Source organism: Bradyrhizobium sp. RD5-C2 (genome assembly GCF_019972155.1).
Taxonomy (GTDB): Bacteria; Pseudomonadota; Alphaproteobacteria; order Rhizobiales; family Xanthobacteraceae; genus Bradyrhizobium.
On record NZ_BOVL01000016.1, the window covers coordinates 1 to 56,416 of the forward strand.

At 59.2% G+C, this 56,416-nt stretch carries 51 protein-coding genes and 5 pseudogenes (1 of these 56 cut by a window edge); 23 read left to right on the top strand and 33 right to left on the bottom strand.

The genetic code is table 11. The annotated features are described in order from the left end of the window. The 5 genes and pseudogenes from BraRD5C2_RS18970 to BraRD5C2_RS18990 all read left to right on the top strand — a co-directional run. A pseudogene (locus BraRD5C2_RS18970) lies at window positions 1–733 on the top strand (hypothetical protein); the annotation flags it as partial. A gap of 675 nt (window positions 734–1,408) precedes the next feature. Beyond that, window positions 1,409–1,867 carry an IS66-like element accessory protein TnpA gene (gene tnpA, locus BraRD5C2_RS18975; protein WP_223970375.1) on the top strand — a complete coding sequence of 153 codons (459 nt, stop codon included), beginning with the start codon at window positions 1,409–1,411 and terminating at the stop codon, window positions 1,865–1,867. Next, a pseudogene (gene tnpB / locus BraRD5C2_RS18980) lies at window positions 1,864–2,219 on the top strand (IS66 family insertion sequence element accessory protein TnpB). The gene tnpA and the pseudogene tnpB overlap by 4 nt, the downstream one beginning before the upstream one ends. A gap of 122 nt (window positions 2,220–2,341) precedes the next feature. Beyond that, window positions 2,342–3,820 (top strand): IS66 family transposase, encoded by a 1,479-nt coding sequence (gene tnpC, locus BraRD5C2_RS18985; protein ID WP_223970377.1) that lies wholly within the window; start codon window positions 2,342–2,344, stop codon window positions 3,818–3,820. Window positions 3,821–4,396: 576 nt separating this feature from the next. Beyond that, window positions 4,397–5,452 carry a hypothetical protein gene (locus BraRD5C2_RS18990; RefSeq protein WP_223970379.1) on the top strand — a complete coding sequence of 352 codons (1,056 nt, stop codon included), beginning with the start codon at window positions 4,397–4,399 and terminating at the stop codon, window positions 5,450–5,452. Between the two features lie 1,270 nt (window positions 5,453–6,722). On the opposite strand, the gene BraRD5C2_RS18995 is transcribed toward BraRD5C2_RS18990, so the two are convergent. Beyond that, complete coding sequence (locus BraRD5C2_RS18995) at window positions 6,723–7,802, bottom strand: autotransporter outer membrane beta-barrel domain-containing protein (RefSeq protein WP_223970381.1); 1,080 nt, start codon at window positions 7,800–7,802, stop codon at window positions 6,723–6,725. Between the two features lie 280 nt (window positions 7,803–8,082). Here BraRD5C2_RS18995 and BraRD5C2_RS19000 point away from each other — a divergent pair, with 280 nt between their 5' ends. Both BraRD5C2_RS19000 and BraRD5C2_RS19005 read left to right on the top strand, forming a co-directional pair. Beyond that, on the top strand, window positions 8,083–9,183 hold the full coding sequence (locus BraRD5C2_RS19000; protein WP_223970382.1) for a helix-turn-helix transcriptional regulator: 1,101 nt from the start codon (window positions 8,083–8,085) through the stop codon (window positions 9,181–9,183). Between the two features lie 1,250 nt (window positions 9,184–10,433). Continuing rightward, on the top strand, window positions 10,434–11,360 hold the full coding sequence (locus BraRD5C2_RS19005) for a hypothetical protein (protein WP_223970384.1): 927 nt from the start codon (window positions 10,434–10,436) through the stop codon (window positions 11,358–11,360). A gap of 410 nt (window positions 11,361–11,770) precedes the next feature. On the opposite strand, the gene BraRD5C2_RS19010 is transcribed toward BraRD5C2_RS19005, so the two are convergent. After that, window positions 11,771–11,983, bottom strand: coding sequence for a hypothetical protein (locus BraRD5C2_RS19010; RefSeq protein WP_223970386.1), 213 nt, complete (start codon window positions 11,981–11,983; stop codon window positions 11,771–11,773). Window positions 11,984–12,444: 461 nt separating this feature from the next. Here BraRD5C2_RS19010 and BraRD5C2_RS19015 point away from each other — a divergent pair, with 461 nt between their 5' ends. The 3 genes and pseudogenes from BraRD5C2_RS19015 (at window position 12,445) to BraRD5C2_RS39525 (ending at window position 15,890) form a co-directional block, all read left to right on the top strand. Continuing rightward, window positions 12,445–12,714: a hypothetical protein gene (locus BraRD5C2_RS19015; RefSeq protein WP_223970388.1), complete on the top strand. Its 270-nt coding sequence runs from the start codon at window positions 12,445–12,447 to the stop codon at window positions 12,712–12,714. Between the two features lie 920 nt (window positions 12,715–13,634). Next, window positions 13,635–13,795 (top strand): annotated as a pseudogene (locus tag BraRD5C2_RS19020) (SOS response-associated peptidase); the annotation flags it as partial. Between the two features lie 1,507 nt (window positions 13,796–15,302). Then, on the top strand, window positions 15,303–15,890 hold the full coding sequence (locus tag BraRD5C2_RS39525) for a response regulator (RefSeq protein ID WP_308444437.1): 588 nt from the start codon (window positions 15,303–15,305) through the stop codon (window positions 15,888–15,890). A gap of 289 nt (window positions 15,891–16,179) precedes the next feature. Here the strand turns inward: BraRD5C2_RS39525 and BraRD5C2_RS39670 are convergent, their stop codons facing one another. The 7 genes from BraRD5C2_RS39670 to BraRD5C2_RS19060 form a co-directional block, all read right to left on the bottom strand. Beyond that, complete coding sequence (locus BraRD5C2_RS39670; protein ID WP_374708021.1) at window positions 16,180–16,416, bottom strand: DUF6894 family protein; 237 nt, start codon at window positions 16,414–16,416, stop codon at window positions 16,180–16,182. A gap of 80 nt (window positions 16,417–16,496) precedes the next feature. Continuing rightward, entirely contained in the window at window positions 16,497–17,117 is a 621-nt protein-coding gene (locus BraRD5C2_RS19030) for a general stress protein (RefSeq protein ID WP_223970389.1), read from the bottom strand. Between the two features lie 38 nt (window positions 17,118–17,155). Next, the gene (locus tag BraRD5C2_RS19035; RefSeq protein WP_223970623.1) at window positions 17,156–17,458 is read right to left on the bottom strand and encodes a PepSY domain-containing protein; all 303 of its coding nucleotides are present in this window, start codon (window positions 17,456–17,458) and stop codon (window positions 17,156–17,158) included. Window positions 17,459–17,653: 195 nt separating this feature from the next. Next, window positions 17,654–20,035: a hybrid sensor histidine kinase/response regulator gene (locus tag BraRD5C2_RS19040; RefSeq protein ID WP_223970391.1), complete on the bottom strand. Its 2,382-nt coding sequence runs from the start codon at window positions 20,033–20,035 to the stop codon at window positions 17,654–17,656. A 764-nt stretch (window positions 20,036–20,799) separates the two neighbouring features. Next, window positions 20,800–20,970, bottom strand: a complete 171-nt coding sequence (locus BraRD5C2_RS19050) for a hypothetical protein (protein ID WP_223970392.1) — start codon at window positions 20,968–20,970, stop codon at window positions 20,800–20,802. A gap of 470 nt (window positions 20,971–21,440) precedes the next feature. Continuing rightward, window positions 21,441–22,538, bottom strand: a complete 1,098-nt coding sequence (locus BraRD5C2_RS19055; protein WP_223970393.1) for a CYTH and CHAD domain-containing protein — start codon at window positions 22,536–22,538, stop codon at window positions 21,441–21,443. Continuing rightward, window positions 22,535–22,822 carry a CYTH domain-containing protein gene (locus tag BraRD5C2_RS19060; protein ID WP_223970394.1) on the bottom strand — a complete coding sequence of 96 codons (288 nt, stop codon included), beginning with the start codon at window positions 22,820–22,822 and terminating at the stop codon, window positions 22,535–22,537. Before BraRD5C2_RS19060 ends, BraRD5C2_RS19055 begins: the two co-directional genes overlap by 4 nt. An 863-nt stretch (window positions 22,823–23,685) precedes the next feature. Here BraRD5C2_RS19060 and BraRD5C2_RS19065 point away from each other — a divergent pair. From BraRD5C2_RS19065 to BraRD5C2_RS19075, 3 genes are all read left to right on the top strand, one after another. Further along, window positions 23,686–25,530, top strand: a complete 1,845-nt coding sequence (locus BraRD5C2_RS19065; RefSeq protein WP_223970626.1) for a potassium transporter Kup — start codon at window positions 23,686–23,688, stop codon at window positions 25,528–25,530. Between the two features lie 344 nt (window positions 25,531–25,874). After that, window positions 25,875–26,228 (top strand): YybH family protein, encoded by a 354-nt coding sequence (locus tag BraRD5C2_RS19070; RefSeq protein WP_223970395.1) that lies wholly within the window; start codon window positions 25,875–25,877, stop codon window positions 26,226–26,228. 93 nt (window positions 26,229–26,321) lie between these two features. Further along, window positions 26,322–26,561, top strand: coding sequence for a DUF3606 domain-containing protein (locus tag BraRD5C2_RS19075; RefSeq protein WP_223970396.1), 240 nt, complete (start codon window positions 26,322–26,324; stop codon window positions 26,559–26,561). 144 nt (window positions 26,562–26,705) lie between these two features. Here BraRD5C2_RS19075 and BraRD5C2_RS19080 read toward each other — a convergent pair whose 3' ends face one another. From BraRD5C2_RS19080 to BraRD5C2_RS19115, 8 genes are all read right to left on the bottom strand, one after another. Then, window positions 26,706–27,881 carry an extracellular catalytic domain type 1 short-chain-length polyhydroxyalkanoate depolymerase gene (locus tag BraRD5C2_RS19080; RefSeq protein ID WP_223970397.1) on the bottom strand — a complete coding sequence of 392 codons (1,176 nt, stop codon included), beginning with the start codon at window positions 27,879–27,881 and terminating at the stop codon, window positions 26,706–26,708. Between the two features lie 5 nt (window positions 27,882–27,886). After that, window positions 27,887–28,306, bottom strand: a complete 420-nt coding sequence (locus BraRD5C2_RS19085; RefSeq protein WP_223970399.1) for a CopG family transcriptional regulator — start codon at window positions 28,304–28,306, stop codon at window positions 27,887–27,889. Between the two features lie 140 nt (window positions 28,307–28,446). After that, window positions 28,447–28,851 (bottom strand): hypothetical protein, encoded by a 405-nt coding sequence (locus BraRD5C2_RS19090; RefSeq protein ID WP_223970400.1) that lies wholly within the window; start codon window positions 28,849–28,851, stop codon window positions 28,447–28,449. A 16-nt stretch (window positions 28,852–28,867) separates the two neighbouring features. Beyond that, the gene (locus BraRD5C2_RS19095) at window positions 28,868–29,068 is read right to left on the bottom strand and encodes a hypothetical protein (protein WP_223970628.1); all 201 of its coding nucleotides are present in this window, start codon (window positions 29,066–29,068) and stop codon (window positions 28,868–28,870) included. 1,218 nt (window positions 29,069–30,286) lie between these two features. After that, window positions 30,287–32,074: a thiamine pyrophosphate-requiring protein gene (locus BraRD5C2_RS19100; protein ID WP_223970402.1), complete on the bottom strand. Its 1,788-nt coding sequence runs from the start codon at window positions 32,072–32,074 to the stop codon at window positions 30,287–30,289. 544 nt (window positions 32,075–32,618) lie between these two features. Further along, window positions 32,619–33,116, bottom strand: coding sequence for a DUF3147 family protein (locus BraRD5C2_RS19105; protein ID WP_223970404.1), 498 nt, complete (start codon window positions 33,114–33,116; stop codon window positions 32,619–32,621). After that, on the bottom strand, window positions 33,113–33,460 hold the full coding sequence (locus BraRD5C2_RS19110; RefSeq protein WP_223970406.1) for a DUF3147 family protein: 348 nt from the start codon (window positions 33,458–33,460) through the stop codon (window positions 33,113–33,115). The genes BraRD5C2_RS19105 and BraRD5C2_RS19110 overlap by 4 nt, the downstream gene beginning before the upstream one ends. Before the next feature lie 177 nt (window positions 33,461–33,637). Beyond that, window positions 33,638–34,261, bottom strand: a complete 624-nt coding sequence (locus BraRD5C2_RS19115; protein WP_223970408.1) for a phosphatase PAP2 family protein — start codon at window positions 34,259–34,261, stop codon at window positions 33,638–33,640. A gap of 508 nt (window positions 34,262–34,769) precedes the next feature. Between BraRD5C2_RS19115 and BraRD5C2_RS39675 the strand changes: the two genes are divergently transcribed. Continuing rightward, window positions 34,770–34,967 carry a transketolase-like TK C-terminal-containing protein gene (locus BraRD5C2_RS39675; RefSeq protein ID WP_374708022.1) on the top strand — a complete coding sequence of 66 codons (198 nt, stop codon included), beginning with the start codon at window positions 34,770–34,772 and terminating at the stop codon, window positions 34,965–34,967. 362 nt (window positions 34,968–35,329) lie between these two features. Here the strand turns inward: BraRD5C2_RS39675 and cyoD are convergent, their stop codons facing one another. From cyoD to BraRD5C2_RS19160, 10 genes are all read right to left on the bottom strand, one after another. Continuing rightward, window positions 35,330–35,719 carry a cytochrome o ubiquinol oxidase subunit IV gene (gene cyoD, locus BraRD5C2_RS19120; RefSeq protein ID WP_223970409.1) on the bottom strand — a complete coding sequence of 130 codons (390 nt, stop codon included), beginning with the start codon at window positions 35,717–35,719 and terminating at the stop codon, window positions 35,330–35,332. After that, entirely contained in the window at window positions 35,716–36,360 is a 645-nt protein-coding gene (locus tag BraRD5C2_RS19125) for a cytochrome (ubi)quinol oxidase subunit III (RefSeq protein ID WP_223970411.1), read from the bottom strand. The genes cyoD and BraRD5C2_RS19125 overlap by 4 nt, the downstream gene beginning before the upstream one ends. Continuing rightward, complete coding sequence (gene cyoB / locus BraRD5C2_RS19130) at window positions 36,360–38,351, bottom strand: cytochrome o ubiquinol oxidase subunit I (protein WP_223970413.1); 1,992 nt, start codon at window positions 38,349–38,351, stop codon at window positions 36,360–36,362. The genes BraRD5C2_RS19125 and cyoB overlap by 1 nt, the downstream gene beginning before the upstream one ends. Further along, window positions 38,351–38,893 (bottom strand): cytochrome ubiquinol oxidase subunit II, encoded by a 543-nt coding sequence (locus BraRD5C2_RS19135; RefSeq protein WP_223970415.1) that lies wholly within the window; start codon window positions 38,891–38,893, stop codon window positions 38,351–38,353. Before BraRD5C2_RS19135 ends, cyoB begins: the two co-directional genes overlap by 1 nt. Before the next feature lie 153 nt (window positions 38,894–39,046). Further along, window positions 39,047–39,172 (bottom strand): hypothetical protein, encoded by a 126-nt coding sequence (locus tag BraRD5C2_RS39415; protein ID WP_263009982.1) that lies wholly within the window; start codon window positions 39,170–39,172, stop codon window positions 39,047–39,049. A 320-nt stretch (window positions 39,173–39,492) separates the two neighbouring features. Next, complete coding sequence (locus BraRD5C2_RS19140) at window positions 39,493–40,857, bottom strand: PQQ-dependent sugar dehydrogenase (RefSeq protein ID WP_223970417.1); 1,365 nt, start codon at window positions 40,855–40,857, stop codon at window positions 39,493–39,495. A 5-nt stretch (window positions 40,858–40,862) separates the two neighbouring features. Next, entirely contained in the window at window positions 40,863–41,333 is a 471-nt protein-coding gene (locus tag BraRD5C2_RS19145; RefSeq protein WP_223970419.1) for a DUF2231 domain-containing protein, read from the bottom strand. 220 nt (window positions 41,334–41,553) lie between these two features. Beyond that, the gene (locus BraRD5C2_RS19150) at window positions 41,554–41,931 is read right to left on the bottom strand and encodes a carbohydrate porin (protein WP_223970630.1); all 378 of its coding nucleotides are present in this window, start codon (window positions 41,929–41,931) and stop codon (window positions 41,554–41,556) included. Continuing rightward, window positions 41,928–42,149, bottom strand: a complete 222-nt coding sequence (locus BraRD5C2_RS39680; protein WP_223970421.1) for a DUF2934 domain-containing protein — start codon at window positions 42,147–42,149, stop codon at window positions 41,928–41,930. Before BraRD5C2_RS39680 ends, BraRD5C2_RS19150 begins: the two co-directional genes overlap by 4 nt. A 35-nt stretch (window positions 42,150–42,184) precedes the next feature. Then, window positions 42,185–42,538: a low affinity iron permease family protein gene (locus tag BraRD5C2_RS19160; protein ID WP_223970422.1), complete on the bottom strand. Its 354-nt coding sequence runs from the start codon at window positions 42,536–42,538 to the stop codon at window positions 42,185–42,187. Between the two features lie 638 nt (window positions 42,539–43,176). On the opposite strand from BraRD5C2_RS19160, the gene BraRD5C2_RS19165 reads away from it, so the two are divergent. Then, window positions 43,177–43,695 (top strand): septal ring lytic transglycosylase RlpA family protein, encoded by a 519-nt coding sequence (locus BraRD5C2_RS19165; RefSeq protein WP_223970423.1) that lies wholly within the window; start codon window positions 43,177–43,179, stop codon window positions 43,693–43,695. A 1,292-nt stretch (window positions 43,696–44,987) separates the two neighbouring features. Here BraRD5C2_RS19165 and BraRD5C2_RS19170 read toward each other — a convergent pair. After that, the gene (locus tag BraRD5C2_RS19170; RefSeq protein WP_223970424.1) at window positions 44,988–45,182 is read right to left on the bottom strand and encodes a hypothetical protein; all 195 of its coding nucleotides are present in this window, start codon (window positions 45,180–45,182) and stop codon (window positions 44,988–44,990) included. A gap of 361 nt (window positions 45,183–45,543) precedes the next feature. Here BraRD5C2_RS19170 and BraRD5C2_RS19175 point away from each other — a divergent pair, with 361 nt between their 5' ends. Together BraRD5C2_RS19175 and BraRD5C2_RS19180 are read left to right on the top strand one after the other, a co-directional pair. Then, window positions 45,544–46,410, top strand: coding sequence for a transglutaminase-like domain-containing protein (locus BraRD5C2_RS19175; RefSeq protein ID WP_223970632.1), 867 nt, complete (start codon window positions 45,544–45,546; stop codon window positions 46,408–46,410). Between the two features lie 469 nt (window positions 46,411–46,879). Next, window positions 46,880–47,071 carry a CsbD family protein gene (locus tag BraRD5C2_RS19180; protein WP_223970425.1) on the top strand — a complete coding sequence of 64 codons (192 nt, stop codon included), beginning with the start codon at window positions 46,880–46,882 and terminating at the stop codon, window positions 47,069–47,071. A gap of 889 nt (window positions 47,072–47,960) precedes the next feature. On the opposite strand, the gene BraRD5C2_RS19185 is transcribed toward BraRD5C2_RS19180, so the two are convergent. Further along, complete coding sequence (locus BraRD5C2_RS19185; protein ID WP_223970426.1) at window positions 47,961–48,200, bottom strand: hypothetical protein; 240 nt, start codon at window positions 48,198–48,200, stop codon at window positions 47,961–47,963. 1,195 nt (window positions 48,201–49,395) lie between these two features. On the opposite strand from BraRD5C2_RS19185, the gene BraRD5C2_RS19190 reads away from it, so the two are divergent. From BraRD5C2_RS19190 to BraRD5C2_RS19205, 4 genes are all read left to right on the top strand, one after another. Then, window positions 49,396–50,526, top strand: a complete 1,131-nt coding sequence (locus tag BraRD5C2_RS19190; protein WP_223970634.1) for a glycosyltransferase family 4 protein — start codon at window positions 49,396–49,398, stop codon at window positions 50,524–50,526. 73 nt (window positions 50,527–50,599) lie between these two features. Then, entirely contained in the window at window positions 50,600–50,833 is a 234-nt protein-coding gene (locus BraRD5C2_RS19195) for a hypothetical protein (RefSeq protein WP_223970427.1), read from the top strand. A gap of 488 nt (window positions 50,834–51,321) precedes the next feature. Next, window positions 51,322–51,936, top strand: a complete 615-nt coding sequence (locus BraRD5C2_RS19200; protein ID WP_223970428.1) for a flavodoxin family protein — start codon at window positions 51,322–51,324, stop codon at window positions 51,934–51,936. A gap of 506 nt (window positions 51,937–52,442) precedes the next feature. After that, window positions 52,443–53,174, top strand: a complete 732-nt coding sequence (locus BraRD5C2_RS19205; RefSeq protein ID WP_223970429.1) for a DUF3750 domain-containing protein — start codon at window positions 52,443–52,445, stop codon at window positions 53,172–53,174. A 128-nt stretch (window positions 53,175–53,302) separates the two neighbouring features. Here BraRD5C2_RS19205 and BraRD5C2_RS39685 read toward each other — a convergent pair whose 3' ends face one another. The 3 genes and pseudogenes from BraRD5C2_RS39685 to BraRD5C2_RS19215 all read right to left on the bottom strand — a co-directional run. Then, complete coding sequence (locus BraRD5C2_RS39685; RefSeq protein ID WP_374708025.1) at window positions 53,303–53,704, bottom strand: Gfo/Idh/MocA family oxidoreductase; 402 nt, start codon at window positions 53,702–53,704, stop codon at window positions 53,303–53,305. Then, a pseudogene (locus BraRD5C2_RS19210) lies at window positions 53,646–54,470 on the bottom strand (Gfo/Idh/MocA family protein); the annotation flags it as partial. The pseudogene BraRD5C2_RS19210 and the gene BraRD5C2_RS39685, both read right to left, overlap by 59 nt. 58 nt (window positions 54,471–54,528) lie before the next feature. Next, window positions 54,529–54,651: pseudogene (locus BraRD5C2_RS19215) on the bottom strand (DUF2934 domain-containing protein); the annotation flags it as partial. 376 nt (window positions 54,652–55,027) lie between these two features. Here BraRD5C2_RS19215 and BraRD5C2_RS19220 point away from each other — a divergent pair. Then, window positions 55,028–55,516, top strand: coding sequence for a YciE/YciF ferroxidase family protein (locus BraRD5C2_RS19220; RefSeq protein WP_223970636.1), 489 nt, complete (start codon window positions 55,028–55,030; stop codon window positions 55,514–55,516). An 11-nt stretch (window positions 55,517–55,527) separates the two neighbouring features. Next, window positions 55,528–56,067 (top strand): DUF4142 domain-containing protein, encoded by a 540-nt coding sequence (locus BraRD5C2_RS19225; RefSeq protein WP_223970431.1) that lies wholly within the window; start codon window positions 55,528–55,530, stop codon window positions 56,065–56,067. An 82-nt stretch (window positions 56,068–56,149) separates the two neighbouring features. Here BraRD5C2_RS19225 and BraRD5C2_RS19230 read toward each other — a convergent pair whose 3' ends face one another. Then, window positions 56,150–56,416 carry the 3' end of an SDR family oxidoreductase gene (locus tag BraRD5C2_RS19230; protein WP_223970638.1) on the bottom strand. It continues 609 nt past the right edge of the window, so only the last 267 of its 876 coding nucleotides appear in the window; the start codon falls outside the window, past its right edge; the stop codon is at window positions 56,150–56,152.

The following is a 56,416-nucleotide window of genomic DNA, read 5'->3' on the forward strand; positions in this document are numbered from 1 at the left end:
TGGTTCGGGTTCGGATGATGTTTGGGTTCAGGCGTTCGATGGTATGGCATGGAGTGCTTGGAAGGAGTTTCATGTCAACGCGCCGGTCGATCATGCGCCGGTCGTCGCTGCGTCAGATTTCGACGCATCGCACGATGCCAATATTGCCATCTCAAGCCTTTTTTCGGTGAATGATCTCGACGGCGATGCGATCATAAAATATCAGCTCTGGGATTCTACGAGCGACCCAGCAAGTGGAAATTGGACCGTGGGAGGTGTAGCCCAGGGGGCCGATCAAGCCATCGATGTGTCAATGGCGCAATTAGGCATCACAGCATTCCAGAGCCGCTCGGGCACGGATGACTTATGGATGCGAGCGAGCGATGGCCTGCTTTGGAGCAATTGGAAGGAGTTCCACGTCAATGCTCCCGTCGACAATGCGCCCGTTGTAACCGGCGGCAATTTTGTGGCTTCGCCAGGTCAGAGTATTTCTGCCTCCCCACTCTTCTTGGTCAACGACGCGGACGGCGACAGTATCACGAAATACCAGTTCTGGGATTCCACGACGGAAGCCACAAGCGGGCATTGGAGCGTGGACGGCATCGTTCAAGGCGCAAATGCAACTATCGACGTTAGCGCATCGCGGCTTGCAAGCACTGTATTTCAGGGCGGCACGGTTTCCGACGATCTCTGGGTCCGTGCCAGCGACGGCACGCAATGGAGCCAATGGCACGAATTTCATTGGATTGTCTAACCGAGCCACGGGCTTCGTCGAACGTTTAGCGTCGTTCGAACCGCGGATAGCCGGCGTTTGCTCAAACCTTGCGAACACGTTTGAAGGGACCGGTGTTCGACGCGCGCGACTTCGACCGCTTTCGGGTCCGCCACCGTGACACCGGCAGCTGCGCGTGCTCGTCCCATACTCGAATTCTCCGCAACCTTGCCCTTTAGGGCACTGCGCAATTCGTCTACTTGGAACTCGCCAAATCGGCCTCAGATACTTATTTTCCGGGCATGCCAATATTCGAATTCTACCTCTCAACGGTCGAGAAGACCGTACCGGCTGGCCCGGGGTGGTTGCACGAGATCAATACAACGGCTACCGCCTGCGCCTCGAGCGCGAGGGTAATCGCGTGCGGCGGATCACCAAGGGCGGCCACGACTGGTCCCAGCGCTTCCCCTGAATGGCCGGTGAGTTCGGATTTGAGGGCTTAGTGTCGAAACGATCAGACCATCCCTATCGTGGCGGCCGATGCCTCCACTGGATCGAGTCAAGAACCGGAGTCATCCGGCCATGTCGCGGAGTTTCGAATGAACGAATTGGTCTCGGGCGGCCTCAAGGTAGTCGGTAAGCGCTGTTCAGCGGCCACCTTCCGGCTGACGGGGTGATCTGCGAGTCTGCAGTTCGGTTTGGACCGTTAGGCTTAGAATGGACACAGTGCATAGTGCTATCACGGAGCCGGTGCGGCGGCTTGAGGTCTTCACCGGAGCCGGCCGTCGGCGGAAGTGGAGCGATGAGGACAAGGCGCGGATCGTTGCGGAGATCGTGGCGAGCGGCGACTCGGTCTGTTCGGTAGCCCGACGGCATGGATTGTCGCCGCAGCAGTTGTTTGGCTGGCGACGTCAGTTGCGAGAGGCAGCAGGCGGTCATTCCGAAATAGAAGAAGTACAGTTTGTGCCGGCGGTGGTGGATGCCGCGGTACCGGCGCCCGCTGTTGGCCGGGAGCGCAAAGCGGTGCGCTGCAAGGCCAAGGAGAATACCCGGGCTCGCCATTGCGATGCCGGGGTCATCGAGATCGAAGTCGACGGCATCACGATCCGGGCCGGTCGTGGTGCAGACCCGACGATGGTTGCGTCGATCGTCCAGGCGCTGAAGGCGAGCCGGTGATTGGTCCGTCGGGGGCGGTCCGGGTGATGGTGGCGACCAAACCGGTGGACTTCCGCGAGGGGATGGAAGGGCTCGCGACCTGGCGCGTGAGAGCATGCGGGCAGACCCATTCTCGGGAGCTGTCTATGTGTTCCGGGGCAAGAGGGCGGATCGGATCAAGCTGGTGTTCTGGGACGGAACGGGTCTGTGCCTGTTCGCCAAGAGGCTCGAGGATGGGATCTTCCGTTGGCCGAAGATCGAGGACGGCGTGATGCGTCTGTCGGCGGCGCAATTGTCGGCGCTGCTGGAAGGGCTCGACTGGCGGCTTGTGCATGAGGCGCGGGAGACGTCGACGCCAACGCAAGCCGGATAGCTGTTGGCGGCGCTGCGGCGAAGTGAATCAGGAGAGTCGGACGCGTCGCCAGATGGCGGCGAATATGCTCTGAATTGGGTGTGAGCGACGCCCTGCCTGACGATCCCGAGACGCTGAAAGCGATGCTGCTTGCCGAGCGATGCGAGAGCGAACGGCTGCGTCAGATCATCAAGGAATTGCAGCGACATCGGTTTGGCCGGCGGGCAGAGACGCTGCCTGAAGATCAGATGCTGCTGGGTCTTGAAGACGTCGAGCAGGTCGCCGCATACAACGAGACGGCACAGGACGTGAGCGCACCTGAAGGCCGTGAGGCGCGGGCCCGCAAGCGCCGCCGCAATCGCGGTGCCTTGCCGAGGCACCTGCCCCGGATCGAGGTCGTCGTCGACATCGAGGACAAGACCTGTCCCTGCTGCCAAGGCGAGTTACACCGGATCGGCGAGGGTAGAAGCGAGCGGCTGGACCTGGTCCCGGCGCAGTTCCGGATCCTCGTGACCCGGCGTCCCAAATACGCCTGCCGGGCTTGCGAGGACGGCGTCAGGCAGGCGCCGGCTCCCATTAGGCTGATCGAGGGCGGCCTGCCGACCGAGGCCACCGTCGCCCAGGTCCTGGTCTCCAAATATGCCGATCACCTGCCGCTCTACCGGCAGGCGCAGATTTACGCCCGCCAGGGCATTGAGCTCGATCGTTCGACGCTGGCGGACTGGGTAGGACAAGCTGCCTTCCACCTGCGTCCGCTGCATGACCGTCTCCTCGGCAAGCTCAGGCAACGGCCGAAGCTGTTCGCCGACGAGACGACGATGCCGGTGCTCGATCCTGGCCGCGGTCGCACGAAGACCGGTCAGCTCTGGGCCTATGCAGCGGACGACCGGCCGTGGGGCGGTGCCGATCCGCCGGGCCTTGCCTATGTCTATGCCCCCGATCGCAAAGCCGATCGGCCGATCGCCCATCTCGCAGGCTTCAAGGGGATCCTGCAGGTCGATGGCTATGCCGGCTATGGCAAGCTCGCCGAGCGTGGCGACGTCCAACTTGCATTCTGCTGGTCGCACATGCGACGTAACTTCTACGAACTTGCCACACCCGGTCCCGCGCCCATTGCGAGCGAGGCGCTCAAGCACATCGCCGAGTTCTACGCCATCGAAAAGGACATCCGTGGCCGCGGCGCCGAGGAGCGCCGTCTCGCTCGGCAGGAGAAAATCCGGCCGTTGGCGGAAGCCTTCGAGCGATGGCTCCGCGCAAAGCTCGCGTTGATCAGCCAAAAGGGCAAGTTGGCCGACGCTATCCGTTATGCGCTCTCACGCTGGGAGGGCCTGACGCGCTTCATCGATGATGGCCGTATCGAGCTCGACAACAACGCCGTCGGGCGCTCGATCCGCCCGATCACGCTGAATCGGAAAAATGCACTGTTCGCAGGCTCCGACGGCGGCGCCCAGCATTGGGCCATCATCGCCTCCTTGATCGAAACCTGTAAGCTGAACGACGTCGACCCGCTCGCCTACCTGACCGACGTCCTCACCAGGATCGTCAACGGCCATCCAAACAGCGACATCGATCAGCTGCTTCCGTGGGCCTATTGCCGTCAAGACCTCAAAGCTGTGGCCTGAGAACGACGCTTACGGTAGTCGCGCCTCATGCGATGATTATTGTAGGCTTCGTGCTTGCGTTGGTCAGCCTGATAGTTAGGTCGCGGCAAAAGCGATTTGAGGCGGAGCAAGAGGAAGAGGAAGAGGAAGCGCCCCGATCCCGGGCGCAGATGTTTGCTTTCCACTGAACGAAGTAAAAGTCCCGACGCCGGTCAGAAGGGATCCTGCGCCCAGACTTAGACGCCGGTCGAATTAGCCTTCTATCCGTTCGACTGCGAGGAGCAGCACCGGTGGGCGAAGAAGCTTCGCACCTGGGAGAAACAATACGCGCCCTTCCCCCACCGCCACGGCGCTCGGGTCACGCGGTTGAATAATTGAATGCTTGCGCTTGCGGAGGTCAGAACGATGTCCAAACGCAGCGCGAACGAACGGCGTTTTACTAGCCGCTATTTACGGGCGGTAGCCTCTATCGCGAACTCCGGCACCCCGGTTGCGATACCTATCATGTCGCGCTCGACGTCGTCCGTGCATCCGAAAGCAACACCGATTCAAAGGTTTCGATTTCGAGCATTGCCCGATTAATGGCCGGGTATTCTGATGCGACTGGCCACCTCCGCAGCCCTGCTTGCCGCCGCAGAAGCTGCATTCGAGGCAGCTCTACTCGCAGCTGACGAAGCCGCGTTCGACGCGGCCCTGCTCGCAGCTGACGAAGCCGCATTCGAGGCGGCCCTCGTCGCAGCTGAGGAAGCTGCATTCGACGCAGCCCTGCTCGCAGCTGAGGAAGCTGCGTTCGACGCGGCCCTCGTCGCAGCCGACGAAGCCGCCCGGTTCGCGGCCGATGATGCAGCTGACGAAGCCGCCCTGTTAGCTGCAGACGAGGCTGCCCTATTAACAGCAGACGAGACCGCTGATGATCCCGCTCTGTTTGCGGCAGGAGAGGCCGTTGAGGACACGGCTCCGTTAGCAACTGAGGTCGTTGACGGCAGCGCCCCAGCGGTCGCAGGTATCTTTGGGGAGGTCGTGGTAGCTGCGGCCCTGCTTGTCGAGCCTACCGATTTGGCGCTGGTGGTACCCTCGGATCGCGCCGCTTTAGGCGAATTAGCGTCCTTGGTAACATTCTTGTTTTCCGGAGAGCTTGTCGTCACTTCCGCGTTGCTCGTCGGGGTCACCGACGTCGGCTGCATTCCTCCTGAGTTAACGGTATTGTTAGGCTTAGAGAGCGTTGGCTTAGCATTAGTTGGCTCTTTAACCGTCTTCTTGCCCTCTGCGGGGCTTGTAGCCTCCGTCGATTTCTTTGCTTGGTCGGAACTGCTCCCATTGCCCCCCGGTAATCGCGCTTTTGAGTCATCACGAACCGCACAACCCGGTTGGTTGCAGTTGATGCCACCACCGCCACCGCCACTGCTGCCACTACCCGAGCCGCTGTTGCTAGAAGGTGGGAGGAAGCCAACATTTCCGTGGCCGGGTGCGGGATTTGACCCTGAGTTGCCGCCGGAACCGCCGCCTCTTACAGCCTCTCGAGTTACGCAAGTCTGGCCTGCAGGACAGGGCGGAGGCCCACCACTGTTATTACCTGAATTACTCGAAGGCGCATTGTTGGATGCCCCTGAGGAAGTGCCTCCTCCGGTACCTGAACCAGGTTGCCCTACATAGTCACCGGCGTGACGGGGATCGGGTCGTGGCGGCGGGGGGGGAGAGCCATCACACTGGGACTGACATAACCACCCCCCGGGGCCAACACGGGTAATATAGCCCTCACTGTTCACGGTTGCGATGCCGGGCATCCAGACCCAGTTGGGTCCCGTCGGACGCAGATTGGGCAGTTCATCGTAATATTTAGGCGCCGTCTGGACAGGCTTCAAAGCATCAATGGCGATATCTAGAGCCTTCAACGGTAGCGGCTTTTCGATGTCGGTCGCGTGCTCGATGATTTTGTCTACAATCTCCTGCGCTCCCTTCTTGCCGATATCCGCGCCAACGTTCTTCGGGTCCCAAGGATCTTCAGGAAGTTCTGGCTTTTCGCCACTGAATTCCTCCTTGGAAGATGACGGCGCATTGCTGAGCGTTGGACCGGGGGGGGTAGAGTTGAGCAGGTCCTTTGCCGAAGGCTCTGGCAGGTTCAATGTGGGACCAGTCGGAAAGTCGTTAGGATTTCTGAACCTAACAGGCGGTCCGGGAGCGGCATTGCCACTGGGCCCTGTCGTGCCGCTAACAGATGAGACACCGGCTCCCGCATTAGATTGAGGCACGCTCGTCGGTCCGCTGGCGCCGCCTGGTGGGACCGCAATTGGCATCTCCGCGCTTCCCGTGCTCGAAGCGTTCGATGGCCCAATTTGATTTGTGACCGTCGAAGGGATCCTCAGACCTTGCGCTTTAGAAGGTAGGGTCAGAAGACACAAGCACAAAGCCGCGCAAACCGGTGAAGCTAACTCGCTGGTCAAAACCAATGTGGTTTTAAAATTGATGGCAAAGCGGGACAAAATGCGCATCGCGCCCTCCTCCCGAGATAAAGCTTAAAAGGCAACCTTATCACCTTTTAGGGAACTCCATCAAAAAGATTTGTCGGGGTTAATACCTGAGTGGTTCGACTGGCGGTCGTCACTTTTTCAGCAGTACGGGCTGGAGGCATAGGACCATCAATTATTTCGCATCTGCGAACCGGCTCTCTTCTCGAGATCGAGACCCGCAAGAGACGTTACTGCCGTGAAGTCCCAGCCCTAGCGATGATGATGCCTGACGCGGTCAGGACTTAAGCTGCCGATGTCGGAATCAAAATCGGATGCCTTAACCAGCTTGGCTACGCGCCAATGAGTGGCGTTCTCTACGACAGACGAACCCGAGCCGCTATCCATCAAGTGTCTCCGAAAAAAAGGCCCCGCCATGAGGCGGGGCACAAGCGAACTTGAAGACTTTATGTTGTCTTCTAGAATGTCCACCGAAGTCCCGCGGTCGTCCCATAAGCGGTCAACCCAGAAATCCCGCTGCCGTGAGCTTCAATGAAGCTGGAGAAGGTCGGCGTCCAAAGGACATTCAGCTTGCCGGATGCGCGACCGCCCACCTGACCTGTCGCGATGCCGCTTCCGGTGGCCACCGGCTGAGCCACACCACCCACCAACACTGTGCTGATGCCGCTTTGCGCAACGATCGAGAAGGCTTCGAGCTTGAGCGACGGCTGAACACGCGTTCCGTTCCAAGTGGTCTCGGTGCCGAAACGAGCACCACCGTGCACCTCAGTGCTGTCGCCTGTCTGGCTACCAAAACTGGCGGTGAACGTTTGAGTATAGGCGGCGCCGACAGTCGGCTCGATAAACCAGCCATCGGCAAGGTCGAATTTGTACTGGACGTTTGGCGCGTAGCTCACGCCGGTACTGTCGGTGTTGGTGACGATGCCCGCGGCCGCCAGGCGCGAGGTTGTCCACGTTCCGTCGACCGTGAAATCAATCGAGAAGCCGCCGTTGGTGTAAGCGATCGTTCCAGCACCAACACCCGTGTCTGAACTGGTCCCAGGTGCGTTGCTCCAGACGCCACCACCCGTGAAGATCACGGTGAGAGCGTCGTACTGGCTGGAAATTCCGATCTTGGTGATATCGATTGCACCCGTGACACCGTAGGTGCTCGTGGTGATACCGGCCGACCGGCTCCAATCTGCCGATCCGGTCAAGTTGACACCATAGAGCCATGTAGGCAATGCCGGCGCTGGAGGCGGAGCCTTGGTATAGATGGGGGCCTTTGCATAACCGAGCGCCGCGAACGGATCGTTGCCTTGATAAGCCGGTTCATCCTCGCCGTTGAACTGCAGTCGCCCTGGTGTCGAGATGGACAGCCGTCTGCTCTGGATCTGATCACGCACGTTCTGCAGGACGTTTTGGATCACATTCTGAATAACGCGGTCAGCGACGGAATCTGCTTTTGCAGGGCCGGTGACGACAAGGAGCGCCGGAATCGACGCGGGCAGCAATGCAACTTTTGCGCACTTAAAACCTTTGATTGCTTTGAAATTCATCTTCTCGTCCCCTAATAACCCGCCTGGCTCCCCGCGAGCCCTGACTTAGTGGACCGCGCCCGCATGAACCACGTTCAACGCTAGTGAGGACCAAATCTACCGTCTTCACCCGTTTGAGGTACGTTTCCCGCCCGATTGGCAAATTTAACCAGCCGATGCAAAAATATCACAGAGTTTCCCGTGTTTCTCCGTAGTTACACTGGCCTGAATCCACTGGACAACCCTGCGTAGACCGCGACACTTTGTCATTGCGAATTGCGGGCCGGCCATGGAGGGACACATGCCGCTCGGAAATCTCGATTTGATCGCCGAGAGTTTTATCGAGGCGGCGACTGACCCGTCGAAATGGGAAGATGCCCTGGATGTCGTGACAACCGTGACGGAGAGTTGCGGCGCATTGCTGCTACCTATCAGCGGAAGAATGCTCCAGTCGGTCCCTCACACTGATTCAGTGTCTAGCTCATTCGAGGCTTACGTTCGTGGCGGCTGGTTTGACCGCGACGAACGCCATCGCGGTCTCGACCTTATGAAGCGTCGCGGCGTCGTCGACGACCTCGATGTCCACTCGATCGATGTGATCAAAAGACACCCCTACTACCAGGAATTCCTCGCCCCGCACGGACTTCGATGGTTCGCCGGAATCTCGATCCAATGCGGCAAGGACCATTGGTGTCTTTCGATCCAACGCACCATCACGCAAGGTCCTTTCTCAGAAGCGGACAAAAGCCAGTTGGCCCCCTTATCGACACGACTTTCAGGAACGGCAGCCATCGCAGGCGCACTCGGCGATGCAACGGCCGCCGGCGCGCTCGAAGCATTCGAAATGAGCGGACGCGGAGCCGCGCTGATCAATCGCGAAGGCCGATTTTTCAAGCTTAACCAGATCGCTGAAAAACTCCTTCGAGAGGATCTTTGGCTCGTTAAAGGGCGGCTCGCAGCGACCGACACCACGTCGATCGCCACGCTTGAAAGAGCGGTAGGAGAGCTGATTAACAGCAGGGGAGCCGCCTCTCGGCCGCCGATCGCATTTTCCCGCAAGGGGCGCCATCCACTTCTCGCCTACCCGACGCGGCTCGCCAGCATGGCGCGTAACGCTCTCGCCGACTGCCAGGCCATGATCATCTTCGTGGACACCGAAGAGATCCGGGGCCCACCTGCTTCTACTTTGCAAACTGCATTTCGCCTCACCGAGGCCGAAGCCCGCCTGGCCGCACAACTCGCCTGCGGCGACTCCCTCGAGACAGCAGCAGATCTCTTGGACATCGCCAAGGAGACCTCGCGGAGCCAGCTCAAAAGCATTTTTTCGAAGACGGGCGCTCATCGGCAGGCCGAGTTGGTGGCGATGCTTTCCACCCTCCTCCGCGCCGACGACGGTCTTTAATCCCAACCTCATTGCCGCAGCTTGTTACCCCAAACGGGTCAAGACTACCGGTCGACTTAGACCTAGAATTTCCGCATTCTCGGCGCTCGCGCGCCTCTCATTGATTTCGGAGATTTGCGATGGGCGTATCCAGAGCGGCTCTCGGCCTCGTAATTCTGTCATTTGTCACGCCGGCCCGAGCTGTCGAAATTCCGAAGCCCGTTATCAATATTCCGAGACCGAACATTCCGCGCCCAAATGTGGTCGTGCCGAAGCCTAACGTCACAGTCAATGTCCCAAGGCCGACGGTCAATGTCCCAAGACCCACCGTCGTCGCGCCGAAGCCAACGGTGACTGTTGCCGTCCCTCACATACCGCGGCCAAACATTACCGCACCTCAAGTGCCAAGGCCTGGGCTACACACGCGCCCCGTCATCACTACAACCCTTTCGAAACCCGGGCTAAACGAGGTTGCGCCAGTGCCTCGCGCGGCTCTTCCTTCTCCGAAGATCGAAACGCCAAAGGCAGCGGTTTTCACTCCGAAGGCCGATTCACGATCCCGTCGGGTTGACCTGCCGAAACCAACGACTGACGCTCCAAAGACGGGGATCCTACTTGGCAGTACCTCACCCAAAACGACCGACGCGTCTCCTCGCCCAATCACGTCAACCGAGCAGTTGAACGCACTCCCGCCGCCCGGCCCGGCGCCGATTTCCGGCGCTCGTCAGGCAAAGACAAACCCGGCATCCACGCCGGCCGCGAACGGCACGACCCCCGCGGCGGCCGCAGTTACCCAAACGAAGCCCACCTCAGAACCACTAAAGAAGGTAAGCGGACAGCTACCGGAAGCGCTCTCTGAGCGAAATCAATCCACTCTGAAGAATTCCGGTTCCTCAATGCAGCCGGCAGGGACCGCGGTCGTTGAAGGAAATTATGGATCGCCTACACAAACATCGCACCCGACGCAGCCACAGAGCCTCAACGGCGGCACGATTGCAGCGCCGAAGAATCCGTCGGCCACGACCGTGCTTGATGGTGGTGCCCTTGCAAAAGGCGGTGTAGGCCAAGGTCAGTGTCCGGCATGCAAACCGGACCAAGTCTACAATAACCTTTCCGGAACTTGTCCGACTTGCCTCTACAAGTTCAACGTCAACGCGCCAGGATGTTCTACGTCTGGCGCCGCATGTTGGATACCTGTATCCGCTCCAACCACGGCCGTTACACCTAACATCACCCCACAAGCGACTAATCAACAACCGCCGACTTCAACCGTGCCTTCCCAGTATTCCATCGGCGGCGGAAAATCTGACTACGATGCCACCATCTACGTGGATCGCGTCGGTGATCATTCTGCCTCGGTCTATTCCAGCAATCCTGCAGACGCCGCGAGGAATTCTCTGCCGACCGGCAATCCATCGGGAGTTGCCAACTCCGGTCAGCATAGCGCAGACAATGCTCAGACCGCAGGCTCACGCAACGCCGCCCAACAGCTACCGCAGCAAGGGCTGGTGCAGCTTCCCGATGGGCAGATGGCAACGGTGAGACAGAATTCGGATGGAAGCACATCGTTCCAGAAAGCTGATGGCTCCGTCCTGACAGTCGACAAGAGTGGAAATCTCACCGGCGACACATCGAGCTCAAACGTCGGTCTGTCCTCGAGGTCTCGGAGCGATCCCTCGTCCTCAACGGTTTCCAGCACTCCCCCTACGCAGGCCGCCGAACTTGCTCCGCAAACGAACGCCAATGTCGCCACCTCGAACAGCATCTCACAACCAGCTGTCCCGACCAGTGTAGCCGGGACCAATGGCGGCTGCCTGCCTAATCCCTGCAACGAGAGAGGCAATCTCCAAGATTCGCCGCGCGCTCCGGTCGTTGATTCCAACGGAAATCGCGTGACCGATCCGAATGGAACAGCTCAATCCGGTTACGCAATCACAATCACCGAAGGGACGCAGGTTCCGAATCGGAACGGCAGCGTCGACACCTATACGCAAGAGGGAGGGAAGTGGTACCGGACCAACAATTTCACCGATCAAAAGCAGCAAGTCGGTTTTGCAGGCACGGTGAACCAGACTAACTCGAACGGGACCGGTCAGTACGTGTATGAGATCGACGGAAACGGGATGACCGTCCCTAACAGCCAACAATGGTTGCCGAATCAAGGTTTCTCGAAGGTTGGTCAGACACCGACCCAATAACTACAGCGGTCGATAGGGCGCGAGCGAGCCTCGCTCGCGTATTTATCTTCCGCACACGCCAACCAGACCGAGACGCTGCCCCGACCGGTCCTCCACAGCCCGAGCCCAGCTCGAAGTGATGCGCAATAACCAGCTTGACCGGGAGCAGAATCGCCAACGCTTACTTTCGCTCTTGCATCCCTAGCGGAAGGAAAATTGAGATGACGCCCCAAGGACGCTGTGACATGCCCTGGATTATCGGCCGCCGTTTTGTCTTTTGTCTCAGTGATTGAAGCGTTGTCTTCAGACGGATGTTTCTCGGAAGCAAAACTATGCCAGGAGAGACAGCACTAAAAATGGCGACAGATACGGCGTGGACCATCTATCGCGCGACGCATCATGGAATCAACGAATTGGATCGTCGCCGGTGCCTACGCGGCCAAACTACCTCGTGCCGAGACGGTCTTCTTAAGACCCGGTTCGATGGCAAGAACGTGCAGCACACCGGCGATGCTGTTTCCGATCACTTGGCCGGAGCCTTCTGGCTTTGTCATGATCGAGGCGATGACACGCGGAACGCCGGTCATTGCGTCGAGCGCTGGGACTTCTGGGTGAATGAAACGACGACTTGGATCGTGCACCACCAACGTTCCCAATATGGTGGGGCTCAAATCGTTCCTGTGGACGGCTTTGATTTGGCGCGCGACGGACTACAGGAGAGGACGCGGACGAATTCACCCTCCGCTATCTGGAGCCGTTGAAGCGCAGATACCGGATACTGCCGCGAACGAGGCAGTGCGGGAGAACACCACGGGGGCATCGGACAACGAGTGGCACGCTGGTAGCGCTTAGCCATTTCAAGATAGTCGTCCGCACTCATGAACAGTTATGCATTGGCAGAGGACAACGTTCCTGCACAATGAAATGGCGAGTGGCCTATTTCTGAATGCTCATCGTCCAACGGATGGTTTGTAATGCGGGACGAGCTCGCACGCGGCGTCAGCGGATGGCGCGGCGATGGGGCAGGCGTCCTTGTTCGGCGAGCCCTTGGAACAACTCGGAACCCTTCTGGTTTGCCACTCGGCCAGCAATCGGAGGAATACACATGAGAATTGCAAAAGTGATTTTGGCTGCGGCGTTTCTCTTTGGATCGATTGCAGCCGCGTCCGCCCAAGGTGGCGGCGGTGGTGGAGGCGGCGGCGGCGGAGGCAACTCGCCAGCGCAGAAGAGCGGTCAGGGTGCTTCAAGCAGCCCGTCGTCGGCAAATCCCGGCGCGACGGCCAATGACACTGCCGAAAAGGGCGGCATGAAAAGCGGAATGGGAATGAAGAGCAGTTCTCACAAACGCCATAAGCGCCACAAGCGAACAATTTAGTGATCCTTATCGGCAGAATTTGGCTCCGGCTCATTTTGAGCCGGGGCCTTGCATTCGTGTTGGGGCAATACGTACGCGTCAGCGCGATCGATCCGATAGCCCTGGTGCGGGCATACAACGACCGCGCCCTCATCGACCGGGGTGTATTTTGCAGGCCGGTATTGCGACGCAACTTATTCGTCCACTCAACAGCGCGGATTTCCGTCTGCGGTTGTGCCTCAGACGGCGAAGCCGGGATATGTTCGCAGCAGGCGTTCATGCCCCGTTGCGAGTGCACACACGGTCACCCCCGATGCCGCGATCTCAATGCATCGATCGCGTGAGCGACAATCACGCCAACGCTCAAAATGAGAAGTAGTGCAATCAGTGAGTCAAACATAATCCGCACAGAAAAACGAGCCGTCGGCGATCAGTCAAAGGGATTTCCTCGGCATCAATACATCGCTCGACAGCTGATGTGTTGTTGCAACAGGTAGGCCGCCAGCCAACTGGCAGGGGAGGATAGGGCGGCGTGTCGAAGAAATGTCGAACCCGTGGAAGCAATATTCGAAGGCCGCGCAGTCAACAAAGCACTCGACGACAAAGCGGAAAAGCCGCATGTTTGAGCAATGTGCGAGCAGACCAAAACTCAACCGGAGAGAAGTGCAGCTAGCAAGATCAATATCTTGCCGATCACCGCTCCCAGCCCCGGCGGAAAGGAAACTCTATGAAGAAACCCGCCACTAAGAAGGGCTTCACAAAGAAGGACCAGGAAGCAGTTAGCGCGATAATCCCGAACGGACCAGGGCCGACTTTGCAAAGGCCGAGCCCTTTGCGGCGGTGTTCCCCCAAGATGCGCGGTCTAAGTCCGAACGATCGGATCAAGACGGTGGGAGTCTGACAAGGCCCCCGACGACAAATCTTGAAGCGCCGGCCGCGCAATGTGCAACCCACATAGCATCACCACCAACCAAGCTGCGATCCTAAATCTCTTTAAGGTCGTCAACCGGTACGTCGGCAGGCGCGCGCGCCCTGGCGCCCGTGCCAGGCGGTATTTCCTGATTACCCTGCTCCCGTCATTCGTAATGCCGGTGACCAGCGCGGCATTCGTGCCGGTGCAGGACGGCAGCATTGAAAAGATTAACCGTCCGATGATCGATGAGGCAAGGCGACACCGGCAGAATATTGGGCCGGCCTGCAGCATGCGTCGGCCAAAGCTGGCTCGAGTACCACGAGAGCGGGACGTTTGTGCGAATGAAACAGGCCGGAAAGACCTGTTCGCTTGACAAGAAACGGCCCCAACGGGTCTTAACACCTAAGCAAACCACTTCGCTGTCGTTCCGCCTTTGTCAGTTCGCCGAAGCGCGCGAGCTTGTGACAACGCGGAGCCTCGAACTACCGCGATAGCGTGGTCTTGTGGCAGTAATGCCACTGCTTCCCTGCGTCGAGTGTTGGAGTATCTATTCCGACTTGCATCGACTCCGAATCCAGAGTGCGATCTGGATTACCAATCTCGACTGACGCGGGACTGGCCATATGGCCCCAGCAATTGCCCCCGGGCCTCCAAGGGTTGCTGGGGCCATTCTGATTATTGATAATAAAATTCGTTCTTCGGCGTGACACTGTGCGAGACGAACCAACTTTCGAATTTAAGTTTCCGGGGTTTTGGCGCGTTGTGCTTTCGCTTGGCCTAACGGCAGCCGTCGTATCCGGCGCGTATTTTGCTATCCGCTTCATCATCGGACATTGAAGCCCGGTGAAAAAGCACCAGCGCCCCTACCCGGCGCTGGTGCTGTAGTTCCGCAAGCGTTGTAGCGTCGCCGCTGCGTGCTCAGAGTTTCCTCAAACTGACCTGCGCAGGACAATGCGCCATTGGTCGAGTGGCGGCTATGGATCGACCTGCTTCACCGGCGCTTTACACCCTGAATAGTGCGACCGAACTGTCCGCTTGTGTGCCACTCACCCTTACTCGGGCAGGCGCTGTATGCGTCAGCACATTGAAGGGCGTCCATCCCTGCTTTTCGGCTGCGGCCTCGCAATAAGCATCGAAAAAAGCCCGGTGGCCGGCCACCGAGCTTCCACAGTTTCCTTTGCTGCAGCTCTAACTCAGCGAATGCTTCATAGCCCGGAATCAACTGTGCGTTGAATCACCCACTATAGTACTATAGTAAAGAGCGCCACCCGCAACGGAACTCGCTGGCCGGCTAAAACTCGCCGACCTTCCGGACTGGGATGGATTGGTCGGACATCTCGGTGCACCTCAAGTGCTCCCTATGCGGCAAGGTCGGACTGGGTCGACAGCCATCGACTGCGCGAAAGGGCGTTTCTGGCTAAGACCCGCGGCGTTCAATCCGAGCTTATGCTGGAGCTAGCAAGTTTCTTGCTCGTCTGCGCTCCTCGGTGCGGGTTGGAAGGCGCAAACCAAGCCTGCGGGCCCGGTCGTAAACGGACTCGATCGGGCGCCTCAGTGCCACGGCAATGCGGGTAGCACTCGCTCCCGCAGCGATCATAGCTTTCAGCCGTTCGATTTCTTCGTCCGTCCACTTTCGATAGCGCATCTCGTTTTAATCGTTCGTGGACAGGCGCGTTCCCCACCGATGCTCTCTTCTATGAAATTAGCCTATGTGAATCAGCATGGTAATATTGCCACGTTATCGCAGCGTCGCGACAAGAGACACCCGTTCTCGCTTGTCTCATTTACGGATTCAGTATGCGATCAGATTGACCAATCTCGACTGAACCCCAGCAATCGCCCCTGGGCCTTCAAGGGTTGCTGGGGCCGCTCACAAGGCCAGATTTTTGCTCGCTCTAAACCAGGCACTCCAGTGACGGCACCAGCGACCTACTCTGTCTTCGTGGTCGAAGACGAGCCGATGATCAGGATGCTGATCGTGGAAATGCTAGAGGAGCTCGGTCATACCGTCGCAGCCGAAGCCGCTCACTTCGAACAAGCGCTTGATCTGGCAGTCAGTAGTCAGTTCAACTTTGCGATCCTAGATATAAACCTCGCCGGCAGATCAAGTTTACCGGTGGCGGAGGTCATCAAGGCACGCAAGCTCCCCTTCATCTTGTCAACCGGCTACGGCGCGAACGGCATTCCGCCAGACTTTGCCGGTTTTCCTGCTATCGAGAAGCCTTTCACCATTGAAGCACTAGGTCGGAAGATCAACGAACTTATGAAGGGAACGTTATCTTAGCCGATGCCCACTAGACGCTACCTCTGCGATCGAATGATTAAGCCGCGCTTGTTAGAACAGTAGCAGGTGATTGCTATCGAATAGACACCTCGACCATTTCGCGGGTCCGTCGACACATTTTGAGGCCATCGGCAGTGCTTCTAGAAGGCCGATGCGAGCTTTGAGGGAGTCTTAGGATAATGAATAGACGAGCGATGCCATTAAAATGATGACCAGCGAAGCCGAGACTGAGAAAAGTAGATAGTCATGCGACATGATGGTTACCGACCCCGTGGCCATTGCGCTTACTTCAGCGACGATTTGGGTTCTCGGCATTGATGTTTAAAACGAACAAAGTGTTCTGAAATTCGTCTGTTACCTCCATGCGCCAGTCGTGCCCTGGCCGCAACCGGCCGTCCAAGCTCGCCAACATCTGTCCAGCCGTAACTGTCGCCTCTTTCCAAGCTGCATGCTTGTTCGGCAGCTCCTCGCCTTCGTGGTCGAGTTCTGTCGTGTCGTGGTAGACGTGGAAAAAGTATCGTGGCATGGAAGTGAAGCAATTAATCCTACTAGTGGGTAGCGATCTCCGTAAGGAAGGGCGGCCCGCCTAGGCGGGCCGCCGGTAATTCATCGCACTCCGGTGCCATAGAGCTGGCGTTCTCTCCGGACCTCCTCAGCGCCATAAGGCGCAGCGGATGGATCATAGCTCTTCCACCCTGCCTTCTGCCAGGCTGCGCTCCGGTCGCGCAGGTTGACGGCGGACTGATCCAGGATCGCTTCGTATCGCGCCCGGTCCGCATCCGGCACGCGAGCCGAAACCAGCGTGCCGCCGCGCCTCACACCCTCGGCGTAGAGTGGAGCTTCCTCATCGGATACACCGGCCTGCGTCAACGCCCCGACCACCCCGCCCGTAGCGCCGCCAGCAACGGCACCTAGGGCAGTTGATGCGAGCCAGCCGGCTGCCACGACGGGACCCAGGCCGGGGATCGCCAACAAACCAAGGCCCGCGAGCAAGCCGGCCGCGCCACCGAGACCTGCGCCGACCCCCGCTCCCGTAGCCGCACCTTCGGCCCGGTCGTCAACACCGTCGCGATCGCGATCGACCTTCTTGTCGGAACTGTACCAGTTGTCGGAATTGTTCGCGACGATGCTCAAATCCGAATGCGGCAGGCCCGCCGCCTCCAAGCTGCTCACCGCGCGCTGCGCATCGGAATAGTTATCGTAGAGGCGTGAAATGGTAACGGTCATAGTGAATCCCTCTCAATTTTTGGCTGTTGCGCGCTGCGTTATTTGGCCGCGTTCACGTTGCCCTGGAAATCCAGACTGACGTCGGTCGACGCGCCGCCTTTACTGGCTTTTCCGCGCCAAACGCCGTTATCATCCTTCTTCAGGGATGTGACGTTGGTATAGCCCGCCTCCTCAATCTTCGATTTGGCCTGGCCCTCGGTGAAGCTATTGGCGCCTTCAACCGGCTTGTTAGAATTGTTTTGGCCGGAACTGTTGACCGCGTTGTTGTTGGGCCGATCGGTCGCCGGTGGATTCTGCGCAAATGACGGACCGGCCAGAAGCGAAGCAGCCGCCAGCAGCATAAGAAATTTCTTGTTCACATTGTCCTCCATTAGTTGCACGTCACAACATATGCGGGTCTGAGAAGTTCCAGTTTTCCCGGTAACCTGGAGGTGGACCGCAGGACGTAAAGCGCTTCGCCGACGCTTCGGGCGCATGTAATGAGCCTCGACGGCATCGCCATCTTCATGGCCATGCGCTGTCAAGCAGCTGGCCCTTCAGCACTGTCGAGAGACAGCCTTAACTTCCAACGCCGTTGTCAGGGCTTCGCGAAGCGCTTCAGGCGAGTAAGGCTTCACGAGTAGCACCGCGCCCAAATGTTCGGCTTCGGATTGGAGCCCACCATCACCCGTCGCGAGAACCAGGCGGAGATCGGCACGGTGCGCGCGGGCATCGCTCGCGAGCTGCAGACCGGAGACCCCCGGCAAGCCTACGTCCGTGAGAAGGATGTCTACGAGATCTTCAGTCAGGATCTTGTAAGCTTCCTGGGCGGTGCTGGCCTGTCTTACCTCACATCCGAGATCGTCTAGCATCTCCGTCGTCACAGGGCGGATCAGTTCGTCGTCTTCGACGAGCAACACCGTCGTTCCCTTAAGAGCGTGCTTGTTCGTCGACTGCTGCGATCCTTGAGAGGTGACGCGTCTTTGACCGTGATTGGCCAACACATGCCTAATTTTTCGTGCGAGTGCTTCGCGCGTGTAGGGCTTAGGCAGGAGCTCCAGCCCCGGATCGAGCCGCCCGCCGTGCACAATGGCATTCTGTGTGTAGCCGGAGGTGAAAAGGACAGCAACGCTGGGCAACCGATCCTTGGCTTTTCGCGCCAACTCTGGACTGCGCATCGCGCCAGGCATCATCACGTCGGTAAAGATCAGATCTATTGGCATGCCGCTATCGACGATGGCGAGCGCGGCCGCCGCATCCTTCGCCCTGACGACGCGGTAACCAAGCTCTGTGAGCATGGACTCGGCGACCTCGCGAACCTCGTCGTCATCCTCGACGACAAGGATAGTTTCCTGCCCACCTTTCAATTCCTCGGACGGAGCAGAAACCAGATTGTCCTCGCTCGCCACCTCGCGCGGAAAGTACAACTTCACCGTGGTTCCGGCACCCAGCTCGCTATAGATTTTGACGTGTCCACCTGATTGCTTGAGGAAACCATAGACCATGGCAAGCCCGAGGCCCGTGCCCTTGTCCTCCGCCTTGGTCGTGAAGAATGGCTCAAAGACACGGTCTAGCAACTCTGGCGGTATCCCAGCCCCGGTGTCCGTCACCGCGATCATCACGTATTGGCCCGGCACGACCTCGTCGTGCCGACGGGCATACTCGTCGTCGAAAAAGGCGTTGCTCGCCTCGATGGTCAGCCGGCCTTCGCCATTCATAGCGTCGCGGGCGTTAATCGCGAGGTTGAGGATGGCATTTTCGAGCTGATCGGGGTCGATCAGACTGTTCCACAGTCCGCCGGCGACCATCGTCTCGATCTCGATTTCTCCGCCAAGTGCGCGACGCAGCAGTTCATCCATGCCCTTGATCAGACGGCCGACGTTCACCACCCTCGGTTCCAGGGGCTGGCGTCTTGCGAACGCAAGCAACTGCGAAGCAAGCTTTGACCCGCGTGCGACGCTCGCGAGGGCGTTCTGAACCCGCATCTCGGCTCGCGGATTGCCGGCGATGTCTTTGTTGAGCAATTGCAGGTTTCCGCTAATCACCTGCAGCAGGTTGTTGAAATCATGAGCTACGCCGCCAGTGAGCTGCCCGATCGCCTCCAGCTTTTGAGAACGGATCATCGTCGCTTGCGCGTTCTGAAGGGCTGCTTCCGCCTCGCGACGTTCAGTGATATCCCGCGTCACCTTGGCGAAGCCGATGAGCTTGCCCTCTTCATCCCGGATCGCGTCGATCACGACGTGCGCCCAGAAGGCAGTACCGTCCTTGCGGAGCCTTTGGCCTTCGTTCTCCCACCGTCCCTCCCGAAGTGCGGTTTCCAGTCCAGTGCGAGGAAGACCCGCGGCGCGATCCGCTACGGTGTAAAAGTTGGAGAAGTGACGACCAATGATTTCTTCGGGGGCATAACCTTTGATGCGCTGGGCGCCCGCATTCCAACTGGCCACGCGGCCGTTCGGATCCAACATGTAGATGGCGTAGTCGGTCACGCCCTGCACAAGCATCCGGAATTGCTCTTCGCTTTCTCGCAATTTTGCCTCGGCGGCCCTTCGCTCGGTCAAGTCGCTGGTGATTTTGGCGAAGCCGACGAGCTCGCCTTCGGGCGAGCGGATCGCGTCGATCACCACATGAGCCCAGAACTGACTACCATCCTTGCGCACCCGCCAGCCCTCGCGCTCGAAGCGGCCGGTGCGAGCCGCCTCCTCCAACGCCAGGCCGGGCACGTTCTGAGCCCGCTCAGCGTCCGTGTAGAAGGTTGAGAAATGATGTCCGATGATCTCATCAGCTGCGTAGCCCTTGAAGCGCTTCGCGCCTGGGTTCCAGCTGGTTACATGCCCCTCGCGATCCAGCATGTAAATCGCGTAGTCGGTGATCGACTCGATAAGAAGCCGAAAGCGGCCCTCGTTAGATTGTGCCGCTGCGAAGCGATCAGAGCTTTCCATACAAATCCTTTCAAAGCAGCCATTCCCGCGGGCTGTGAAGGAAAGCTCGCTTTAGGGGCAAAGGTAATTGGCCCAGCGCCCTTCGGAGCGAGCCAGCCAATCGTTGCCAGTTAGCAAGACTTTAACACCACTTATCGCCTTGCGTTCCTGAACAGCGATCCAAGCGTCACCTGGGCTGAAATAAAACTTGCTGACCGAATTTGGCGCAGTAGTCCTCATCCTTCATCTTATTGCAGATGCGAAGTCCTTGCGGGCGCTCACTCATAATTTTCCTCCTTTTGAGCCTTTTCCGATAAGTTCCCAGACGCGAACAAAATATAGATCTGGCCAGCCTTGGCGTTGCGTAGAACTATGGAGGTCTCAGCGCCAACGTTGCCGTCGAGATGAGGTCGCCTGGAGGCGGACCGCTTTCCATTTCAACGGAGCTTACCAGTGGAGCAGCTACAGCGACGTCGCATCAAACATGAAAAGAGCTCCCGTGAACACCTAGCGGAAGAGGCTCAATACTTCCGCGATGAAGCCCTCAAACTTCCGCCAGGGACGGCTCGCGAACTGCTTTTGCGTCGGGCCCGTCAGACGGAAACCGCTTCACGCATGGATGACTGGTTGAAGTCTCCGGGATTAAAATCGCTAGCCTAGACTTTCATGCCAACTAGCTATTACGCCTATTTTTCCGACCGTTACATCCAAGATCGGGTTGTCATCCTGGTCGATGACGACGAGGAAGCGAAGAGCTTTAAACCCGCAAAGGAATTTCAAAGCTCCTACTGGGATTTCTTTATGGCGCGCTCGACCTCATCAGCCAGCGTCCGATGATGCGTCGCCAGCCTAGCGAACAGTTCTTTCTTGGTGGGATTGGTCGCTAGCTTGCTGATTAGCTCGCACTCTTCCGCCTCGATACGAAGCTTTTCCAAGTGCGCCTGCATGTCCTTCATTGATCTGTCTCCCGGCAACGTCGGGGGATCATTGCACAGGGAACCCGTCGTTCAAATGCGAATGCTAGAACTCTTCGCCCGCGGCGGATCCCAAAGTTGGGCCTAATCCTCCGATCTAGTGACCGACCAGGCCGCCGAAACCGCCCGACTGACGAGGTCGCCGAGGCAATCGTCCACGAGATGAACCGGCAAGGCATCGCCGACATGGTCGCCGATCACGGCTTCGACGTCATGGAGCTGGCGCGGGTGGTCGTCCGGGCGGCGGACGGCGACGTGATCCCCTTCCGGCGGCCACCATGACATTAGAGCGCGGAGCACTGGCTATTGCGCGATGAGAGCACCGACCTCGTGCGCGAGCACGAGCAGGCTAAGGCCAACCAGCAGAATCATTGCGGCCGGGAACAGTGATCTGGGCTTGGTGGAAATCACGACATCGCATGCAACCAGACATAGTGCTGGCCAAATTCCGATCACATCGCTCTGAGCGCGGTATCCGTCGCCATGGCGCGATGCGCGACGAAGTCGTTCAGGGCGCCTAGAGCGCCCTGCGCCTCCTTCAGCTTGTCTGACAGGTCATCGAGCGAGCTCTGCGCGCTGTCCGAATAAAGGCTACGAAAGAAATCGACCGCGTAGCGTACCTTCTTGATTTTAATTCGAAGCCTGTGTCGTTGTGGCGGAGCTAGCTCCTCTAGGCTTCGCGCCTCGTTGCGGAGTTTCTTCAGGCGGCGGAGCATGATTTCTTCAGCGAATTCCTTGGTTAAGGCGTTTGCGATCTTTTGGGATCGAGATTCTTTCGCTTCAAGCCATTCGAGGACGTCGATGGGAAGCCGACGGTACCGAGACGTGGCAAGCGCATGCCTCGCGCGTTCGAAGGCCGCGCCGCGGCGCCTAGCGAACTGTCTCTCGATCGCGCGCACGCCCCGTTTGGGCGCGTCTGCGGCTTCCAACGGTTCGATTTTCTCCGTCAAGAACACGTCAATCTCGCGGGCGGCGGCGAGCTCTCCGGTCAGCCACTTCAACTCGGCCTTAATGCGTTCGACGCCGGCAATCGGCAGGATTGCGCCGAACAGAGAGATCGCGGCCCGCAAACGCCGCAAGCCAACCCGCATTTGGTGGATTCCTTCGGCATCGAGCTCCCGCACCGCTCCGGCGTTGGACGTAAAATGCCGTAGCGCTGAAAAGGCGATGACGTCGAACGACTCGTTCACGGTCATGTTCTTTGTCAGAACGATTTCCTCGGCGCGGACTGCGGCACTCTCATTATTATCGATCACCGCGTAGCCGCGTTCGGACTTTGATCTCAGATCGAGTTCGGCTCCCGTTTTCCGTTCGAACGTTCGGGCCAAGCGAATGAGATCCGAGGTCCGTCCCTGCTTCAATTCAAGTTCGAATTCCGAGATGGGGCGCATGTGCCGGCCCGCCACGATGGTACCGCTGTCGACGGCCAGTTCGACTTCGCTTGCTCCGATGCGCAGGACGCGGGTCGTTCGGTCGACTGAAGTTCGGAAGACCGGTCCGAGCTTTCGCTTCAGCTTCTTCGCCATTCCAGCCAGCGGCGTCTGCTTCAAGTCGCCGAGGCTCGGTGAGCCCCTGTCACATTTGCTTCCCACTCACCCCGCGCGAAGCCGCCAACAGCGGAAGATTTTACGGTTTGACAAAACTCACCGTCGGATTCTCTTACACGGATGGTTAGGCCGCTTCGGCGTAACCGCTGCTTGGGGGTGTCGTAGTAAACGGAGACAAGCTTGCGGACTGTACCGATATCCGACCGGGCCCCTCGAATGCGCATATCGGCGACTGATCCGATTTTCGCCTCGGCGATCTGGAATTTCAGTTCGGGTTCGATCGGCATTTAGTTGATCCCGGCCTTATTCAGCTTGAGACATAATGTCCGTGGGCGCGTTTCCGTTGCAGATCGACTTCGACCATTGCTTGTCGGTTGGGCCTCCGTTTTGCAGATGCTGCGCTGCACGACAACGTCACTCCGACCAGCATCGAATTGGTCTACTGCAACTCTCGATCTGAGGAAGCGTTATCTGCCCACCGCTCGCCTCCTTGCGACCGCTCCTCGGCAATGAAATATCGCTGGTTGCGAACCGTTCTTGCATTTTGGACAGCGGTAGGCTTGACAGTTGGACCGGCCCCGCCGACCCGATCATCCCTGCCGCTCTTAAGTCGCGGTCGTTCACGGCGTCGCGAACCAGCCCGGCCCCGCGACCCGTTTGTTGGCGCGCGCCGAGATGGCGAGCTGCACCTCGCCACGAGAATGCCGGTTTGAGCGATGATTCAGGTCACAGTTGGGTGTCGCGTTCGGCCTCGGGAGCCGGAAGGCAAGTGCTCGCTATCTTAGCCGACATGGCACTAGGCAGCCCGGCTCGCGACGCGAGTTGGAACAAACCCCTATAGTCCGCGATTGGCACTGCAGGTATAAGCTTCCGGACATTTAGCGTTGGCCATTATCCTAGTCGTAACAATTGGCGCCTTCTGCAGAGCCACCGCGGTTGGCGGCTTGATGGAATCGGCTTCGGGGCCATCGCCGTCCAATAGAAAAGACGCCGGCGCCGATCCGGCTCTTAGGCGCACCTCTGCAATCGATCGATTTCGGGCTGCTAGACGCAACGCTCTAGGGGCCGCAAGAGGAACGACGTGAACGACGGTGCTGCCGGAGACGGCGCCGCGCCTGTTGCCTCGACTGAAGCAAAGGCTTCGGATCCCGTGCGCGCCGCGCTCGTGCTCGGGGCGTTAGGGGTCGTATTTGGCGACATCGGTACGAGCCCCATCTACGCATTTCGCGAGTCCATTAAGGCTTCCGGCACTTCGGGGAATATGAACGTCATCTTTGGCGTGTTGTCGCTGGTGTTTTGGGCGGTCATCCTCGTGGTAGCGGTTAAATACGTCTTGATCGTCATGCGCGCGGACAACGACGGCGAAGGGGGCACAATGGCGCTGCTGTCGCTTGTGCTGCCCAAATTGCGCAATATGCGAAGGGCCCTTTTGACTATCGGGCTCGTGGGCGCGTCACTGTTTTTTGGTGACGCAATGATCACCCCGGCCATCTCAGTCCTAAGCGCCGTCGAGGGCGTGGAAATCGTTACCCCGCTCCTCAAGCCGTATGTCGTTCCGCTGGCGGCCACCATCCTGGTCGGGCTATTCCTGATCCAAAGCCGTGGCAGCGCCAGCGTCGGACGCTTCTTCGGCCCGGTCATGGCGCTTTGGTTCTTTGTCCTCGGCGCCGCAGGCGGATGGAACCTGATCAAACATCCTCAGGTTCTGGCAGCCTTGAATCCGAGCTATGCCATCTCTTTTCTCGTTCACGCGGATGGCTGGATCGCCTTCACTGTGCTCGGTTCTGTCTTTCTCGCCCTCACCGGCGGCGAGGCTCTCTACGCAGATATGGGACACTTTGGCCGCAAGTCGATCCGCCTAGATTGGTTCGCTTTCGTCATGCCGGCGCTGGTGCTCAATTACTTCGGGCAAGGCGCGCTCGTGCTTTCCAATCCCGACACGTCGATCAATCCATTCTTTCTGATGTTTCCGACCTCACTGACCGTTCCGATCGTCGTCCTGACGACATGTGCGACCGTGATCGCGAGCCAAGCAGTTATTTCGGGCGCGTTCGCGCTTGTTCAACAAGCAATCCAGTTGGGAGCGCTGCCGCGGCTAGACGTCAGGCAGACTTCTGACGAGGCCGTCGGGCAGGTGTATGTGCCTCAGGTGAATTGGCTACTTGCTATCGCCGTGCTGGGCCTCGTTTTCGGATTTCGGAGCTCGGAGGCTCTTGCCAATGCTTATGGGATCGCTGTCGCCGGCGATATGCTGGTGACGACTGTTTTGGTTACGACGGCCGCCCTGGTCGTATGGCAGTGGCCCCTGCTACTCATCGGGCCGATCGCGGCATTTTTCTTTATGCTTGACGCAACGTTCGTGGTGTCGAACGCCCACAAAATTCCGCAGGGCGGCTGGTTTCCACTGTTAGTCGGAAGCGCCGCACTGACGCTCATGCTAAGCTGGCGGCGCGGCCGCGAGGTTGCCCTAGCGCGGCGCGAGGCCGACGCGATTCCCCTCCAAGCATTTATCGAAGAATTGTCAGGTCCGCACGCGCCGGTGCGGGTCCCGGGTAAAGCGATCTATTTCACTACGCGGAATGATGTCGTGCCGGCCGCACTTTCGCTGAATCTGAAACACAACAGCGTCGTGCATCAAAATTTGATGTTCTTGAAGATCACGACCGCGCGTGTTCCCAAAGTAACCGATTCAGATCGAATTTCCGCCACCGAGCTCGCACCTGGGCTAGAGCAAGTCGAGATGAGATTTGGGTTCGCCCAAAAGCCAGATGTCCCTGCAGCCCTCGCCGCACATTCTCGAGAACTCGGACCGAGCGTGGCCCAAGCATCGTTCTTCTTGGGCAGGGAAGTCCCAGTACCGTCTCTTCACCCCGATGTACCCCTTTGGCAGGAGACGCTTTACGCTTTCATGACGCGTAACGCAGTGCGCGCCCCCGATTACTTTCTGATTCCGCCCGCGAGGGTCGTGGAGCTAGGCACCAAGGTGGAGATGTAAAGGCGCTCTCTATGCGTCTCTTGAATCGTGCTAGACAGGAGCGAGCATGCTCCCGTAAGTCCCCCGCAAACGCCTGTTCCCATCAACGACACGACCGCTTCCAGCATCGTGGCCCAAATCATTTTCGCCTGCAGCGAAGCATGCGCGCAACCCCGAGGCCGTCATTTCAAACTCCCAACAGTGGGGGGCAAGAGTGACTTCTAGGAGCAAATAGAGACTACTGGCGTTGCCCCTTGTTCCCGACCTGTCAGCCCACCACCAAATTTTCGGCCGATGTTTTCCGCGATTGTCCCGCTTTGTAGCTGACTTTCGCACCCTCAGTTATGCTACTCAATGACAATGGCATGTACGTGAAGAATATGTCCTTTGACCCTATGGCCACTGCGGTTGACTGGCTCGACGCCTACCGCGCTGGCGATGTTGAAACCATCCTCGACATGTTTGCCGATGACGCAGTGATCTGCTGTGATTGCGGCGGCACGAAAGTCTTGATGGGTCGGAAGGCGCTTCACGCCTATTGGGTTGATCGCCTGAGACGTGACCCGGCTTTCGAGATGGACGACCTCCAGCCTTCCAGCAACGAAATCAGAATCTCCTGTTTTACGGGCTCCGGCCTGGTCAATGCGGTTCTAACGCTTAGTGGAGTTGGGCAAATCAGGAAACTTAGCTGCGGCCCCTCAGACTGCGGAGAAGGGTAAAACAAGCAGGGCTGTACCGGCGTGTTAGGACAAAGCGTGCGGCAATAGGAACTTCGTTAGATTGCCGCTGTTCTTGCGATAGGAGGCGCCGGCATGAGCAATCTGACCACCAGGGAACAACCGAATCGCCTTCATATCGACATGCACCAGGCCGTTGAAGTCAAACTCTGGGCGCGCGCCCTCGGTGTATCCAAGGAAGAGCTTCGAAAGGCCATTGATAAGGTCGGCAATTCAGCGGTTTCCGTGCGTAAAGAACTCGGAATCGAGTGGAGCGACGGCGATGAATCGCGAGACGGAGAAACTGGCAAGCGGCGCACTACTCGAGAAGGCTAAACAGTACGAAGCAGAGATCCCCGCCGATCCGACCTACACGACCGAGCACGGGGCTACTTCGTAGACCGGGACAAGGACCGCGGTACTTGCGAAGGAGACGCGCTTCACATTCACGATGCCGTCGGAGTAGCTCAGCTTCCGAATTCATCCGGCGTGCGGATGCTCCAAAAAGAAACGCAGCATTTCCTTCGTGGCATCCGGCCCCTCTCCGTCCGTATAAGATCCGGCGGGGCTCCCTCCCGACCAGGCGTGGCTGGCGCCATGGATGTTCCAGTGCTCCAGGATCTCGCGCTGACCGTCGAGGTAGGTCGTTCGCGTATATTCATGACCTCCCGGAATTTGCCCGCGATGCACTTTCTTGTGCGTCTTGGTCGCTCCGATAGCCTGTTCGACGACCTGGACGCCATTGTCGGGATGCACGGTGGCGTCGCGATCGCCGTGAAAAACAATGGTCGGGATCACCGGGCCGGTCGACGCAGGGCGACCGCCCTTGCCTCCTTGCCGCATAACGGTGAAGGCCGACGGCATATCGGTAGCGGCTCCATAAGCGAGGCCGGAATGGATCCCGACCGCCGCGTATAGATCGCTATAGGTGGCTCCCATGATTGCTGCGGCGGCGCCTCCGGCCGAGAGGCCGGCAACGAAGATGCAATTTGGATCGATCGAGTAGTCACGCATGACTTGGCGAGTGATACCCGCGATCAGCGAGGGCTCGCCTTCGTCGCGGCGCTGGTCGGCCGCGCGAAACCAGTTCCAGCACTTGGACGGATTGGCGGCGCAAGGCTGTGCTGGATAGACGACGAGGCAGTTCTGTTCTTCCGCGATGAAGTTCATTTTGGTGCCAGCCGCAAAATCGTCTGGCGACTGCGTGCAGCCGTGCAGCATGACGACCAGCGGGTGGGGCTGACCTCGTTGGTAGCCGCTGGGGATGAACAGCTTGTAGGATCGACTTCCAGCGTTGTTGCTGTACTTGCCGTCGATGAACTTCGTTCTTTCCGGCATGATGTCGGCCTTCGAAGCAGGCGCGTGCTTGGTACCCCGCAGGCCGAGCCAGGTGCCGTCCTTGGCCTGATCGAACAGGGGCCGGTGGCGATGTGCCGTGGTATCCAGAGCTTTGAGGTCGGCCCCGCCGATGCGGTTAGAATTGAGGTCGATGGCGGGCGCAACGCCGCCCGGAAGACCGACGATCTGCGGGACGAGAGATGCCGCAGCGGGCGCGTGCTCTCCTCGGAGCATGCGCTGCAGCAGCGCCGTGGCTTCGGTCAGTTGCCCCGCTCGGGTCAACCGCGTGGCTTCTCGCAGCGTTTCTTGATTAAACATCGTGTTCACCCTGTTCTGTCGGCGAGAGCGGCCTTGACCGCGGGGGTGGCATGGAGGGCGCCGAGCACCGAGACCGAGCCGATGGTGGCGCGGGCGAGATCGGCCGTGACGTCCTGCGCGATGCTGGCAAGGCCGAGCACATTGATGTGCAGCATCTCGCGGGCTTGCCGCGCTGCTTCGAGGTCCGCGCGCGTGTAATTTCGAAGGCCGAGATCCAGGCCTTTACGGATGGTAGATTGTTTGACCACGTCGGCGTGACGCTCGAGCTGATTGCGGATCGCCGTCCGAATGAAATCCGTGCGGTTCGAATAGAACCCGTCCTTCACCATCAGATCGATGTGGCCTAGGTCAACGAAGCCGAGATTGATGGTGATCTTTTCACTTTCCGGAGGCTTCGGCCTCAGTTCCTGGACATCCGAGGGCATCACTAAGCCTTCCATATACCATCTGCATGGATGGTATATGGAAGGCGAAATTCGCCGAACAAGGGGTGTTTGACGAGAAAGACACTTCTGTAGTCGTCGTGAGCTACGATTTGAATTTCGCGCTTTCTACGCCGCCGCCTTCAGGACGCGGTCGCTCGAGCTGGTTCGCGACCTTCGCGACGACGCTCGCGCCGTTCGCGCCTTCGTTTCGCGCGCTCAACGAGCGGCGGTAGCGGCGGTACGGCTGCATCGACTGTCTCGGGCGGTACGGTCTCGAGCGGCGGGTCGATGCCGGCGCGCGCCTCCATGATCTCGAGCACGGCCCGCCCCCGAGCAGTGATTTTCCAGCCACCGCTTTCGCGATCGACCAGACCTTGCGAAAACATGTCGAGGTCCGGCACTCGTGCAGCCAGCCGCTTGGTCCGGTCGGCCCAGTCCCGACCGCTCGTCGCCAGTATCGCCATGTCGCGTTTGATGTCGTCCATCACGGCGAATCCGCCCGGATAGGACACTAAGATCTTCAACACTGTGACCTGGAAGTTCACCCGCCGCGTCTCGCTTTCAGCGCCACATGGTCGGCAGCCCGGAGAGGGCCTCGCATCCCACCTGGCTGAGGCCAGCGGGCGAGACCTCGCCGCGGGTCGCTGCTTCCAAGATTTTTGAAGCGACGTGCGTGCGCGCTCCGGTTTCGCGTGCCAAACCGCTCTCGCAAACTTCGTCCAGGATCGCGCGCAAAAGCGCGGTGGTAGCGGGGTCGAACATTGAATGCCCCATACGGGAAAGCCGCATAGTAAACGACCAAATGAAAATCGCAAAGATCGCCTTGGCGACCGCATTCATAGTTGGCTCAGTTGCGACGACATCCGCACAAGGCGGCGGAGACTCCCCGGCTGCGACCTCGGGTCAGGGCGCGTCCAGCAGTCCGAGCGCGGCAAATCCAGGCGCGACGCAGAATGATCCGAAGAGAGGGAAGGCACGGCAGGCAAGAGCAACAGCACCATGTCCAAGGACGGCGCGCTAGGAGCACACGAAGAAGTAAGCACGCGTTGGATCGTTCGTCGGACTTGCTCCGCGCAACTAGGCCCCAGCATGGCCTTCTCGCTGGGTTCTCTTTGCATCTGATACGGTTACGTTTCGACCTGCAAATGCCGACGAGACTATTCTAACGGCAGAGACCGGAATCACCATCTCCCGCTCGACTCCGTTTTGAGGGACAACATAAGACATGAAGAAGGCAATGAGGGTTCACCCTAAAAGGCGGGTCGGCCCGCTACGAGCGAGGATCCTCTAAAGGGGTTTCGCGGATCGCCTGAAATGCGCGCAACCGTCGCCAACTGGGCTGAATATCAACCGGGCATGCCGTCTCTGTCCGAAGCCGGCTGGTCGAACTCGGTTTGACCGTACCGACCAAGCCCCTGACTGAGCACGAAAGCCAGCAAGGCCGTGAAGACCCAAAGCAACGCGCCCGCGAACTGGCCGTATCGACAAGGTGACCGGCCCCGCGGCCAGCCCTGACGATCAGGCCAGTCGTCAGCGCAGGCTCATTAAAGGGCCTGAGGAATTTCAGACGGTGCGGCGCGATCGAAAACGGAAATGAGCGATGTAATGCAATCGGCAAGCCAGGAACACGAGGTCCCTTCAGGCTATCCCGTCACATCGAAGAGCAGTTCAGGGAATCCCGCTACCGCCAGCCGAGAAGGCGAGCCATGGGACGCGCGGCGAGCGCTGCAGCCTCGATTCCACCACCGCCGGTGACGATGTGCCACTAGCGCGAGTCGCAGCATCAAGCGAGAATCGCCGCCCTCTCATGTTGAAATTGATTAGGCGTCAGTGCTTTCGCTTCACGACAAATATCGCCGTCCGGCGTCACTGGATGCCTTATGCTGGTCATGACTCGGGGCGCGCGGGGCGCGTAGCGGGCAGGCGAGCGCCGAAGGATCGTTTCGCCGCGCTGTGCCTACCCGGCGGGAAGTACCGTATTCAGCCGCGGCCTGGCAAAATGGTTTCGAGTACTTGCCGTGCAGCCCCCCTGATGACGCCGGTCTCGTTCGGATCGCCCTTCGCGAGGGCGGTTGCGAAATTCTTTGCTTGCTGCAAGGTGATGTGCGGCGGAAGCGGCGGAACTTCCGGATCGGTCTTGACTTCAAGAACGACCGGAACGTCGCTCGCAAGCGCCTGCTGCCAAGCAGACTCAAGAAGGTCGGGGTCGTCAACGTAGACACCGCGAAGTCCGATCAACTCGGCAAAGCGGGAGTAAGATACATTGGGCACTTGCTGTGAGGCGTTGAATTTGGGATCGCCATTGATGACGCGCTGTTCCCACGTCACCTGATTTAGATCCTCATTGTTGAACACGCAGACGATCCATCGGTGATCGGACCAATCTCGCCAATATTTCGCAACCGTGATGAGTTCGGCCATATTGTTCATTTGCATCGCGCCATCTCCGACAAGGGCGATGACGGGACGGTCGGGCTGCGCATATTTGGCAGCAATCGCGTAAGGCACTGCGGCACCCATTGAGGCGAGACCACCGGAGAGAGAGGCCTTCATGCCGTCGCGGATTTTTACGTCGCGAGCAAACCAGTTTGCGCAGGATCCGGAATCGCTGGTAATGATCGCACGATCCGGCAAAAGCGGCGACATATCCCACGCGACACGCTGCGGGTTGACAGGTTTGGCCGGCTGCTTCGCCCGCTCTTCGAGCGTTTTCCACCAGGCCCGAACATTATCTTCGATTGTCTGTCGCCAGGTTGCGGCTGGCTTCTGCTGAAGATGAGGCAGAAGTGCCTGCAGCGTCTCCTTGGCGTCGCCGACGAGACCGACTTCCATCGGGAAACGCATGGAAAGCATGCTTGCATCGATGTCGATCTGGACGCCGCGCGCCCTTCCCTCCTTTGGCAAAAACTCCGAATAAGGAAAGGCTGATCCGACCATCAAAAGCGTATCGCACTCCATCATCATCTTGTAGCTGGGCTCAGTGCCGAGTAGACCGATCGAGCCAGTCACCCAGGGAAGATTATCCGGTAACGCCGCCTTGCCGAGAAGCGCCTTGGCACACCCGGCAGAAAGTCTATCGGCGACGGCGATGATCTCCTCGCTGGCACCGAGCGCGCCAGCGCCCACCAGCAGCGCAACTTTTTCGCCGGAGTTCAGGATCTCAGCCGCACGGTCGAGATCGGCATCATGCGGTGTGACCTTGGGCGCGGAATATCCAATACCTGATCGCAACGTGCCATGGGCGCGTGGCGGATCTTCAAAGACCTCATCTTGCAGATCGTTAGGCAAAATAATGGCGGTGACCGTCCGCCTCGATAAAGCGATCCGGACGGCACGATCGACCAAATGACGCACCTGCCCTGGCATTGAGGCCTGCACGACGTAAGCGCTCGCCACATCCTTGAACATCGAGACAAGGTCGAGTTCTTGCTGATACTGTCCGCCAAGCGCATTGCGCGCCTGCTGGCCGACGATGGCCAGCACCGGCTGATGATCCATCAACGCGTCGTAAAGGCCTGTCGTAAGATGCGACGCTCCGGGACCAGAGGTCGCGATGCAAACGCCGAGGCGGCCGGAAAATTTGGCATAGGCCGACGCCATGAAAGCTGCCATTTCCTCGTGCCGCGCCTGGACAAAATCAATTTTGCCGTTGCCTCGGTTAAGCGCACCGAAAACGCCGTTTATGCCGTCGCCAGGATAGCCGAACATGTGACGTACACCCCAGTCATGGAGGCGCTGCACAACGAAATCTCCGACCGTCTGCGACATGGCGTATCTCGGGGCTTGAGAGCTTTGAGAAGAACCACCGATTTCACCACCTGTTCCACGGGTTGGCTCTGCTACGCTCAGGGACTGGAACAAGCGGGCTTTTCGAGGCGTTGATTGCAGCCATTTTGGGGACCTTCGTGTAGCGACAAGGGTCAAGTTTTCTCACATGGCCGAGATCGTTGGTGACGCCCGGCGGCCGCTGCTTCATTCCCCTCGGAGAAAGCCGAAGCTGAGCGCTATCCTTCGTCAGGCCAGTCGTTACAACAGCCAGACGATCCACTCGACGCGGAGTCATTGCAGAGAATTACGCGTTAGTTGGACACCGGCTTCTTGCTGAAACTCGTCGTCCCGCCCTTCGGGCTGGCAAGCGTAGATCCGGATTTTCTGGCATGGCTAGCTTTCTTGTAAGCGGTTTCCGAAAGCTGCGCGGCAGATAGAGGTCGAGGTGCGGCGGCGGCGAGACCGGCCGCAGCGGCGACTTGGAAGAAGTCGCGGCGATCCCAGCCGAGGGTTTTCTTTCCGCTCGATCGACCGTCCCGTCTCCTCAACCTCCCGCTTCGTCAGAGGTTTCAATTCGAGCTTTCATGCACTTGGCGGCCCGCAAGCCCGCGGAGGGCGCTGGCCGCATTTTTCGGCGCACGTACCAGCTCCCAACCGAGACAACCAGCCAGGCGAATGAAGCACTGGTAAAGGCGGCCAGGCTGCTGCGCTCGACGACTAGGGAGAATACGATCGCAAAGGATAGCATCCCGAGGGCTCCAAGCGCGGCGCCGGCCGAATCCAACGCCGCCGCCTCCCGCCCGCGTCGCCTTCCGTCGAGGCCAGCTTCTCGCTTGCGGCGGATTTCGTGCTTCTCGACCAAGGTTGCGCTGGCGCAGAAGATGGCCGGGAGGGCGAGGAAAAGACCGCCGACAGCTGGGCCAAAGGCATGGCTGATCATGCCGGTAAAGATAGTCGCGGCGCCCCCGAGTATGAAGCGAACCGCATATTCATACCAACGGCCTTCCTTCAGGGACGAGGGCGAAAGGCGGAGAGGGTTCATGTCTGGCCGACGGTAAGAGGCAGCAGGCTGAACGCAACGATCAGCCAAATGACAAATGACAGTACCGCCGCCGATGCGGCCCTCAGCCGCGCGCGAATGAGTAGTTGGCAGACGAAGACGCTGTAGACGGCGAGCGCGATCGCGCCGGCTGTCATCGCCGAGCTTTGCTGACCCGCATAGGCGGCTCCATGTTGGTAAATGGCGATACCAAGTGTAGCCAGCGCTACGGAGGGTGCAGCGCCGAAAAGACCGGCAAAACTTTTGGGGCGCAGAATGTCTCCCAGCATCGAAAACGCCGACACTACGACGCCGCCGATCAGAAAGCGCAGGACATATTCGGTCATTCCGCCTTCTCCGAGAGTTGCGATCGCGGATCGTGAATCCGGTGGAACGGGTCCGTGCACGAACATCCGACCCTTGGAATGGCTTTAAGGGCGAAAGGACAGTCCTTGAATCCCTGGGCATTCCCCTTGCCCTGCAGCCATAAGGCGGCCCTGCGTTCGGTGCATTCCTTCAGATCCTCAAGCGTCGGCAAGAGTATTGTCCTCTTGAGAAGGACGCGGATAACCGGTCCACAGTCGAAGGAATCGTTCAAGCATGGCTCCGAGCGCGAATCCCGCTACGACGTCGGTCACCCAATGCGCAAGGATCACTACGCGCGTCAGGGACAGCCCAATCGCGAACGCCCGGACTGCCCGGCGGGGTCCAGCGGGCAATGTGCCGGCGGCCGAGGCCAGCGCTCCCATATGTAACGCGTGGCCTGAGGGAAAAGCGTCCTCGCGTTTTCCCGAAAAGGAGATGCCGTGGATGTGGCCTAGCACAGTCGTGTGGTCCGGCCGGGTCTGGTCGAACAGGCGTTTCATTCCGTGCGGCAATAGTGCGGCCGCAACCGCTACCAGCAAAGCATGATTGCCGGCGCGTCTGAGCCACTCTTCCCGGCCGCGGGAAGCGAGCCAGCCGGCTCCTGCCAGAACGAGGAGGATCTTCTCGTCGGCGCCCCAGGTCAAAGCGCGGGCGACCCTTTCCGGTGCAGGCGCCGTATCCCTGGCAATTTCACGTGCCGCTACGACGTCAACCTTGGTGGGGCGGATGGTGACCGGGAAATGGGGCCCACGGCCTGATTGGATGCGGCGTACTCTACTCATGGGCTTGGCCAAATTGAGTCATGGAACCGACCAACGCGCCAATCGTCGCCGGGTTCATCTCTCTGTCATAATCTCGGTCGTGGTCGCCAAGGGATTGTCTTTCGCGTTGGGGTGACCAAATAGTTCGCGGCAACCGAAATCGCAGCGAAACCAAGGTAGCGATTGCCTTTAGACCACGCTGACACTTTTCGCAGGTGCTGGCATCGGCCCGAACTACCGGGGTTCGATCCGCTACTTTCTTGGTTCTTACTTCTGATGAACCTCGCAGTCCCGTAACGTCCTGGGTGACGTGATCCCGATGTTTTCTCCGGCGCTGCGGGCCGATCCCGCACCTGGCTGTTTACGCAGTTGAAACAGCCGAGTGCTGGGAGATCATCCTGGACGCTCCGCGCCGGACAGCATTGCTAACCCTGTCTCGTCAGCCGTGCCGCTTCCACGCCGGGAGGAAATGCGGCAAATCGATCCGCCCGTGGGGTACGTGATGCTGGAGGCTGAGGGGACACGTTGAGTGACCCTGATAGGCACGGGTTCAGAATTGCGACTCGCTGTCAAGGCCAGGTCGATTTGCAGCGGATGGTATCCGGACCCCGTAATCTCCATGCCCTGTACGCTGATCTTTGACCAGCAGCATGCGGCCTATCGACGGACCGTGCTCGGAGACAATCCCGCGCCAGCGGCCGTCGAAGCGGCAGTGCAGATGAGCTAGGATCGTTATCTAGAAACCTCCAGGAACGTTTTGTTGCAAGCATAGTTTCGGTGGTTCTGGAAAAACTGCGGACGTCTACAGGAAGTTCGATGTTACCGTTGATGCCGTTGTGCGCGCAGCCCGCGATAGTGTGGGGAATGCGCTCGGGACATGAACCCGACATCAAGGCCTTCATGACAGGGCTATGAGCGCTGCCGGCTTCAATAAGTCTGCCGACCAAGATCACGGTCGCAACCACGGAGACATGCCGAACAAGAACGCATACCGTCCGACTCGGGTGGGATGCGCGTTGGGGGCAGCAATCCGAATAATCCCCTCTCGAGTTCGCAGTAAGGCAAGCGCACCGCTCCTCACGAGCCGAGCTAACGTTGCATCTGAATGATCTGATCCATCGGCATCATATTCTCATTCAGATTTGCCATGATCCAGAGCGAGCCGCCGATCACGAGCACGACGATCAAGACGCCAAAGGCCAGCGCCATCAAATTGTTGGTATTGTCGGGGCCGGTCGTGATGTGCAGGAAAAATACCAGATGCACGCCCATCTGTGCGATCGCGAGAACGATGATCGCAAGCGCAATGCTCGGCTGCCAGACCAGGTCGGTGCCGGCAATGAAGAACGAAGTGGCGGTCAGAACGACAGCAAGCCCGAGGCCGACGACATAGCCGAGGATGCGGGTGCGGACGCGGCCGTCGCCTTGATCGCCGGGCGCGACGTCGGTTGCATGCGGTTCAAGCGAATGATCGCTCATTTGCCGGCCCCGATCAGATAAATCACCGAGAACACTGCTACCCAAATGATGTCAAGCGCGTGCCAGAACAACGCAAAGCACATGACGCGGCGCAAGATGTCGGCCCGGAATCCCTTAGCTATCACCTGCGCCATCATCGTCAGCAGCCACAGCACGCCCGCCGAGACGTGCAGGCCGTGACACCCGACAAGGGTGAAGAATGCAGTGAGGAAGGCGCTACGGGTAGGCCCAGCGCCGCGGTCGACAAGTCCGATGAATTCCCGCAGCTCGAGCGAGAGGAATGCCAGGCCGAGCGCACAGGTCAGCGCCATCGCTAATTGAAACAGAATCGGCTCGCGCTCGTCGGCGGCAATGCTGGCCAATCCGCAGGTAAAGCTCGATAACAGCAAGCATCCGGTCTCGGCGGCGACCGAGCGCAGATCGAACAGCTCGGCACCCTTCGGGCCATCGGCAGTCTGTCCCGACAGCACTGCGTAGGTTGCGAAGAAGCAGGCGAACATCACCATGTCGCTGAGCAGGAATATCCAGAAGCCGTAGCCGGTGACGATCCGCTTCGACGCTGGTCCGGAATGCACGGCCCTGGAGGCATCCAGGCGCCGCAGACGATGTGGATCTTCCTGCGCAATCGCTGCTATCGCCATCAGCCCACTCCTCTCGTCGAGGCCAGCCGCTCGGCTAGAATGGCCTGGTCGATCCGCGCGAGATCGGCGGCCGCAATGACGTACTCGTCGTGGTCGCGCCAGGCGAACACCACAAAGGTTGCAAACGCGCCGATCGCGCCGACAACCACCAACCACCAGATGTGCCAGATCAACGCGAAGCCCATCACGGTCGCGAAGAACGCACAGATGAACCCGGTCGGCGAATTCCTCGGCATCTCGATGTCCCGGTAGTCGGGCATCGTGTCACTGGCCTGCCGTTTCGCTCGCTGCTCCATCAGCCAATAAGCATCCTCCCCGCTGACGTCGGGCATGACTGCAAAATTGAACACCGGTGGCGGCGATGCCGTTGCCCATTCGAGCGACCTGCCATCCCAAGGATCGCCGGTGTGGTCGCGTAAGGTGACACGGTGCCGGATGCTGACTACGAGCTGTGCGATCTGGCACGCGATTCCCATTAAAATGATGAGCGCGCCCACCGAAGCAACCAGCAGCCACGGACGCCATTCCGGCACGTCGTAATGTTGCATCCGCCGCGTCATGCCGAGCAGACCGAGGACATATAGCGGCATGAACGCGACATAGAATCCGATCAGCCAGAACCAGAATGCGGCTTTGCCTAGTCCTTCGTGCAACCGAAAGCCGAACGCCTTGGGAAACCAGTAAGTGTAACCGGCAAACGCGCCAAACAGCACGCCGCCGATGACGACATTGTGGAAGTGCGCCACAAGGAAGAGACTGTTGTGCAGCAGGAAGTCGGCGGGCGGCACTGCGACCAGGACGCCCGTCAGGCCGCCGATCAGGAACGTCACCATGAAGCCGATCGACCACAGCATCGGTGTCGCGAACCTGATGCGCCCGCCATACATTGTGAAAAGCCAGTTGTAGATCTTCACGCCGGTCGGCACCGCGATGATCATGCTGGCGATGCCGAAGATCGCATTGACGTTGGGACCCGCGCCCATCGTGAAGAAATGGTGCAGCCATACCATGAACGAGATAACGCAGATCGCCATGGTCGCGACTACCATCGACCGGTAGCCGAAAAGCGGCTTGCCGGAAAACGTCGAGACGACCTCGGAGAATATCCCGAATGCGGGCAGCACGAGGATGTAGACCTCGGGATGTCCCCACGCCCAGATCAGGTTCATGAACATCATGACATTGCCACCGGCTTCATTGGTGAAGAAGTGAAAGCCGAGATAGCGGTCGAGGATCAGCATCGCGAGCGTCGCAGTCAGGATCGGAAATGCCGCGACGATCAAGAGATTTGATGCCAGGGCAGTCCAGCAGAACATCGGCATACGCAGATAGGTCATACCTTTGGTACGCAACTTGAGCACCGTCGTGACCAGGTTGATTCCGGCCACCAGCGTTCCGACGCCCGATATCTGCAGCGACCACAAATAATAGTCGACGCCCACACCCGGCGAATATGTCATCTCTGACAGCGGCGGATAGGGCAACCATCCGGTCCGAGCGAACTCGCCGATCACAAGCGAAATGTTGACCAGCAGCGCGCCGGTTGCGGTCAGCCAGAAGCCGACCGAGTTGAGCGTCGGAAACGCGACGTCGCGCACGCCGAGCTGAAGCGGTACGACCAGGTTCATGAGCCCGATCACGAACGGCATCGCGACGAAGAAGATCATGATCGTGCCGTGTGCCGAAAAGATCTGGTTGTAGTGCTCGGGAGGGAGATAGCCCTGCGACTGCAGGGCAACTGCCTGCTGGCCACGCATCATCAACGCGTCCGCGAAGCCCCGCAACAGCATCACCATGGCGAGCAGCGTGTACATCACGCCGATCCGTTTGTGATCGACGCTCGTGATCCATTCATGCCAGAGATAAGGCAGACGGCCTGAGACAACGACCCAGGTCAACACGCCTAGAATGACGAGTGCCACCACGCCGGAGGCTGCCATGGGGATCGGCTGATCGATCGGGATCGCAGACCAGCTTAGCTTACCGAACATCAACGGCTCCGTGGCGAGACTTCAGCCTCCCGGTCCAGCGATGGACCGGGCGCGGCCGGAATATGCTGGGTCGCCACCGCCTGGAACAGTAAGGGGTCTTCCAGCCGATAGGTGGTCCTTGCATCGCCGACCGATTGGCGTGCGAGCTTGGCGTAGCTGTCGATGTTGAGCAGTTGATTGCTTGCGGCCCCCCGCTTCGCCCAGTCAGCGAACGCCAACTGCGAAACCACGTTGACGTCAAACAGCATGCCGGGAAAGCCGTCGCCGCTAAAATGCGTCGAGAGCCCCCGATAGGCACCTTCGTTGTCCGCCCGTAACTGGAGGCGGGTCACCATGCCATTCATGGTATAGATCATGCTGCCAAGCTGCGGGATGAAGAACGCGTTCATTACACTCGAGGACGTCAGCTCGAATTGCAGCGGCGCGCCGACCGGCACCGTTACAGTGTTCACGCTGGCGATCCGCTGATCGGGATAGATGAACAACCATTTCCAATCGAGCGAAACGACCTGGATCTTGAGCGGCTGTCCGGTGCCCGCCACAGGACGGGCTGGATCCAGTTGATGTGCGCCGATCCAGGCGACGCCGCCGAGTAGGATGATGGTGAGCGCGGGGATGGCCCAGACAACCAGCTCGATCCGGCCGGAATATGCCCAGTCCGGCCGATACTGCGCCTTTGGATTTGAGCTCCGGTATCACCAGGCAAATCCGAGTATGGCCACGATCGTCGGCAACACGATCGCAAGCATGATGGTGACCGAATCCACCAGGATCGTCCGCTCCGCCGCAGCAACCGGGCCTTGGGGATCAAGAATGTTCATGGGTGCGCTGAAGTCACCTGGAGCCGGGTCCAGCCCCTTAACGCCGTCGGAACCAATCGGTTCCCGCTATTTAGTGAATGCTTGAGGGCAGCCTCGGCTACGGTTCGTGTCGGCACGCTGACATGAACTTCATAACCCTGCCCCATCGCGAGCGGCGCGGCGGCGGACTCGAGCCGCCTCCTTCGTGGCATGTTCGCCGCATAAGATTGCGGTCATGCAACACGCCCCATTCGTCACGAACGGGGATCACCCGATATTGCGGCGGTCCAATAGCTCTCTCCTGCATAGCGCTGAGCGCCGGCCCTACGCACAAACTCATCTCATTGCTGCATCAACGCGTGGGTTTGCTGATCTCCAGCGCCCGTCACGCGCCACACCGTGTTGCCGACATCGTCAGCAATCAACAGAGCGCCGGATTTGTCAATCGCCAGTCCGACTGGGCGGCCGCGCGATTTCGCGTCTTTGCTCAGGAAGCCTGTGACGACATCCTGCGCCGGCCCATTCGGTTGGCCGTCGGCGAAGGGCACGAACACCACCTTGTAGCCATTGAGCTGCGGCCGATTCCAGCTGCCATGCTCGCCAATGAACGCGCCGCCACGATAGGACGGCGGCAGCGCATTGCCGTTGTAGAAAGCAAGGCCGAGCGGCGCGACATGCGAACTCAGGGCGTAGTCAGGCGCGATCGCCTTCGCCACAAGATCGGGGCGCTGCGGTTGCACTCGCGGATCGACATGCTGGCCATAGTAGCTGTAAGGCCAGCCGTAGAACGCGCCGTCCTTCACCGAAGTCAGATAGTCCGGGACGAGATTAGGACCGATCTCGTCGCGCTCGTTTACGACGGCCCAGAGCGCGCGGCTCTGCGGTTCGAAGGAGAGTCCGTTTGGGTTACGCAATCCGCTTGCGAAGATCCGCCACCGACCGGTGGCGCGCTCGACCTCCCAGATTGCGGCGCGGTTCTTCTCCGCCTCAATGCCGTTTTCGGTAATGTTGCTGTTCGAGCCGACGCCGACATAAAGCAGCTTGCCGTCGGGGCTCGCAACAATGCTTTTGGTCCAGTGATGATCAATCGGACCGCCTGGCAATGGCGTCAAGGTTTCGCCCGGTGATGTGATCTTGGTATCGCCGGTATGGTAGGTGTAGCGGACGATTGCATCGGTGTTGGCGACATAGAGGTCCTCGCCGACTAATGCGACGCCGAACGGCGAGTTGAGATGATCGAGGAACACACTTTGCACCTCGGGATTGCCGTCGCCGTTCGCGTCACGCAGCAGCGTGATCCGGTTGCTCTCCCCGGTGTCGCCCCCGGACGTCGCCCAGGACTCCACCCATTTCATGATGAAGTCCTTTGGACGCTTGATCGGCTCTGTGCCCGGCGCCTTGGATTCGACAACCAGAACGTCATTATTCGGGAGTACATAGAGCGACCGCGGATGCTGCAGGCCGGTCGCGAGCGCGTTGATCTGCAGGCCGTCGGTGACCGCAGGCTTCTCCCCCTGCTGCCAGCCCGCGGCCGGCGCGATGTGCATCGGCGGAATCAAGTACTGCTCCTGCCCCGGTAGATCTGGGTGCGCTCCAATTTGAGTCTTGGGATCAGGTGCGGCCTCGTTGCACCCCGCAAGGCAGAGCAATGCCGAAAGGGCGAGCGTAAGCTGGAGTTCGCGCCTCGCGACGAGCTTGCTGATCACGCGTATCAATCCACAACTCCTACGCGACGCCGGTAAACCATCTCTCCGCCCAACCAAGCCGTGACCAGCATCACGAGCACGGTTAGCACCGACAACACCAGCCCTTCGGGTATCACCGAGGTCCAGGCATCGCGGCTGTGAACGAACGAATTAGCGAGCGCGAGCAGCATAACAACGATATTCCCAATCATGTGCCACCAGGCCGCCGCGATCTGGCGGATGCGGCGGCGACCAATGAAATCTATCAACCCGGCGATTGCCGCGAGGCCGCCCATCAGGAGGCCTGCAAACAACAGCCAGGCCGAGAAATCCGCCCACATCATCTCCGTCGTTCGCCAATAGGCGATGTCGGTGAGTAGCGCGCCGATGAAGCATACGATCGGAAACGGCACCAGCATAGGATGAATCGGATGCAAAGCAATGCGCGCCGTTGCACCCACGCGCGTGTTGGTGTTGGCTGTTGTGACTTCTGGCATTCGGCGCCTCCGGAATGAGGCCTCAACGGTTCGCTTGAAACGGGGTTCCTAAGCTACTCATCGATAGCTACTCATCGATGGAAAACGTGGTCACGCGGGCGTTACACCGAATGGCCACGTTGGCGACTGTCCTGCTTTGGATTCCGTCTCCCTTGATACATTCGAACCAACGCGAAGTCGTTCCCATTCACCGTCGCCCGGGCCGTTGCTAGCTAGAACTTCACAACGGTCCGCATGCCAAGCACACGGCATCCTTAGGGACACCCCTCGTGTCGTCCCGATCGGGCTGGTCGCGCCGCCCCCTGGACGGAGGGGGACCTGAACGTTCGGTGCCCGAGCGGACCTCGTACTGACAGACCGCTGTGAGGAGCGTCTCGGACGTTCTGACCGGCCAGAACAGCCCGTAGATCGATTGGAAGTCACGGTCCATCGCTTGAGCACTCGGAGATACGTGTGCGAAGGCCGCGGCGAGGCCAACTTTATCATGCGATCGCGCGTCCATCAGGCCGATCAACTCGATGCCGGCGTCCGCGTAGAGATCAATCAGATTGCGATCGGGCGGGCTGCAGGAGGCTCGTGCAAGCGGATTTGGCCTCAGTCAGCGCGTAGCTGATGGCTAGCTTCCCCTTTCGCCAATTCACGCTCGGCTCGCAACCAGAAATCCAGGTCTCGACCCGCCGGCCGGCCCGCCTCTTCCCAAAGCTGCCTAGCGCGAGCCCTGCAGCGGCTCAAATGCCGGATCCGAAAGCCGCGCGCGATAGCGCCGTTCGAAACTGGCGCGATCAATCCTGGTGGGCGGCATACCCTTGCGTACATCAGCAGACAATTCTCATCTCCAATGTGTAAGGAAGCTATTGGTCACGGCGCGACGCTCGCACTTCGGCATCACGATGGATTGCGATGGCCTCGGGCTCCTTTTCATCAAGCGTACTAAGTTCGGATCGCGCCTTTTCATCGGTGCGTAAGAGCTCATCGAGCTTCGCGTGAATGGCGAGCGTATCGCGGCGGCTGGATCGCTGGATGAAAAGCGTCATCATCCAGACCGCCAGCGTCGCAATAGCGTTGAAGTCGAACGTGCGGCGCTCAAAGACAGTCCATACAACCGCATAAAGCACGACGACCGCGAAGGCCGCCGGGTGCGCGGTAGCTTGGCCGACTCTGGTCGTCCAGTGCGTGACAGGCTTCACGGCATGCGGGCTTGTCATATTAGCGGCCTCCGCGACTTAACGGCGCGTCAACGGGCGTAGTTCCCTTTCCGGAGCCTTGGGAAACGGTAAGTTTTCGCATGCTGGAGAGCGTCGAGGGCACCAAAGGCCTAGACGCCTCAAGCGCCGAGGCGGGAAACTCGGCAGGCAAGGCCAAGCCCAAGCGTCCTGGCAATGCTAATCGCGGGTCTCGGACTTGCCGCGGTAACGATGGTCGTTATTTGGAGACGATCTTTTTCCACCCCTAGGCCGCAGCGCTGCGGCGCCCTTCAACTCGGGTTGCAACGACTTGCCGGACGCCCCGAACGAACCGGCTAGGCATGGCACGGTGCCACCCTCGAAGGAAACTAACCCGCGAAAGAAGTCGAAAAGGCTCTCACCTGCAAGGACGGCGGCAGCGAAACGATCGGCAAAAGCAGCGGGCCAGCCCTCTCCTAGTCTGGTCGATCATATGCGCGCGGCAGCTAAGAAGCGGGCTCAAAAAAGAGGTCAGTGATCGGGTCGATCTCGTGACTTCGCTCTAGATCCTCTCTTGTTCCTGAGCGGATATGTACGCAGCGCAATGCACCTATTTCGATGCATGGGAACGCTGCCTAGCACGTCCGCATTGTTCTTATTGTTTGGTGAGGTGGCGTGCCATGCGTGCGTTTCCGAAGATTATTACACTGGCGGCTGTATCGATCTCGGCGGCCACCTTCGCTTATCCTGCTGCAGCGCAAACGTTCGACGAGAGATGGTCTATCATCCCGAAGGCGCACGCGGACCCCGCTCCCGCGGCACCTGATCAGTCGAAGGAATATCAAAAAAAACAGCCAATAAACGCTGAAAAGGTACGGGACGGTGCGGAAGATAGCCCCCCCACGCAGACCCCCAGCCGCACCTTCTCTGGCAAGGCATCGTTTTACTCGTATCGGACGGGGAAGACAGCGAGCGGCATTGCATTCGACCGCGAGCTGCCAACAGCCGCACATCGCAGCCTTCCGTTCGGCACGAAAGTTCGCGTAACTGATCTTGCGACGGATAAATCAGTTGTCGTCCGCATCACCGACCGCGGACCAAACATCAGGGGTCGCGTGCTCGACCTTTCGCGCGGCGCCGCGCGCAGCCTGGGAATTATGGATCGTGGCGTTGTCGAAGTTCGCGGCGAGGTCTTTTAGCCTGCCCTGCGCGAATGGATCGCACGATGGACAAATGGGTGGACGACGCCATAGCCGACATCGTCACCAAGCTTCACAGATCAAAGATCCTTGCTCCGCGCATCTCGCCCTATCGGCCGTACCCGCGCGCGGACTGGGGCGACTGCCGGAGGATTTCACGATGTGACTTTGGGCGAGTTGCCAGGTTTCGGCGATGAAATCCGGCGACGCGTATGTCAGCCCGGATCCGATCGCTTACGGTTCGCACCGAGCGCTTCTTTCGCCACCGGCCGGTTTCCTTTTCGGGAACGGCGCAGCCCCGCGCGACGATTAAAAGACCGTTTCTTTCGTTCACATAGACATCAAACATCAGACTCTCCCGGACCGTCGAGTATAGGGGGACCGGTCGAATGCGTGGTGACGTAAACGTCACAAACGTGGGGAATAGCTACGCGGCGTGGTTCGCCTAAGTTTATGCATGTCCCGCCGCGCCACGGCTTCAGGCGCTCCGAGGGTCGTCTTCCCGCGCTTTGCTGTGCGAAACAGCCGCATGGCGACGAACTTGCGGGTCGTGTCTCCGCCGTTCGGGAGAGCACGACAGGTTGTCGTCGAGCACAACGTGCAAATTTCCGGACCTCCTTGAGGAGAGTCAAAACATGGCCGTTCAGCAAACGATGACTATAATCTCGCCAGATAGGGATCGGCGAAGGACGAAGTTTTGCTCATTCGCGGCCGATTGCGCTGACAAGTGCTGGTTTGGCCCGGGAGCAGCCCTTGTTTTCCCGGTATCCCCGTTTTTTGATACCTTGAGCGTTAAGCTCAAATGGATTCACCGGCCGGAAGCTAAACACCACCCCTGACACGACCATGCGCTGGATAGCCGGAGCTGCGCTTCAGACTAACTGTCGGGACTCCGCTGAGGTGGGCTGGCGGCAACGAGCTGTGAGTTCAGAGATTCAGCGTCCGCTCGGCGATGGCGTTCACGGCGAAACTGGACTTGCACGGCAGCGCTCGAAACTCGTGGCAGCCCTTGCTACCTGTGTCGCTGGTCGGAATATCCATTCGCTCCAGATCGTTAGAATCGCTGCCATGATAACCGGCCCGACGAACAATCCGATCAGACCGAACCCAGCCAGAACGCCGAAGAACCGCTACGCATCAAGGCATACAAGGCCCGCAGCGAGAAGAACAACAGGAACAGCCGATGTATCAGTTGACCGCCAAAAGTCGTAAGGAGGTCGGACACGTGGTCGGCATTCAGCGTCTTCAACTTGCGTGGCGGCCTTCGGATCGGAAAGACCGGCGCGGCACCACTACTCCATGCTTTCGGCAGCGATGGGCAGGCGCGCGACCCAGTCCGGCACCTCTGTCCCGCCCTCACGCGCTCTTTTCAGCCAACCCATGAGCGTGTCGCTCTGCTGGGCTATCGCATAGACGGCGAGCAAGATCGGCGTGACCAAAACTAGCGCGACGAGCACCGTGAAGGCGAACGCCGATTGACGAGCCATGAACCGCGTCGAGATTTCAAGTACAGGGGCCATAGCGCGAGGGCCATGCGCACCGGGTTTCGCGCGTCCTGCGGCAAGTTGCCGGCAAGAGACCGTGCTAAGCCATTCGCATCGGGTTCGCGTCGCTATTCTTCATCCCCCGGCCGGCCGAACAGGATTCTGAATTGGCACGTCGTGGTGGAAAGTGAATATCGACATTTCTGAGAGAACCGCCTGATCGAACTCTAACTCAGGTTCAGTTCGCGGAAAGCACGTGCGACTAACTTTTTTCGAGCATTTGCCCGCATTTTCATCAACTTAGATTAGGAACCTGGAGCCCGTGACCGATTTATTGCCTGCACCAATGCAACGAGGCATGACCATGGAAATCCAAGCCGGCTACGACATAGCTTTCAACTGCCTTCAAGACGTGCCCATGATGCTCATGCTTACCGTCCACCCGTCGCGGCACGGTGACTTGTTGACCAGACACGAGATCAGCTTCTCTCCCAGCGTTGCGCATCGCGACTATCACGATGTGTTCGGTAATATATGTACCCGTTTGATCGCGCCGACTGGACTGATTGAGATCCGCAACCGCTTCATCGTCTCCGATAGCGGACGACCGGATGAAGTCGTGCCTGGCGCTCGGCAATTCGAGATCGAACAACTTCCAGACGACGCATTGGTGCACCTGCTTGGCAGCCGCTACTGTGATTCCGAGAAGCTGGGCGATCTCGCCTGGGCGCAGTTCGGCGGCATCACCGGCGGTTGGCAACGGGTCCAAGCCATCTGTGACTATGTCCATAACCGGCTAGAGTTCGGCTATCAATATGCTCGTTGCGACCGGACAGCGGCGGAAGGCCATGACGAACAACGAGGCGTATGTCGAGATTTCGCTCATCTGGCGATCACACTTTGTCGCTGCATGAACATTCCCGCGCGATATTGCACGGGGTATCTTGGGGACATTGGCGTTCCGCGAGACCCTGCCCCTATGGACTTCAGCGCTTGGTTTGAGGCTTATCTTGGCGGCCGCTGGTACACGTTTGATGCTCGACACAATCATCCGCGCATCGGTCGTATAGTCGTTGCTCGAGGTCGTGATGCTGCTGATGTCGCTATCTCCACAGCATTTGGCCCCGCCCAATTAGCAAAATTCTCTGTCATCACTAAAGAATGTTCAACGCCACAAGGAGAGCGAACTCGCAAAGGTGATTTCACTGAACGCGAGATAGCGCTTGCCTGATTTCGGTACAAACTGCTTTCGGTCCACTCGGCCATCCTCATATAGCAACTGCAGAATGATTGCGCCGGGTGGCACCGCGTATTCCCACGCGAAATGTCCGCCTTGAAATTCGAAACGAGACGTCCGCGCTGCGCATTGCTTTGTTAGCCATGCCAGCGACGAAAAGGCCGCGCGGGAGGTCCCGTGCAAAGCGCTCGCAGAAACCACTGCGGAGGTTCATCGTGCTAGTTCTTTGTGGAGGAGCGCGGCTCGGTCAGACCAGCTTCGCGCCAATTAGCAGTTGCCCGATCTGGCCGTCCGAGGGCGTCCTCGATCACACGCCGCAAGTGGCCAACGCGTCGCTGGATCGGGGTGGCTGGACAAGCGGGCGATCAACAGAGCGGACGGTCAGCTCCGGTCAAAGGTTCTCGCAGGAACTACTGCGCAGCTCCTTTATTGGACCACATCCCATACAGAACGGAGTACTATGATGGATCGCGAACATGTGAAGGACGCAGCTGACAAGGCAAAGGGCGCCATCAAGGAAGGTGCCGGCAAGCTCACTGGCGACAAGGACTTGGAAACCGAAGGCAAGATCGATAAAGCCAAGGGCTCTATCCACAATGCCGCGGGAGACGTGAAGGATGCAGCGCGGAACGCTGCTGACGCCGTTAAGAAATGAGCGGTAGGGATGACCAAGAATCGGCCGCCTTCGGGCGGCCTTTTCTTTGCCAGACGCTCTGGCCGAGCGGCCGCATGACGAATCCCCTCCGCCGGCTGGATAATGTACAGATGTTCGCTTGGCTTCCAATGCAAGCGGCAAAGCGATCTCGCGGGCTAGCCGCTACTCGCGCCAATCAAAACCCACCTCGCCCTTGAGCTGGCCACTCATGTTTTCCAGAATGCGTGTGCCGAACCCGCGGTGTCTGAGCGGCGCGGCGCGCGGGACCACCCGAGCCGATACAGCGCAAGCTCCGTCGCGTCCCAGGAACGATAAGATTTCGACGCGGCCACTATAGCGACGACAGACGTTTCGATGGCGAGCCGGTGCCCGAGCCGCTGGCGGAGCGCGGCATCGCGTAGCTCAGGACTGGCGGCAGACGCGCCCAGCGGGCCGACTGGCGGCGGCGCCCACCCCCGGCGGTCGGAATTGTCGCCAGCAGCGTCGACCGAAAAGACCCTTACCCGCGCTCACGCGATCCGGCGCCTGGTAGCGCTGAACTGAAAGCGGAAGTGATAAGGCACTGACGCCAATGCAAGCTAGTTGGCACGAGATCCTCCAATCGGGAAGATCGTGAGCTTCAGCGGGCCGATGTAGTGCTGGCATCAGAGGCAGAAGACGAGCACGATCTAGTAGCCGGTGTTTCGATCGACGGGGCCGGGGTCCAATACTGGAAGAAATGGGCGCTTTCGGCGCGCGCCAGGGCATGCACCAATAATCGCGCCAAAAGCGCGGAGAGAAGCCGGTAGGGGTCGCTGCTCCTACCAGGTATCATAGGTCAAATCAGGTATGTGGCGACACGGCTGCATGCAATTGAAAAGGCCCCCGCTGGTACGGGGGCCAATGCAAATTAATCACGCTCTTTGATGATCGTCTTTTCGCGCGGTTCGTCGTGTTCCTTCTTGATGACGGTCGTGCGATCGGCTGGCTCACGCTCCTTGATGACTGTGGTGCGGTCACGGTCGCGATCGATGTGGGATTCCCCCGTCGTCACGCCAGCGCCAACGGGTCCAACATGGACACCAACTTCATCAGCGAAAGCGGGGGTGGCGAGGGCAACAACGGCAGCAACGGCCAAAGCATATTTCATCTGATAGCCTCCAGTTGTTCAATGCTGAGGAAATGCTCCGGACTGCCGAAGGTTCCGCTGAGCCCAATAAGGCGGGGGCGCCTTGTGGACCGTGATTAAGACCTCTGGCATCACGCCAGTTTCTTCTCGATCGGTGTAAACGGCGATAACGATCATTGCTTCTCCGCGGGCTCGCTGGCGCCGAGCGCTACGCCTGCGGCGTCATACCCGGCTGGACGGGGGCGAAGTCATAAATTTTGCGAGAGCCGTCTCCGGCTAGGCTATCGTTTGCACGCGCGGCGTTCATTCCGAGCTTGTGCTGGAGCTGAGCAAGTTCCTCGCTCGTCTGCGCTCCTCCATGCGGGTCGGAAGAGGTAAACCATGTGGGCCCGTATACGGAGTGAATCGAGCGCCTCAGTGCGACCACGATGCGGTTTGCACTCGCTCGCGCACCGACCATCGCTTTCAGTTGTTCGGTCTCTTCAGCAGTCCACCTTTGATAGCCCATCGTGTTAATCGTTCGTGGCCAGGTGCGTTTCCCACCGCGCTGCTGCTTTCTAGTTAAGATAACCTATGTGAATCCGTCGTAATGTTGCGATGTGTTCGCAGCATCGACATTCCCGTTGTCGCTTATCTAATCTCCTGGACACGACCTAAAGAAGCACACTCGTCGTCATCGTTGCGCGGTCTCTATCCGAGCACAGCGCGGGTTTCGTCAAGCAGGAGGATCCCGGGATCAATTGTCTTCATTGCTGCAGACGTCCAGCTGACTGTCGTCGAAGATTTTTTCAGCTAAACAAGACGAAACTGCTGTCGATCCCTCTCTTCGCTTGGGGTTACGGATACTGGCGAAGAATGATGGATTGTTTGAAGTCCACTGCGGCATCGCGGAAGTCTCGCCAAATACTCTTTGAAGCTCGGGAGCGGATCGGGAATCTGATGTCGAGGGCTTCAATCCCAATTCCGTTGCGCGGGCGCGAGCCGGTGCAGGCAGGCGGCGCCTTCACGGTCAATATCCTCCGATGCCGAGTCACGGAATACGCGCTGCCCTCACGGACGCGAGCGGTCGCGTCGCTGCCGGGCCTTCCCGACCTTCGGATGAAAAATGGTCTTGAAGGGCCTTCGCCGTCCGGCGGTGGCTAAAGCTTGGAACCATCGGCTACGTCATGCGCTGAATATGCAATTCATCAACCTAAGTGTATTTGGGGTCAAGACCATGAAGATCGCGCAAATCGCACCACTTGCGGAGAGCTGCCCCCCACGGCTCTACGGGGGCACCGAGCGCATCGTCTCGTACTTGACGGAAGAACTGGTGCGCCAAGGACACCAAGTTACGCTGTTCGCGAGCGGAGATTCAATTACGTCGGCCGAACTGGTGCCATGCTCGAAGATGGCTTTGCGTCTCGATCACTCGGTTAAGGACATGACGCCCCATCACGTCGTGATGCTGGATCAGGTCGCAAGGCGGGCCGACGAGTTCGACGTTCTTCATTTTCACATCGACCATCTGCATTATCCCTTGATGCGTCCTTATTTTGATCGGATCGTGACAACGCTGCATGGGCGGCTCGATCTTCCCGACCTAATGCCGTTCTACTCGGCCTTCCCTGAGCCTCCGGTTGTGTCGATTTCAGATGCCCAACGATCTCCTATGCCACCAGTCAACTGGCTTGGGACGATCCTACACGGATTGCCTGCCGACCTCCTGCCATTCCGAAAGGATTCTTCAGGCGATTATCTTGCATTTCTCGGCCGCATTTCTCCAGAAAAGGGACCTGACAGAGCGATCGAGATTGCGGCACAAGCCGGACTGTCGCTTAAGATAGCGGCTAAGATCGATGACGCCGATCAACGCTATTGGGAGCAGATCATCGCGCCGATGATTGCCGCCCATCCAAATGTCGAGTTCATCGGCGAGATCAACGAGTTCCAAAAAGCCGACTTCCTCGGCAACGCGCGCGCGTTACTCTTTCCGATTTGCTGGCCAGAACCGTTCGGTCTTGTCATGATCGAAGCCATGGCTTGCGGCACGCCTGTAATCGCGCTTGCGCACGGGTCCGTGCCGGAAGTCATCGATCACGGCCAAAGCGGCTTTGTCGTCAATTCGATCGACGAAGCCGTCGCGGCCGCAAGATCAGTTGGCATGTTAGAACGGCAGGCGATCCGAAAGCGGTTTGAGCACCGTTTCACAGCAGAGCAGATGGCGAGAAATTACTTGGCCGCTTATCATCGGCTGCCAGCCTTACGGCAAAGGCAGTCCTTAATTGCAATCCCGGCAAATAAAGGCGCGATTCGGATGCCGATGGCTTACGCTGGCGTGGAAGCAAGCGCGGCGAGCGCGGGCTAATGCTTTCTGCCGAACGCGCCTGCCTGATCCCATTGACCTGCTTGAGCGAATTTATTTATCAAATTCGAAGCAGTTGTCGGATCTGAGCCGCGCGGGCGGGGTCGGCATCATGGGCGCGTGGCAAATTTCCTCGTGCCGCGTCTGGACAAAATTCGATTTTGCCATCGCCACGGTTAAGCGCACCGAAAACGCCCTTTTTGCGTTCGCCAGGACAGCCGAACATGTGCCGTACACCCCCGTCATGGAGGCGCTTGACAACAAACTCTCCGACCGTCTGCGACATGGCGTATCATATCTCGGGGCCTGAGAACTTTGAGAAAGAACCGCCGATTTCACCACCTGTTCCAAGGGGCGGTCGGCCACGCTCAGCGATAGGAACAAGCCGGCTTTTCGAGGTGTTAATTGCAGCCATTTTGGGTGGGCCTTCGTGTAACGACAAAGGTCAAGTTCTCAAGAGCCTAACGGTGGCAGCATCTTTGCACACCGTCCGAAGGAGGCTGCACGTGAAATTTTTAGTCATCGCCTGCATCATCGTACAATCAGCCTATTCCAGCCCCGTATTGGCTCAAGCGACATCCGGCGGTGGAGCTGCGACTGGCGGCTCCCTGGGCTCGAGCGCAGCATCGCCGGGCACTAATTCGGCTGGCACGGCAGCCCCTTCTGGTCGATCCGCGAACGGCGCCGGCGTCGCCACGGGGACCGGGGACCCGGCGACCGACAGACAAGACAGGCAGGTCGACAAGAAGGTCAAAAGCATCTGCAAGGGTTGTTAGCCGTTTGCTAGAAAGATTGTCGATGCTGAAAGCTCTCGCGTTCAACTGTTCGCTGAAGTCGTCTAGCGCTGATGATACGTCGTCAACAGAAAAGCTGCTTTCTCAGCTGATCTCCGAGTTACGCCGCTTTGACGTCGAGACCGAAATCATCCGGGCGGTCGATCATGACATAAAGCCCGGCACAGATCATGACATGGGCGACGGAGACGCGTGGCCCGCTTTGCGAGCCAAGCTCATGGAATCCGATCTTGTTGTGATGGCAACTCCGATTTGGCTGGGTCAGCCCTCGAGTGTTGCGAAACGCGTTTTGGAAAGGATCGACGCATTTATTGAAGATCTAGACGAGAAGAACCGTATGATGACTTTCGGGAAAGTCGGACTAGTCGCGGTCGTTGGCAATGAAGACGGTGCCCATCATGTCGCTGCTGAAATTTATCAAGCGATGAATGACCTCGGCTTTTCTTTGGCGCCGACCTCGGTTACCTATTGGGTCGGCGAAGCCATGACAGGCAAAGAATACAACGAGTTTCGGGAGCCCCCGGAAAAAGTTGCTCTGGCATCTGCCATGGCAGCTGCTAACGCCGCCCATTTGGCAAAATTGCTGAAAGCGAACCCGTTCCCAGGATACGTCAAGTAATATGCCGACATGGTTCAGTTAAAGATCGAGATGTAGGTTATCGACTCCGCAGGCCTGCCACTGCAGATCGAAGCTGACCGCTGCGCTTGAACCGCCGAAACTCCCTCAGAGCCGGCAGCGGCTCTTCTATGCACCGCGATCTTCCCTTCTCGTCATGCGCTTCGCTCGGCTGCCGGAGCTTCGCGAGATTCCTCGCAACAAACTTCGACAAAACGAGACTGATCCGGTTTCGCTGTCGAGCGTTCCGGTCGCCCTTATGCTGGCTCTCGTGTGCAGACCGCCGACCAGACTCTCGAATCCTTACAGCCGTCCAACGAAGAACTCTTGCGGCAAGAAGACCGGGACTGTTTCGCGGAAACCGTTCTTGAGCCGGCTCCCCCGCTTCTTACGGTACAGCATCGGGAGTTCTTAGTCGGAACCACGGCCGACCGGCCAAACATGGCGCAAGCGACGATCCTGCCTATATTCCATTGAATATCCCCCGCAGCACTCCCTTGAAGAAGCCCTTGGTCATTTTTCTGTTTCTCGTTTTTGCGCCGATCGCCGCGTCGGCGGCCCGCTATTTGTGGGTCGGCGACGGCCGCGGCAACTGGCAGACGGCCGACAGGTCGAGTGCCGGCCTGCTGCCGCCGGCGACAACTCATCCGGGAGCCGTGATCCGGGTCTTCGCTGCGCGGACCGCCCGATGGCGCAGCATCTTCGCGGTCCATACTTGGATCGTCGTGAAGGAAAAGGGCGCGACGACCTATAGCCGCTACGACTACACGGCCTGGGGCGAGCCGATCCGCACGAACGGATTCGCTCCGGACGGACGATGGTTCGGTGCCCTGCCCCAGACGATTGTAGCGGTCGACGGCGAGGCGGCCGAGCCGCTCATCCCGAAAATCCGTTATGTGATCGAGAACTACAAGTTCAAGGCATACGGTGACTACAGCGCCTGGCCGGGTCCCAACTCGAACACCTTCGTGCAGGCTGCGCTGGACGCCGTCCCGGAGCCTCGGGCGATCCTGCCGCCGACCGCCATCGGCAAGGACTTCCCATATGACGGCCGCTGGGTCGGCGTCACGCCGTCGAGCACGGGTGTTTTCGTTACGTTCGCGGGATACGTCGGACTAACGATCGGCTGGATCGAAGGCTTCGAACTTAACCTCTTCGGTGCCGTCCTCGGCTTCGATATCCGGCGCCCCGCGCTCAAGCTACCTGGCATCGGACGTTTCGGCGTCGCGGCCGGCCTTTGAGTGGCGCCGCAAGGGCCGTCTCGTTGGCAGGGGACGGTCGTCTGTCGATATCCGACTTGTTCCGCGGGACCATCTGCACCGTTCAAGCGATCTTGACGCGTCTATGCCGACGAGCATTCGCCGGCTCTCTAGGGATTGCGAAATTTGTCAAGACCGGCGAATCGTTCGAGTCTGACGGGACGATTGTCGGCGGCCGAAATGTAGATCGCTTCCATCAGCTTGTGATCCTGTAACCCCTCCTCGCCGGGAGTGCGCGGGCGGCGGCCGGTGATGAAGCACCCGGCCATGTGATCGATTTCGGTGGCAAACTGGTTGGTCTCCCCCATAACTCGCTCTTCGGTGAGCTCGACATCCTCGCGATCCGGAGACCGACGGATGACCTTGAGACGTAGCCCCTTGTAGGCGAATGCGGGCTCCAGTTGCACGACGGCCCTCTCGAAGTAAAGCCTCGCCGGGCGTGCTTCGTGCACACCATAGGAGCAAGCCATACGCGACGACGTCGGACGGAAAGCGCATCTGCCAGGCGACATTTTCCTCGACGTCCTTGAAGCGCGCGTCGCCCGGCGTGCTCCACGACCAAGCAAAAATATCCTCGGGCTCTTCGCCGGTCACGAAGCGCGCGAAACTCAGGCAGTAGATGCCGATGTCCGGCAGCGCACCTCCGCCCGCCAGTGTCCGGTTGTGGCGCCACTGCATGGCGGTGTCCTGCACCTGTCCGTTGTGCGCCTCGATGAGCTTAAGGGCGCCGAACTCGCCCGAGCACACCATCCGCGTCACTTCGGCGTTGTGCGGCTCGTACTGGCATCGGTACGCGATCATCAAGGGCACGCCGGCCTTCTTGCAGGCGTCGATCATCTCCTGCGCTTCCGCCGAATTTGCCGCCATCGGCTTCTCGCAGAGCACCTGCTTCCCGGCGGCCGCGGCCCGTTTCACCTGCTCGACATGCAGGCCGTTCGGCGTGACGACGTAGACCACCTGCACGTCGTCCCGTGCCGCCAGCCCCTTCCAGTCGTCGTATGCAAAGACCGCTTCTGAAGGAATGCCATATTGCTCTGCGACGCGCCTGCCCTTCGAAAGATCGCCCGTCATCAGAGCGGTGAGCTTGGCAAGCTTGCACGTTCCGAACGCCGGAATGATCTCCTCGAGACTCAACCGCCCTAGACCTACGACCGCAAAACCGACACGTTTGTTCGGGGCAAGCGGCGGCGCTTTGGGTAGCGCCCGTTTCTCGTTCGCCGCGACGAACGGCGGTCTTTCTTCGGGCTCCGCCTGCCCCGGAATGCGCATATCGGGCATGGACTACTCGGTGAAACTTCTCGACAGGGTTGTTTGTAGGGCCGTCCTTGAGTTCGCGCTCGGCTTCGTGCCAAAACTCGTTGTCTCGTCCTTCGGGCTTTCCAACGATCTCCCGAAGTTGGTGCGCTCGAGTGCGTATCTGATCTTCCGTAGGGTTATTCTTCCGTAGGGTTAGGCACAGCGTCCTCGCCGATTCAAAACGAGCGGCGCGACCACACGGGCATTATGCCGCATGGCCACGCTGGCGACTGTCCCGCTCCGGATTCCGTCTCCGGGGTTTAAAAGGAAAAAAGCGCGGATTCGTTCCTGGCCTCGCGCCAACGTCGCCCTCGGCCGCAAGATCCGCGATTTTCGGTGACGGCGGCACGACCCTAATAGCAGACGTTAGCGGCAGACCGAGCCTCATCTTCTCTGCGGTGGAGATAGTCAAAATAAACTTTGTTGGCCCGGCTCGATCCAAGAGCTGTCGCTGCTCCTTCGCACGTCTCTCGGCGCGAGGAACAATGTTCACCGGCCCCGATTGTCGCGCTATCCAAACCATGAACGTGGAGAGTGTGATGGCCGACAAGGATTTGAACGCATTATTCCTCGATACGCTGAAGGACATCTATTACGCGGAGAAGCAGATCTACAAGTCGCTTCCCAAGATGGCGAAGGCTGCAAACTCCGACCAGCTACGAGCGGCGTTCGAAAAACATCATGACGAAACCGAAGGGCAGATCGAGCGCCTGGAACAGATATTCGAACTGCTCGGCAAGCCCGCGCGTGGCAAGAAGTGCGACGCCATCGAAGGCATCCTCGATGAGGGCACCGAGATCATGGACGAGTACAAGAACGAACCGGCGCTCGATGCCGGCCTGCTGGCCGCGGCGCAGGCCGTCGAGCACTACGAAATCTCGCGTTACGGTACGCTGAAGACGTGGGCATCGAAGCTGGGCATGAAGGATGCGGTCAAGCTGCTCGACCAGACGTTGGGCGAGGAGAAGAAGACCGACGATGCCCTGACCAAACTTGCCGACACGGCCGTCAACGCCGAAGCCGCCTGAAAGGATAGACGATGAAACTTTCGCTTGCCATCATTGCCCTTGGCGCCGTCTTCCTGTCGACGGCCGCGTTCGCCCAATCCGCCGGCGAGAAGACCGGCGTCAACTCCATGCTCGGCATCGCGCCCAAGACCGAGGACTTTATCAAGGAAGCCGCGATGAGCGACATGCTCGAAATCGAGGCCGCCAAGATCGCGCAGCAGAAGGGCAACCCCACCGAGAAGACCTTCGCCGAGCAGATGATCACCGATCACACCAAGACGAGCTCGGAGCTTAAGAGCATGGTTTCCGGCGAGATGAAGTCGGCCATTCCGACCGCTCTCGACGATTCCTCGCAGAAGAAGCTCGACAAGCTGAAGGATTCCAAGCCCGAGGACTTCGCATCGGAATACGATCCGATGCAGGTTAGCGCACACAAGGACGCGACATCCCTTTTCGAGCGCTACGCCAAGGGCGGCGACGATCCGAAACTGAAGGATTGGGCAGGCAAAACGCTGCCTGCGCTGCAGCATCATCTCGAGATGGCGCAGGAAATGGACAGAAACCGAAAGTAACATCGGAAGCCGCCCAACGGGCGGCTTCTTGTTCTTTGATCGACAAACCTCCTATGAGCAGCTGCGCGCGGCGGCCTCCGAATCACGGTTGCCCGGTCCCGCCGGCCGCACCGTAAACCGCTCCGGTCGTGAAGCTTGCGTCACTTGCCGCCAATTGCACATAGATCGAAGCAAGTTCGGCCGGCTGACCTGGGCGCCCCATGCTGCTCATGCTGCCGAATTTCTCCAGCTTTTCCATGCTGGCGCCGCCGGAAACCTGCAAGGGCGTCCAGATCGGACCCGGCGCCACGCCGCAGACGCGGATGCCCTTGGGCGCCAGTTGTTTTGCCAGCGACTTGACGTAGTTCAT

Excerpts from the sequence above, each read along its gene's own strand:
- tnpA (WP_223970375.1), top strand. The coding sequence starts at position 1,409 with ATGGACACAGTGCATAGTGCTATCACGGAGCCGGTGCGGCGGCTTGAG.
- tnpC (WP_223970377.1), top strand. The coding sequence starts at position 2,342 with ATGCTGCTTGCCGAGCGATGCGAGAGCGAACGGCTGCGTCAGATCATC.
- BraRD5C2_RS18990 (WP_223970379.1), top strand. The coding sequence starts at position 4,397 with ATGCGACTGGCCACCTCCGCAGCCCTGCTTGCCGCCGCAGAAGCTGCA.
- BraRD5C2_RS18995 (WP_223970381.1), bottom strand. The coding sequence starts at position 7,802 with ATGAATTTCAAAGCAATCAAAGGTTTTAAGTGCGCAAAAGTTGCATTG.
- BraRD5C2_RS19000 (WP_223970382.1), top strand. The coding sequence starts at position 8,083 with ATGCCGCTCGGAAATCTCGATTTGATCGCCGAGAGTTTTATCGAGGCG.
- BraRD5C2_RS19015 (WP_223970388.1), top strand. The coding sequence starts at position 12,445 with ATGAGAATTGCAAAAGTGATTTTGGCTGCGGCGTTTCTCTTTGGATCG.
- BraRD5C2_RS39525 (WP_308444437.1), top strand. The coding sequence starts at position 15,303 with ATGAAATTAGCCTATGTGAATCAGCATGGTAATATTGCCACGTTATCG.
- BraRD5C2_RS39670 (WP_374708021.1), bottom strand. The coding sequence starts at position 16,416 with ATGCCACGATACTTTTTCCACGTCTACCACGACACGACAGAACTCGAC.
- BraRD5C2_RS19030 (WP_223970389.1), bottom strand. The coding sequence starts at position 17,117 with ATGACCGTTACCATTTCACGCCTCTACGATAACTATTCCGATGCGCAG.
- BraRD5C2_RS19035 (WP_223970623.1), bottom strand. The coding sequence starts at position 17,458 with ATGCTGCTGGCGGCTGCTTCGCTTCTGGCCGGTCCGTCATTTGCGCAG.
- BraRD5C2_RS19040 (WP_223970391.1), bottom strand. The coding sequence starts at position 20,035 with ATGGAAAGCTCTGATCGCTTCGCAGCGGCACAATCTAACGAGGGCCGC.
- BraRD5C2_RS19050 (WP_223970392.1), bottom strand. The coding sequence starts at position 20,970 with ATGAAGGACATGCAGGCGCACTTGGAAAAGCTTCGTATCGAGGCGGAA.
- BraRD5C2_RS19060 (WP_223970394.1), bottom strand. The coding sequence starts at position 22,822 with ATGCCGATCGAACCCGAACTGAAATTCCAGATCGCCGAGGCGAAAATC.
- BraRD5C2_RS19070 (WP_223970395.1), top strand. The coding sequence starts at position 25,875 with ATGTACGTGAAGAATATGTCCTTTGACCCTATGGCCACTGCGGTTGAC.
- BraRD5C2_RS19075 (WP_223970396.1), top strand. The coding sequence starts at position 26,322 with ATGAGCAATCTGACCACCAGGGAACAACCGAATCGCCTTCATATCGAC.
- BraRD5C2_RS19080 (WP_223970397.1), bottom strand. The coding sequence starts at position 27,881 with ATGTTTAATCAAGAAACGCTGCGAGAAGCCACGCGGTTGACCCGAGCG.
- BraRD5C2_RS19085 (WP_223970399.1), bottom strand. The coding sequence starts at position 28,306 with ATGCCCTCGGATGTCCAGGAACTGAGGCCGAAGCCTCCGGAAAGTGAA.
- BraRD5C2_RS19095 (WP_223970628.1), bottom strand. The coding sequence starts at position 29,068 with ATGTTCGACCCCGCTACCACCGCGCTTTTGCGCGCGATCCTGGACGAA.
- BraRD5C2_RS19100 (WP_223970402.1), bottom strand. The coding sequence starts at position 32,074 with ATGTCGCAGACGGTCGGAGATTTCGTTGTGCAGCGCCTCCATGACTGG.
- BraRD5C2_RS19105 (WP_223970404.1), bottom strand. The coding sequence starts at position 33,116 with ATGAACCCTCTCCGCCTTTCGCCCTCGTCCCTGAAGGAAGGCCGTTGG.
- BraRD5C2_RS19110 (WP_223970406.1), bottom strand. The coding sequence starts at position 33,460 with ATGACCGAATATGTCCTGCGCTTTCTGATCGGCGGCGTCGTAGTGTCG.
- BraRD5C2_RS19115 (WP_223970408.1), bottom strand. The coding sequence starts at position 34,261 with ATGAGTAGAGTACGCCGCATCCAATCAGGCCGTGGGCCCCATTTCCCG.
- cyoD (WP_223970409.1), bottom strand. The coding sequence starts at position 35,719 with ATGAGCGATCATTCGCTTGAACCGCATGCAACCGACGTCGCGCCCGGC.
- BraRD5C2_RS19125 (WP_223970411.1), bottom strand. The coding sequence starts at position 36,360 with ATGGCGATAGCAGCGATTGCGCAGGAAGATCCACATCGTCTGCGGCGC.
- cyoB (WP_223970413.1), bottom strand. The coding sequence starts at position 38,351 with ATGTTCGGTAAGCTAAGCTGGTCTGCGATCCCGATCGATCAGCCGATC.
- BraRD5C2_RS39415 (WP_263009982.1), bottom strand. The coding sequence starts at position 39,172 with ATGAACATTCTTGATCCCCAAGGCCCGGTTGCTGCGGCGGAGCGGACG.
- BraRD5C2_RS19145 (WP_223970419.1), bottom strand. The coding sequence starts at position 41,333 with ATGCCAGAAGTCACAACAGCCAACACCAACACGCGCGTGGGTGCAACG.
- BraRD5C2_RS39680 (WP_223970421.1), bottom strand. The coding sequence starts at position 42,149 with ATGTACGCAAGGGTATGCCGCCCACCAGGATTGATCGCGCCAGTTTCG.
- BraRD5C2_RS19160 (WP_223970422.1), bottom strand. The coding sequence starts at position 42,538 with ATGACAAGCCCGCATGCCGTGAAGCCTGTCACGCACTGGACGACCAGA.
- BraRD5C2_RS19165 (WP_223970423.1), top strand. The coding sequence starts at position 43,177 with ATGCGTGCGTTTCCGAAGATTATTACACTGGCGGCTGTATCGATCTCG.
- BraRD5C2_RS19170 (WP_223970424.1), bottom strand. The coding sequence starts at position 45,182 with ATGGCTCGTCAATCGGCGTTCGCCTTCACGGTGCTCGTCGCGCTAGTT.
- BraRD5C2_RS19175 (WP_223970632.1), top strand. The coding sequence starts at position 45,544 with ATGGAAATCCAAGCCGGCTACGACATAGCTTTCAACTGCCTTCAAGAC.
- BraRD5C2_RS19180 (WP_223970425.1), top strand. The coding sequence starts at position 46,880 with ATGGATCGCGAACATGTGAAGGACGCAGCTGACAAGGCAAAGGGCGCC.
- BraRD5C2_RS19185 (WP_223970426.1), bottom strand. The coding sequence starts at position 48,200 with ATGAAATATGCTTTGGCCGTTGCTGCCGTTGTTGCCCTCGCCACCCCC.
- BraRD5C2_RS19190 (WP_223970634.1), top strand. The coding sequence starts at position 49,396 with ATGAAGATCGCGCAAATCGCACCACTTGCGGAGAGCTGCCCCCCACGG.
- BraRD5C2_RS19200 (WP_223970428.1), top strand. The coding sequence starts at position 51,322 with ATGCTGAAAGCTCTCGCGTTCAACTGTTCGCTGAAGTCGTCTAGCGCT.
- BraRD5C2_RS39685 (WP_374708025.1), bottom strand. The coding sequence starts at position 53,704 with ATGTCGCCTGGCAGATGCGCTTTCCGTCCGACGTCGTCGCGTATGGCT.
- BraRD5C2_RS19220 (WP_223970636.1), top strand. The coding sequence starts at position 55,028 with ATGGCCGACAAGGATTTGAACGCATTATTCCTCGATACGCTGAAGGAC.
- BraRD5C2_RS19225 (WP_223970431.1), top strand. The coding sequence starts at position 55,528 with ATGAAACTTTCGCTTGCCATCATTGCCCTTGGCGCCGTCTTCCTGTCG.